Origin of the sequence: Oceanospirillum linum (assembly GCF_001995095.2) — a bacterium.
GTDB classification, from domain to species: domain Bacteria; phylum Pseudomonadota; class Gammaproteobacteria; order Pseudomonadales; family Halomonadaceae; genus Oceanospirillum; species Oceanospirillum linum.
In genome coordinates this window covers 57,672-115,342 of sequence record NZ_MTSD02000007.1, presented here as the reverse complement: position 1 = coordinate 115,342, position 57,671 = coordinate 57,672, and the positions used below count along the sequence as shown (strand labels likewise).

Genomic DNA, 57,671 nt, shown 5'->3' with positions numbered 1-57,671 from the left:
TCCTGCTCTGTTTTACTCAAATCCGCAATCTGAATCTGCAGAGGATCGGTTTGTCCTCCCGCGCCACCGATAGTGATCAAAGGGATCTTATTACGGCGGCAGTACGCGATCATTGCACATTTATGCTTGACCGAATCAATCGCATCCAGCACATAATCAAACTCCTTCAGCATCAGTTCAGCAACATTATTCTCAGTTACAAATGCTGATATTGCATTTATTTTGCAGGCTGGGTTAATCGCTTGAATCCGCTCAGCCATGGCATCAACCTTCTGCCGCCCGATTTCACCATCCATCGCATGAATCTGCCGATTGATGTTAGATGTACAGATATCGTCCAGATCGATCAGAGTAATCTGCCCAATACCACTTCGGGCAAGAGCTTCAGCCCCCCACGACCCGACGCCACCGATACCTACAACCGCTACATGGGCATCTGCAAAGGCCTTTGCTGCCACAGCCCCATACAGACGGGAAATACCACCAAAGCGAAAACCATAATCATCATTCATCAGCGCAACTCTATGTTCTTTTTAATCCGTCGTTAACAGAACCCCAAGCGGGTACTAACCGTATTGTTGCACCCAGTGTTCCCAACCCAGACGTAACATTATCTGCCGCATAGAGGCGTCTAAAGGTGCTGAAATCACGAGAGGATTTCCGGAAACAGGGTGATTAAAACGGATTGATATCGCCGCCAGGAGTAAGCGGTCACTCTGGAGATACTCTTTAAAATACCGGTTATAACGCCCGCGGCCATGCTTTGCATCACCTATTATAGGATGATTAATATGCTTCAAATGCCGTCGAATCTGATGTCGACGCCCGGTCTCCGGCTTAACCTCGACCAGAGAGAACCGGCTTTGAGGATAACGTTCAATACAAACATCCAACTCCGCGGTCGCCAGGCAGCGGTACCGACTGAAAGCGGGTTGCGGATCGCTTTTTTCCTTAGACCCGCTTGCACGCTTGTCAGGCTCTTCTGTCAGGGCGTGGTCAATATCTCCGGACTCTGGCGCAAAGCCACGCACAACGGCAAGGTAGGTTTTATCCATCTGATGAGCCATCATCTGCTCACCCAGTCTTCGGGCAATGTCTGAGCTTAAGGCGAAAATGAGTACACCTGAAGTTGGTTTATCCAACCGGTGTACCGGATATACTTTGCAACCAATCTGATCCCTAAGCATCTGGACGGCAAACCGGGTTTCGTGGCGGTCGATAGGACTCCGGTGAACCAGTAAACCCGATGGTTTATGGATAGCCACAAGGTATTCATCCTGATACAAAATGGGCAGGATCTCATCCTGCCCGTTTTGGCTAAGGGAGCCGGACGCCCCCGATAAAGCATGTTCCTGAGTCATTAGCATTCACAGGCCAAAGAGATTATGCCAGTTTGTCGCTGGCAACATGATATGTCGGATCTTCAATCACATTAACCTCAACCAAATCACCTGCTTTCTGCAGCAATTCACGGCACTCGCCACTGAGGTGGCGCAGGTGAAGTGTTTTACCCGCAGCAATATATTTCTCTGCCAGTGTATCAATGGCCTCCAGCGCCGAGTGATCACTTACACGTGAATTTCGGAAATCCAGCACCACATCCTGAGGATCATTCTTAGGGTCAAACTGCTCACGGAAGTTATTGATTGACGCAAAGAACAGAGGGCCTGTCAGCTCGTAAACTCTGTGATTATCATCCTCTTCAATAACACGTACCTGAATATGTTTAGCATGCTGCCAGGCAAAAATAAGTGCTGAAACAATCACACCCACAATCACTGCAATCGCAAGATCTGTTACCACGGTAACCCCGGATACCAGCACGATAATAAAGGCATCAGACTTAGGAATCTTACCCATCATGCGTAAGCTCGCCCATTCGAAGGTGCCTATCACCACCATAAACATCACACCAACCAGAGCCGCTACCGGAATCATCTCAATCAGTGAGGAGGCAAACAGGATAAACAACAACAGAAAAACTGCAGCGGTAATACCAGACAGGCGTCCACGGCCACCGGAGTTAATATTGATCATGCTCTGACCAATCATCGCACACCCCCCCATACCGCCGAAGAAGCCGGTCAGTACATTTGCAGCGCCCTGACCGACACACTCCTTGTTACCCCGCCCCCGGGTTTCGGTCATTTCATCGATCAGACTTAATGTCAGCAACGATTCAATTAAGCCAACCGCAGCCAGAATCAGAGAGTAAGGAAGGATAATCCAGAGTGTTTCCAGTGACATAGGCACCATAGGGATATGGAACTCAGGAAAACCACCTGCAATAGAAGCCAGTGGATCATTGGTCATATCCGCCAGAACATTCTGCACAGAGCGCGCATCCAGCCCCATAAACATCACGATCAGTGTCACCGTCACAATAGCCGCCAGTGACGAAGGAATCGCCTTTGTTAACTTGGGCAAAAAGTGAATAATGGCCATCGTCAGAAGAATAAGTCCTGCCATAATCATCATAGGCTCACCGGACATCCAGGTCATATCACCACTTTCGTCTTTAACCTTAAACTGCCCAAGCTGGGCCAGAAAGATCACAATGGCCAGACCATTAACAAAGCCGAGCATCACTGGGTGCGGCACCATCCGGATAAACTTACCCAGCCGGAAGACGCCTGCTAACACCTGAAAGATTCCCATCAGTACAACCGCAGCAAACAGGTATTCGACACCGTGCTGAGCGACTAAGGAAACCATCACAACGGCCAGAGCACCCGTTGCCCCGGAGATCATCCCCGGACGACCACCGATACAGGCTGTCACCAGACCAACCATAAAGGCAGCATAAAGACCGACCAAAGGCTCCACACCAGCGACAAAAGCAAATGCAACTGCCTCCGGCACCAGAGCTAGAGCAACCGTTAAACCGGACAAAACATCATTTTTCATTTGAGCAGGCGTCAAATAGCGCGTGGAGTCCATGTATACCTCAGACTGTTGCAGTGTTGATGGGCCAGAAAAAGAAAGGGGGCGGAATTTTACAGCAAGCCACCGGGCAGTGCAAAGCACAGTTTGCATCAAGATAAGAAACCATGACCGTATACAAACGATTACTTTATGCTTCACACCTCTGGGTTGATAATACAAGCAGTGCCCGATTTAAAACAGCACCCGAAGTCTGAATCACTGCCGCTAAAAACAAATAACAAAGGCTTTTGCATGGAATGTACATTGATAGTTAAGGACTTATGATGAGAAATTTAGGCCTGTTCGGCAAAATGGTAATTCCTATTATCACCCTGATCGCTGTTATCGTGCTCATTCTCGTATTATTCATCCCCAAACAGATGAGCGAAACCATCATTGCCGGGGTTACAGAAAGCTCCCGCTCGACAGCAGATCAGTTTAAAACTCTCAGGAAATATTACACTGAAAACGTTGCCAACAAAGCGATGGCATCAAAAGATCTGACCCTTGACAGCAACTACAAAGGCCACAGTGACAGGATCCCTCCACCTGAGAACATGCTTAACGACCTAAGCGATCTGATGAGAAATACAGGCCTGACACTTAAACTCTACAGCCATCATTCTCTTCCCGGCCGGACCAGCCATCAACTCAATCGCTTTGAACAGGAAACCTGGGAGAAGCTGAGGCAAGACCCTGATGCCACTATTGTTGAAAGAATAGAGGAAAATGGCCGCACCCTGATCCGGGTTTCTGTCTCCGATCACCTGGCCGGTGATGTTCATGGCGTACTGGAGATCACAACCGATATTACCGACTCACTTGCGGCAGGCTTTCAATCCAGCCTTAAAACTACTGGCTTCATGGTTTCTTTGTTACTGGTAGTACTCATGGCATTCTGGCTGGTTTATCGCAATGTCATCCAGAGCAGGGTGGACCACATTAATGAAGCCATGGATGAGATTGCCCGTGGCGATGGTGACCTGACAGCCCGCCTGGATGAAAGTGGTAACGATGAGATCACTGAACTCTCCTGTGCTTTTAATCGCTTTACCAGTCGTATTCGGGAGATGGTTCAGCAAGTGGCAGATACCAGTCATAGCCTGGACAGCACCTCAGAAACAATGAATCAGATTGCAAACGAAAATGACCACAGACTGAATCGCCAGACCCAGGAAACAAACCGGGCAGCAACCGCCATTAACGAAATGGTGGCAACGGTGGCTGATGTGGCAAAAAACACGGCTGAAGCTGCCCTGGCGGCACAAACAGCCAGCCAGGTGACTGAAGACGGGTACAAAGTTGTTGACGGAACGCGACATGACATCAGAGGTCTTTCAGACAACATCAACAATGCCATGTCTGCAATCCGTAAACTGGAAGCACAGTCTGAGAATATCACAGGCATGATCAACGTGATTCAGGCGATTGCCGAACAAACGAACCTTCTGGCGCTCAATGCAGCAATTGAAGCAGCCCGAGCCGGTGAACAGGGAAGAGGGTTTGCCGTTGTCGCCGACGAAGTTCGTAATCTGGCAGGCCGTACCCGGGAAGCAACTGAGGAGATTCAACAGATTATCTCTGCCTTGCAGGAAGACACGGGCAATGCTGCAGACCTGATGCAGAAAAGCTGTGAACAAGCAGAGCAAACTGTCCAGCAAGCAGAAGCTGCCAATGATGCCTTGAGCGCAATATCAGACACCGTCGACCAGATCACCACAATGAATGATCAGATCGCCAACTCCAGTGAAAAGCAGAGTGCTGTCGCCCATGAAATTGAAAGCAGCATTATAGCAATTAATACGATGTCAGATGAATCCACTCATACTTCAGAACAGACTACTGAGAATAGTGTCCGACTGACACAACTTGCGCAGCAGCTCAATGCGCTGGTGGCGCGCTTCAGGTATTAAAAACATACGACTGCATCACCGGCGGCCACCCAGAGAAGGGCTTCACTCAGAGCCCTTCCAGTCGTCCGGCAACGCAGCCTGGATTATTTCATCCTCATTAAACAAAGAGACTCATCCGGATCAGATCAAAACGCTGATCACCAAAAGCAAGAGCTTTTGGCTCTCGCCCGGTCTCCTTAAACCCTACTTTACGGTATAAGCGGATAGCAGCTACGGCGGTTTCACTCACCTCAAGTACCAGAGATTCCAGCTGTGGATTTCTCCGTGCAGAGTCCATAAGGTGATTCATCAGTGCCATTGCAATTTTTTGCCCACGATATTCGGGTAAAACACACAAACTGGTTACAATACCGCTATGTTGCCTCACCGGCCCCAAGTTAGGCTCCAGTCCGATCATACCCACCAGATACCCGGCACAGAAGCCACCCCACAATGCCGCGCTCGTCGATCGATTGAAGCGATCCAGCAAAGAGTGAATCTGAGCTGCACTCATCGACTCCTCCTCATCTAACAGAACACTGAAACTGGTAGGATCTGTGCTAATAGACCGAATACGAAGGTAATGAAAAGCCCTGGCATCCCGGGGGGTGAGCTCCCGAATGGTCAAAGGTGAAAACTGTGATACACGAACCTTATCTGCCGAGAATGGTTCAGAGGTTTCCAATCTGCTGATAATGTCAAAAATCCTTCCGCTTTATCACCTGCGCAACAAGTTAATCACACCCGCAACGTTCAAATTCATTTTCTTCAGTTGTGATCAGCCCTGAGCCCGTTAACTAAACCTGACATCTTCCTTTATGTTCAATTCAGACCAGCCCTTTAGTTTTAGGCCATGTTAAGCCATCAGGCTCAGACCAAACATCTCTTAAACGACTAAAATCATCCGTGGTAAAGTGCTCTCCCTTATGCGGCCAGGCACTATAATGATGTAACTCACCCTGCCATTTAAAGTGCAGCTGATAAGCATGAAGATAAGTCTGTTTCTCCGTCGATGCCAGCACCGCATCATCATAAAGAGCGTCTCCGCATATCGGAGCACCAATACTCTTAAGAGCAACCCTGAGTTGATGGGTTTTTCCTGTGCGAGGCTTCAGCAGGAAGGCTCTGTACCCTGGTTTCAACGAGCAGGAAAAAAACTGAGTAACGGCAGGGTTCTGTTTACTGCTTGTCAGCTTCCAGCTCCCTCTTCGGGAGCGGGCCATATCACCAATAATCCAACCCTGTTTCTTGGCTGGCTTTCGCGCAGACACCGCCAGATAGTATTTATTTACCTTCCTTTCGCGAAACAGCTCTGCTAACTCAGCACATGTGGCAGCATCTTTTGCCAGAATCATGAGACCGGAAGTAACCTTATCCAACCGATGGACCAGATAAAGTTTCATGCCCCCTAAGGCCTCGGAAACTTTTTCTGTAATGCCGGCTTCCTGTCCATCACGATGTACATCAACACCAGGTGATTTGTTAATCACCACAAAAGCCTTATTTTGTGCGATCAGTGTAAAATCATGGGGCTCGTTCATGGCATTATCATGCTCTTCAGTGTACTCCTCGTTCAGAGCACTCCTGGTTCAGAGTACTCAGCTGTTTGGTCAAAAAAAGCTCTCTGATTATAAAACGAATTCAGCCCGAAAGATCTGCCTTGCGCAGAAAGTTACGATCATTTTGCCTTGAACTCAGGTGGTATAAATTACGATAATTAACACATGTCTTACCGTATATAAATTCAGCAGCCAGAAGGGACGGAGTATTTATGCCTTTTGTAACACCAAGTAAAAGCACAACCTTTATTGTCAGTGCAGCACTTTCTCTGATTCTACTACCTATATCAGCTCAGGCCAGCTGCTCACTAAAACAGACAGCTTGCGAAGCAAGCTGTAAAGTGCGTTACTTTGATGATAGTTTTGGAAAAATGGGCTGTATGACTAAATGCACTGCAGAGCGAGCCGCCTGTTCCACAAAAGAAGGGGCATCAGAGGCCGTAGAAAAAACCAAAGACCTGATTGACGATTAAGTCATACATAAAAGGCCGTCCTAAGACAGGCTGGCATCAAAACCATAGTAAACAAGCCTTTCGATATGATGCGGAAGGGTTAACGGGCATCAGATAATCCATTAATCTTTTCATTAAAATATTAAATGTGGCCTATCTTTATACCCACCTTCCCTTGATATCCAGAGGAGAATCCTATGGATAAGTTCAGAAAACCCCTATTTATAGCTGCAGGTTTTTTTGCACTTATTCTGGGTGCTATCGGTGTTGTCCTGCCACTTCTGCCCACAACACCTTTTGTGATTCTGGCCGCGCTCTTTTTTTCGAAAGGCTCGCACAAAATTCACCACTGGTTACTGAAGCAAAAGATCTTTGGTTCAATGATACAAAGCTGGGAGGCAGACCGGGTTATCCCAATCAGGGCAAAACTGCTGTCGACCACAATGATGCTAACCATGGTGAGCTACCCTCTGCTTTTTCGCCCTTTTGCTTTATGGCTGAAGGTTCTCGTTGTTTTCATCGTTTTTTATGCGCTCTGGTATGTCTGGCAACACCGCTCAGAACCAGTGGATACCTCGATAGAACAGAGCTGGAAAAAACTGTCTGGAAAGACTACAACGCCGGATACTCACCAACGGCAGGCAAGCATCAAACAAAAAAACAGTTATTCCGCAGACACCCAGTCTCTTTTCGGATAGAAAAAAAACCGACTCCCATAAATGGCAGCCGGCTTGCAGTCCAGTAAACGTACAGCAGAACTACTGCTGATTTTGTACCCTACAGGCTATAATTTAAAACGCTTAACCTGATCATGAAGGCTTTCTGCAAGAGCATTCAGCTCCGATGCACGGGCTCGGGACTAATCAGATTCATCCGAAAGCTGAGCGGCAATATCACGAATTCTCAGGGTGTTCTCAGAAATACTGTGGTTAACCTGAGTTTGCTCCTCTGTGGCTGCAGCAGTTTGAGTCGACATATCACTGATACCGGCAATTGCCTCTGTAATACTCAGTAGTTTCTCATAGGCATTATGAGCCTCTTCGACAGTATCTTCCGCTTGCTGCCGGCTTACTGACATCAGATCTACCGCTTCTCCAGATGCCTTCTGCAAACTGACAATCATCTGCTGAATCTCTTCTGTAGACTGGTGAGTACGCTGAGACAAAACACGTACCTCATCGGCAACCACAGCAAAGCCGCGCCCCTGTTCACCCGCACGGGCAGCCTCAATCGCCGCATTCAGTGCCAATAGATTAGTTTGCTCAGCAACCCCCTGAATAGTCGAAAGTATCGAGCTAATACCCTGAGAGTGCTCACTTAAACGGTCAATAACAACACCGGCATCCTGAACCTGTCCTGACAGTCCCTGAATGGCTTCCCGTGTATTTGAAACGACCAACTGACCGTCACGGCTATTATCTGCACACGCCTGAGCAGCAGCAGCCGTATTTTCAGCATTACCGGCAATCTCCTGGGTAGCCGTTGCCATCTCTTCAACCGCAGCCGCAACCATAGACACTTCTGACATCTGAGTTTGCACATCATCACTGGTGCGCTTAGCAACTTTAGCGCTCTCTTCAGCAGTATGACGCAGATCTTTAGACAGAACAGAAATGTCCTGAATGATCCTATGCATCGAATTAACAAAATGATTAAAGTGCTCCGCCAGTGAGCCAATCTCATCTTTAGTATCGACGGTCAGACGTTTGGTCAGATCACCTTCACCCTGGGCAATTTCTTCAAGTGCGGTACCAATTGCATGCAATGGCTTCATGACACGCCCCACCATCCACATACTGACCACTCCAGCGGCAATAATCAGAATCAGGGATACCAGACTGTTAGCCGCAAGCAAATCAGACAAGGGGGCCATCACATGACCTGTCTCCAGCGCGATGCCAACATAGAATCGGGAGTCACCCACACGCTTGAAGCGCATCATATGATCAACGCCCTTGATAGGCAGGATCTCCATCCGGTTATTTCCTGCTAGTCGGTCGACCAACCCTTTGTTTAACTCCGGCCCAACATCACTTAAAGGTTTCATCCTAAAAATATCATTAGGATGGGCAATAACTGTACCCGTCTCATCCACCAGCATCACAAAGCCATGCGGCCCCATATCGATTGACTCAACGGTATTCAGTACCTCACCCAAACCCAGATCAGCCGCAACAACGCCCAAAAACTGGCCATTGACCTGAGCTGGGGTTGCTACCGATATAATCAACTCACCAGAGTTGGCATCTTTATACGGAGCTGTAAAAATTGTTTTACCGGCATTTGCTGCAGTCTGATACCAAGGTCGCCCGGTTGGGTCAAAGCCTTTTTTATCAAGGCTTTTCTGAATTTCCACATCAGAAAAGAAGGCCCGACCATCTGATCCACCAAAGTAGAAAACATCATAATGGCCTGACTTTGCAGCCTGCTGAAGAAAGGGTAAAACGTTATCTTGTCCGGCAGATAGTGACGCAAAAGCTTCTGCCACACTGGCCTTCTGTTTCATCCAGCCCTGGATAGTAACACTGAGATCACTCACAACACGCTGAGTATCCGTACTCACTGACTTAATAAGCTCAGTCTTAAGGTCTTTGTAGCTGATAAACGTCAGTGTCACCGTAATTAAAAGTACTGGCAGCAACACAACTGCAAGCACTTTGTTTTTCAACGTCATGGAAATCCTCCGAGGGATATTCTTATCATTATCAAGAGTCTGGCAGATACTAAAGGGGTACTGCAGTGAAGAAGTTATAACTCACACCCTGAAAGCTATAAACTTACGCCTAAAGTCTAAACCATAAAATAATAACAATACAGACTGAACACCTAAAATTTATATTAAGCTCAGTACCATGAGACAAAAAAAACCATTCATGCGGGATAAAAATAAAACAAAAATAAAAAAACCAGATTAATCCACTACTCTAAAACAACAATAAAATACTGAGAGTGCCGGAGAAGAGAGCTATGGGCTAAATACCCGGTTATCACAGAGGAAGCCCGACCTCTGCTTTTTTCAGATAAAAAAAAGGCGATCCTAAGATCGCCTTTTTACTACCGGTTTAGACCAAGCTATGGTTTAAGCCCGATGCTTAGCCAGCCAGTTCAAGTAGCAAACGGTTCAGACGCTGTACGTATGTCGCCGCATCTTTCAACTGACGCCCCTCAGCCAGCATCGCCTGATCCAGAATAATACGCGCCAGTTCACCAAAGCGCTCTTCATCCTGCTCCTGATCCAGCTTCAGGATCAGGGGGTGTGTCGGGTTTAGTTCCAGAACCGGCTTCGACTCAGGAATCTCCTGACCAGCTGCCGCCATAATCTGACGCATCTGCTCACCCATCTCGCCATCATTCAACACGACACACGCCGGAGAATCGGTCAGACGGTGGGTCACACGTACATCTTCAACCTGCTCTTTCAGCAGCTCTTTGGTACGCTCAACCATGCCTTCAACTTTCTCTGCAGCTTCTTCCTGAGCTTTTTTGTCTTCTTCAGACTCCGTATCCCCCAGATCCAGCTCACCTTTGGCGACATCCTGGAACGACTTACCATCGAACTCGGTCAGGTGGCTCATCAGCCACTCGTCGATACGATCAGTCATCAGCAGCACTTCGATACCTTTCTTACGGAAGATCTCCAGGTGCGGGCTGTTTTTCGCAGTGTTGTAGTTCTCGGCAGTGACATAGTAAATCTTGTCCTGACCCTCCTTCATGCGCTCAACATAATCTGCCAAAGCAACATTCTGGGTCTCATCACTGCTGTTGGTTGAGGTGAAACGCAACAGCTTGGCGATCTTCTCTTTGTTGGAGAAGTCTTCGCCCGGGCCTTCTTTCAGGACGCTACCGAACTCGTTCCAGAAGGTCTGGTATTTTTCGGTATCGTTCTTGGCCAGCTTAGTCAGCATATCCAGCACACGCTTGGTCAGCGCGCTCTTCATGGACGTAATATTCGGGTCCTGCTGCAGAATCTCACGGGAAACGTTCAGGGACAGATCATTAGAATCCACCACACCCTTGATAAAGCGCAGGTATAGCGGCAGGAACTGTTCCGCATCATCCATAATAAACACGCGCTGCACGTACAGCTTCAGACCACGGGACGCTTCACGATGGTACAGGTCAAACGGTGCTTTGCCTGGCAGGTACAGGAGGCTGGTGTATTCCAGCTTTCCTTCCACCTTGTTATGGGACCACGTCAGCGGATCGGCGAAATCATGGGAAACATGCTTGTAGAACTCTTTGTACTCATCATCGTTAACGTCGGTACGGGAGCGGGTCCATAGCGCCTGAGCTTCGTTAACGGCTTCAAATTCCGGTGCTTTATCTGTCGCTTCTTCACCTTCTTTTGGCTCTTCAAAAGACTGCTTTTCCATCAATACCGGCACCGCGATATGATCGGAGTATTTACGGATCAGGTTGCGCAGACGGAAATCTTCAGAGAACTCTTTCTCATCCGCTTTCAGCTTCAGAGTGATGGCGGTGCCACGCTCTGCTTTTTCAACAGCCTCAATCGTAAACTCACCATCGCCTTTAGATACCCAGCGAACACCCTCTCCAGCAGGACTACCTGCTTTGCGGGTCACCACTTCCACTTCTTCTGCCACGATAAATGATGAGTAAAAACCCACACCAAACTGACCGATAAGTTGGGAGTCTTTCTTCTGATCGCCTGTTAGCTGGCTTAAAAATTCAGAAGTGCCTGACTTAGCAATCGTACCCAGGTGATCAATCACATCCTGGCGATTCATACCGATACCGGAATCACTGATCGTCACCGTGTTGTTTTCCGGATCTGCAGTGATCTTGACCTGCAGTTCAGACTGCCCCTCGTATAAAGCATCATTTTCTAACGCTTTATAACGTAGCTTGTCGCAGGCATCGGACGCATTGGAAATCAGTTCGCGCAGGAAAATCTCTTTGTTTGAATACAAAGAGTGAATCATAAGGTGCAGAAGCTGCTTTACTTCTGTTTGAAAACCAAGGGTTTCTTTCTGTGCTTCAACAGACATTGAATCAGATCTCCATGGGCTGAACGGTTAAGAACAACGGCATTTAGGTTTACTACAGGTCGGAAAGCACATAAACATTGTGCCATGCCCACCTGCGATAGTTATCTGACAATGAATATGGGAACAACCCGATATATTTCAAGGGCAATAAAAAAAATTTAAGTGGTTGTTTTTAGGGTAAATCTTACGTTGCCGGTTCATAACCACCTCCATCCCAGTCTGAAAAAAGGCCAAGCTTGTTTTAAACCCTCAACCGGCCCGGTTACTTATCATGCATCAGAAAATTAACCCGGGCCGTAGCAATCGGGGTTTCACGATCTTTCTGCCATGCATTGACCTGAACATTAGCAATTCGCTGCCCCTGCCGACTCAGAATGCAGGTAGCGTAGGTAGGTTTCATTTTGCCGGAACGCAGGTAATCGATTGTAAAATCGATAACTTTAGGCACCTGATCCACATTCAGGCTCACCATAAGATTAAGCGTAGCTGCCGTTTCCATAAAGCCAGCAATCACACCACCGTGGAGCGCTGGCAACAGAGGGTTACCCGTGTTGCTTTCCAGGGGTTCCATACAAAACAGAATTTCATCACCCAGGGTTTGAGCCGTAAGTCCGATAAATCCGGCATAAGGGATCTGTTCAAGCAGCGTCTCCCAATGCCCGGAGCGTTGTGTTTCGCTGACCAGCTGAGCCATGCTATCCGAATAGGTCATCATTCCTCCCCTTCGTTATTCGGGCTAAACAAAGCCTCATCCATTTCAACTGGGGTTTTACCAGCTCCCAGTCGCATAAAATTAGCCACCGCACGGGATACAGGCCGCCCCTTCTCCTGATATACCACCCCCTCCGTGAAGACAATCCGGGGCGTAACCTGCACGATACTGGCTCTGCAATAGAGTGCTTTACCCGCTACAGCAGGGCGAAGATGGTCGATTCTCAGGTCTAAAGTGGGACACATTTCGAAACGAGGCAAAGCACAAACGGCAACAGAGCCACAGGCCGTGTCTAAAAGCGTAGCAATCACACCGCCGTGAATCAGCTGCTTGCGTGAATTGCCAATGTGGCATTCGGCAAAAGGAAGCGAAAAGAGGACGTGCTCGTGATCAGCAGACTCAACCCGCATGCCAAGTGCCTGACACTGTGGCAATACGGCAATAAACCTCTTCACTCCCATAAGATACCGGTCCGCTGAAAAGCGTATTACGGGTTCAGACTTTTGCAACGTAAGCTCCTTAATTTCTAGTTATTGTTATCACCCGGTTCATCTGAAACGTTAACCTCGGTGTTAAGCAGGATGTATGGCTAATGGCTACGTTTAAAACAAAACCTCCACGCCATAAAATGCAAAAAGGACGGCGAACCGTCCTTTTCATACTCATAAGCGGCCCTTATTGAGCGGGGGCAGATGCTGCCGCTGAGGGAGAGTTATTCTTTATCAGCCCTTTCATTTCCAGTTGCAGCCGGTTCACATCGGTGTTCAGGCGGGTAACGTTACTGGTCAACTGACGACGGGAAGCGTCAATAGCATCCAGGCGCTCACCATAAACACTCAAGGTTTCTTTAACGTTCAGCATAGCTTCATTACCAAGGCCTGCCTGCTCCTGTTTCATATCACTCAGGCGGGACTTAACATCCTTCACTTCAGAATTAAGATCATCCAGCCCTGCATCCAGACGGGATTGCTTATCCTGCAAAGTTTCCAGCGCCGCCCTTGCCTCAGCAAGATCTGAAGAGATCGCCACCAGCCGTCCATTAAATACCTGTTGCTCTGTCTGTAGGGCTTTGTCTTTATTTTCCCGGACAGCCTTCTCATCAGCCAGCGCAGCCAGTTGTCCTTTCTGGGCCGCTTCCAGTTCCTTGAGCGCTTTAGCAAGTGTATCCAAGGTCTTTTTATTCTGGGCGATATCAACCTTATTACGTTTATTACTCAGATCCCAAAGCTTGCGAATCTCATGCTCAGAGTCTTTCAAACGTTTTTTCAGGGTACTGCCGGACTGGGATAGATCCCGCCCTGTGGCCACTAACTCATCTTCCAATAACTGGATACGTTGCGTTGCCTGCTCCAGACTCGCCTGCTGCTGTTTGAGTGCACCTGACAGTTGAGTATTCTGATAAAGAGCAACGCCAATAGCCCCAACCAATAAAGCGACAACAAGCCAAAGCACGTATTTACTGCTGCGACCTGTGCCCCCTGGTTTTCCAGGCCGGGTTGGTGCGGGCTCATCCCGCTGGGCAGTAATTTTCATATTATCAGGTGACATATTCAGGATCCGGGCCAGTTTTATATAAAATTCAGTTCAGCTAACGCAAAATTCACCAATGCACTACCACGTCCCACCGGTGCAATACCATGCTATACATCTGATAAGATTATTACATCGGGTTACGGAAATAAATGCACCACAGGCTAATATAGCCTGAGTTTTAACAACTTTTTCCGTCCAAATAATATCCAACTGTTCCACTCAGAAATAGAAACCCCGCAAATGAAGTGCTATTATTTACGCACTTTAAAACAGATGCTTGCCGGTGGCGCTAAGATCCGGCAATCAAAATCTGAAAAAAAATGGTCGAAGTATCGTATACGATAACTTCATACTTTTTGACGTGAGTTGATGGAGAAAACAACCATGGCGTTTGAATTACCTGCACTGCCGTATGACAAATCAGCACTTGAGCCACACATCTCAGCTGAAACCCTGGAGTTCCACCACGGCAAACACCACAACACATACGTGGACAAACTGAATGGTCTGGTTCCGGGTACTGAGTTTGAAGGTAAAACACTGGAAGAAGTCATCAAAGCTGCACCTGCCGGCCCTGTCTTCAACAATGCAGCGCAGATCTGGAACCACACTTTTTACTGGAACAGTCTGTCTCCAAACGGTGGCGGCCAACCAGCTGGCGCTCTGGCAGATGCAATCAATGCCAAATGGGGTTCTTTCGAAGCTTTCCAGACTGAGTTTAACGACAAAGCTGTAAACAACTTCGGCTCCAGCTGGACCTGGTTGGTTAAGAACGCTGACGGTTCTCTGGAAATCGTTAACACCAGCAACGCGGGTACGCCAATGACTGCCGGTCAAACAGCTCTGCTGACAGTTGATCTGTGGGAACACGCTTACTACATTGACTACCGTAATGTTCGTCCTAAGTACCTGGAAGGTTTCTGGGCTCTGGCGAACTGGGACTTTGCAGCGGCTAACTTCGCAGCATAAGTTTAGGTTAAAATTCTTCGGAATTGCCTAACCGGCTGCTATTTCAGTGGCCGGTTTTTTTTCGCCTGAAAAATATAAAATAGTTACAAATCATCATACGAAACACGTAGGAGTCTGATCTATGAAGGCAACCCCTATGTCAGACTGGCGATATTTAGCTCGAATTGCGTTTATGACGTTGTTGCTGCTCTTTTTGTCCCTGGATGCGATGGCACAGCGCCCGATATTAACGGTTCAAAGTGAAGATGCCTCAGTAAGCTTTACATTAGCCGAATTCAAAGCCCTTCCAACCACTCAGGTTCGTACCAAAACGATCTGGACCGATAAAGAGCATACCTTCTCATCCGTGACATTCAAAGATCTGATGAAACATTTGCAAATTGACCCTAAAGGTAAACACGTTACGATGATCGCCCTCAACGATTACGCTATTCAGGTAGCCGTTGAGACCCTTATTGAACATAGTGCTTTTATCGCCTATGCCATAGACGGAAAAAGAATGCGTATCCGAGACAAGGGGCCCCTCTGGGTTCTTTACCCATTCTCTGATCAACCTGCCATTAATATTCCTCCCTATCAGGCCCACGCCATCTGGCAATTAAAAACACTTGTTGTAAATTAGATTAGATAATCTGCTGTTCCGCCGTTGGAGTGCTGCTGTCGTGATAAAAAATAGACGCTCAGGCCTGATCAAACCTGTGGTACTGGCTTTAAGCCTTATCGTGCTGGTGTTCTTTATTGCAGCATCTCTGTTTCGGCTGGAAAGAGAGATCGAAGAGTTCTCCATGCTGACCAAAGACGAACGTTACTGGAACAGTACCCGGATTGAAGTTGAGCTTCTGAGGCTGATCAACGAGCTGAATACATTCATTGTTACGCCATCGGCAGACCAGTCCGATGATGTCAGCTTTCGTATGGAGATTCTCTGGAGTCGCATCAATATCATCTCCTCCGGCACCACTCGCCAACTCATCGAACAGCTTGACGGAGATATACTCGCAGAAGTTGAACACCTGCAGACCATTATGATCAATCTGGAAGATGACCTTGAAACCCTGACCCCAGAGCAGGCCAAACGCTACGTTGAGCGTATGCAGAGTTTTATCCCACGCTTTATGCACTCATCACGAACGATCGCTTCAGCCATATCTGAAACCGAGAGCCGTTTTGCTGTTAAAGTTCAGGAAAATTATCGCTGGGTTGTCTTTCTCCTGATCAGCATTCTGGCTGTAGCCGGTATATTCACACTGATCAACTACCTGGAGCTGCGCCGGAATCAACGACTTGCGCTGAAAGCTGAAGCTGCAAACCAAAGTAAAAGCTACTTCCTGTCCAATATGAGTCATGAAATAAGAACCCCGCTCAATGGAATACTTGGCTCGATTGCGCTTCTGAAGATGGAAAAGGAGATTCAGAAGCTGCCAGGCACCGCTTCTCTTCTGGAAGATATCAATGCCTCCGGAGAGGCTCTGTTAAATCTGATCAATAATGTTCTGGATCTTTCCAGGCTGCAGCAGAAAAAGATGCCCATTGAAGCCAAAGCCTTCGACCTGATTCTTTGTGCTAAAAATGCGCGCTCAGTCATCAATGCCAGTCTGACAGAAAAAAAACTGGACTTCGTACTGGATATAGCACCAAACCAGCCACAAGAGATCATCAGCGACCCACTTCGCCTGCAGCAGGTTATGATCAACCTGCTGGGTAATGCCGTAAAATTTACTGAAACGGGCTGTATTACGTTACGTATTCGCCTGATATTACCCGACACCCCACTGGAGCAGGCTTCGTCAGCTTCTATGGAAAGAATTGAAAGCACTCTGCATATCGAGATTGAAGATACGGGTATCGGTATCTCTGAGGATGTGCAGAAGCAACTGTTTACGCCATTTACTCAGGCGGACAGCTCCATCACCCGACACTACGGTGGCAGTGGGCTTGGCCTCTCTCTATGTCGGGAGATTATCGCCGCTATGAATGGACAGGTTGGCGTACAGAGCACGCCCGGACAAGGGTCTGTTTTCTGGTTCAATATTCCGGTTCAGATAAAACAAGAACAGCTGATAGCTTCTTCAGCACGGGGGCAGATACCCTCCGAGATAAGCTCTGTAGCCCTCGAGTCTGAGTCCGTATTAGTCGTAGAAGACAACCCAGTGAATGCAAAGCTGATCACCACCATTCTCAGTCGAATGGGATATGAAACCGAGCTTGCCGAGAATGGCCGGATTGCCCTAGAAATGTGTCATGGGAAAAAGTACAGCCTTATCATGATGGACTGTCAGATGCCGGTGATGGACGGGCTGACCTGTAGCCAGGAGATCAGGCGGGGTAGTGGCCCCAACAGAAACACAGCCATTGTCGCATTAACCGCCAATGTCATGACGGTTGACCGGCAAAGTTGCCTTGATGCCGGTATGCAGGACTTTCTGGCAAAACCACTGGATATGAGCCTGCTCCAGCAATCTCTCAAGCGCTGGAACGGAACACCCGTAACGGACAAACAGTGAAAACCTGAATCCATTAGCCTGGCTATTGCGTATTCCTGGTTATCATCTAAGGAGTTTTTCTATGAAAACGTCATCATCCATGGCTCGGCACCTTTCCTCTGTAACCGGAAAAGTTATCGCTCTTTTTTTTATCTCCGCTACCTTACTGATCAGCCCTGTCAGCCAGGCTAAAGAAGCCCGAGCCATTTTTGCCGGAGGGTGCTTTTGGTGCATGGAGCCGCCTTTCGATAGCACTGAAGGGGTTATCAGCACGACATCCGGTTATACCGATGGCCATAAACAGAATCCAACTTACCGGGAAGTTTCTGCCGGTATGACAGGTCACACTGAAGCTGTAGAGATCATTTATGATCCTGAGGTTGTCAGCTATCAAACATTGCTTGATATCTTTTGGGTGAACATTGACCCTTTCGCAGTCAATCGCCAATTTTGCGATGCCGGTAGACAGTACCGCTCAGGCATCTACCCGCTGGATGATGAACAGAGCCGCCTGGCTGAAATAAGTAAGGCAGAGCACCAGCAAAATTTTAATCAGAAAATTCAGACTGAGATTAAGCCTGCAAGTACTTTTTATCCGGCAGAAGACTATCACCAGGATTACTATATGAAAAATCCTATTCGGTATACTTTTTACCGAAGCAGCTGTGGTCGTGATAATCGTTTAAAAGAAGTTTGGGGCGATAAATTCAAAAAACACTAATTTTGACTTTACTAATATAATAGAAAATTACTAAGATAGATCGCAGGCTTATAAGAAAACAATAAATAACGCCTTTCACCTCAAAGGAGGCCTGCGATGGCTCATATCGTTATTCTAGGTGCCGGAACCGGCGGCATGGCAGCGGCGTACGAGTTGCGCCACAAACTGGATAAATCTCATGAGATTACCGTAATCAACGAAAGGGACTACTTTCAGTTTGTCCCATCCAACCCCTGGATAGCCGTTGGCTGGCGTGACTCAGAAGAGGTTAGTTTCAAAATTGCCCCTCACCTTCAGAAACACAACATAAGCTTTATCCCTCAGGCGGTGGACACCATCAGCCCTGAAGGCAATAGCCTGACCCTGATTAATGGCGAAACCGTTAACTATGATCACCTGCTGATTATGACCGGTCCAAAACTCGCCTTTGATGAAGTTGAAGGCTCAGGCCCCCATGGCGGATATACACAATCTGTTTGCTCCCTGCCCCACGCCCTGGACTCCTACAAGGATTTTGAGCAACTTTGCGAAGATCCCGGCCCGGTGATTGTCGGCGCCATGGCTGGTGCCAGTTGTTTCGGCCCTGCCTATGAGTACGCTTTCATACTGAATAAAGAGCTGCAAAACCGTAAAATTCGCGACCAGATACCCATGACCTTTGTCACCAGCGAACCCTATATCGGTCATCTGGGTTTAGGTGGCGTTGGTGACTCTAAGTCGATGCTCGAATCTGAGTTACGTGCTCACCATATCAAATGGATCTGTAACGCCAAAGTATCTAAAGTTAAAGAAGGCACCATGTATGTCGATGAGCACAACGACAGCGGCGAAGTCATCAAACAACATGAGTTACCATTTAAGCACTCAATGATGCTGCCCGCGTTTAAAGGTGTAGATTGTGTCGCAAATGTCCCGGATCTTTGTAACCCACGGGGCTTTGTTAAAATTGATGACCATCAGCGCAGCACAGCCTATAGCAACATCTGGTCCGCAGGTGTCTGCATCGCCATTGCTCCGACTGAAGTGACACCTGTACCGACTGGCGTACCAAAAACCGGCTATATGATTGAGTCTATGGTCACTGCCATTGTTGAGAACCTGGATGCCGTACTGAAAGGTAAAGAACCTGAAGCACAGGCTACCTGGAACGCTATATGCCTTGCGGATATGGGCGATACGGGTGCAGCTTTTGTTGCCATTCCACAGATCCCACCGCGCAACGTCAGTTGGTTTAAAAAAGGAAAATGGGTACACCTGGCGAAGGTAGCTTTTGAGAAATACTTTATCCGCAAAATGAAAACCGGCAACCCTGAGCCCTTCTATGAGAAACAGCTTCTCAAAATGATCGGTGTCGAGCGCTTGAAATAGTGCTAACGAATAGCATAGAACTCTGCTAGTCCGTTTACTCAGGCAACCTCTAACCGAGGCAATCTGACATAACTGATAGGACACGGGAGCCAAGCAGCTCCCGTTTTTTTATCATTACTTAAAATTCAGTGACGCTATTGACCCGAGTTTGGCCGCTTCAGCCAAAACCACCAGATCACCAACCCGATCAGCACCGCACCAGTCAGATTTACCAATACACTCATTATCTGTATCTCCGCTGTTTATCCACCTATTATCCGCCGACAGAGGGTTATGCATCTACCGACAACTTTTTCAGCCGCAAACGATTAGCGTTACTTACCACTGTCACCGATGACATCGCCATGGCAGCCCCGGCAAAGGCCGGATTCAGTAAAAAACCATACAGGGGGAATAACACCCCAGCGGCCAACGGAATACCGATACCGTTATAGATAAAAGCCCCCAGCAGGTTCTGCTTGATATTGTTCACGGTCAGTGAAGAGATCTCCATGGCATCAGCGATCCCCTGTAGAGAACCCCGCATTAGCGTCAAATCTGCGCTCTCAATGGCGATATCGGTTCCCGTTCCAATCGCCATACCCACATCCGCCTGAGCCAATGCAGGTGCATCATTGATACCGTCACCCACCATAGCCACTTTAAGCCCCTGCTGCTGCAGCTTACGGATCTCATTAGCCTTATGATCCGGCATGACCTCAGCGATCACCTGATCAATACCCACTTCGCTCGCCACTGCCTGAGCCGTTATAGGATTGTCTCCGGTCAGCATCATCACGGTCACACCCTGTTTTTTCAGGCGGGCAATAGCAGCTTTCGAGTCTTCTTTCACAGGATCAGCAACCGCTAACACCCCGACCACAGACTCACCCACCGCCAACAGCACCGGAGTTTTACCTTGCTCTGCAAGAGCCTGCATCCTGGCTTTGGCAGCCCCCGGATCCAGCTTAAAGTGCTCCATCAGGGCACTGTTACCTAACAGTAAGCGCTGGCTAACCATATGATCCGGCGAAGCATCAGAAGAACCCTGTTCAGTAAACTGTCCCTGAATACCTTGCCCGGCTACCGGCTTAATATCGCTGGCTTCCTGGATGGAAACACCTTCAAGCTTCGCCTGGTTTACAATCGCCTGGGCCAGTGGATGCTCGGAGGCGACTTCCAGGCTGGCAGCGAGTCTGAGCAGATCCTGTTCCGTGAAGCCCTGTGCTTTACCTGCAGCCAGCAGCACCAGATCCGTCACTTCGGGATGCCCCTGAGTGACCGTCCCCGTTTTATCCAGCACCACCACATCCACTTCTGTCGCCTGCTGCAGGGCATCGCCCCGGCGAATCAGAATACCGTGCTCCGCCGCTTTACCCACACCCACCATAATGGACATCGGCGTCGCCAGGCCCAAAGCACAGGGGCAAGCGATCACTAACACCGTCATGGTGGTCACCAGCATATAAGCGGAAACCGGTTCCGGGCCAAAGTTAAACCAGGCCAGTGCCGTCAGCACCGCGATAATCAGTACCGTGGGCACAAACACCGCGGCGATCTTATCCGCCAATCGGCCCAGTGCCGGTTTGGCATTCTGCGCCTGCCGCACCTGATCGATAATCTTCGCCAGCGCAGTATCGCTGCCAACCCGCAAGGTGCGGATGCGAATGGTGCCGCTCTGGTTTAATGTACCGGCAGTGACTTCATCGCGTTTCTTTTTACTCACGGGCATCGGCTCGCCGGTCAGCATGGATTCATCGACCCGGGTTTCCCCTTCCATCACCTTGCCATCCACCGGAATTTTTTCCCCCGGACGCACCCGGATCATATCCCGTTTCTGGATCGACTCGATGCGCATATCCACCTCTTCACCATCTTCCTTTCGGATCAGACGGGCCGTTTCCGGTTGTAGAGTCAATAGCTTACGAATCGCCTGGGAGGCCTGACCCCGGGCCCGGCTTTCTAACGCCTGCCCCAGATTGACCAGACCGATAATAAAGACGGCGGCTTCAAAATAGACATGACGGGCCTGCTCCGGCACCAGATCCGGCCAGAGGGAGATCAGCATCGAGAACAGCCAGGCGGTTCCCGTACCCAAAGCGATCAGGGTATCCATATTGGCATAGTGATTTTTAAACGCGGCCCATGCCCCCCGATAGAAGTGGCCACCGGAATAAACCATCACTGCCAGTGTCATAAGCCCGGTGATCTGCCAGAATATTTGCCCGGATGCATGATTCAGCATCGGCATACCGTCCCAGAACATCATCGCCATCAGTGGAATACCCAGCGCCAGCGCGGCGGCGGTTTTCTTCAGTTGCTGATGGTAGTGGGTGCGCTCTTCTGCCTGACGTTCATCTTCGCCGTAGTCATCATCCAGCAAGGTGGCACCAAAGCCGGCCCCTTCAACCGCCGCAATCACTTTCGCCGGTTCCACCGATGCAAGGACACTGGCAGAACGATCCGGCAGATTAACCTCAGCTTTCTCAATACCTTCCAGCTGATCCAGCGCACTCTGTACCTGCTGCACACAGCTGGCACAGTGCATTCCGCGCAGGGCAAAACGGTATGTTTGCCCTTGATCGGTTTTATTGGTGACAGGCATAACCCCTTTCCTCACAAACGACTCACTTCGCTCAAATCGCACCCGATCAGGGAAGAGAGTAAAATTCCTGGCTATCAGAAACAGCAGATCCGGCCTAAGCCGGATCACAAATACAGGTCACAACAGATAGTTTAAAACCATTGGTCCTTAAGACTTTTAGTCTCAATCCTTTTTCTCTTCCGCATCAAAACCCGCTTCTTCCACCGCATCGATCAGATCTTCTACCTTCATCGTGCCGGTAACGTGGGCTTCATAAAGCGTCACATCAGCCTGCTCAACGCCATCCACCATCATCAGGGCGGTGATTACCGAGTTCACACAACCGTTACAGGATAAACCTTCCAGAGTAATAACCACTTCTTTGCTCACAATAATCCCCTCTATAAAAATCTGAACCCAGAGCTACCCGTGGCTCACCGAGCGCACCGGACAAAATAAAGCACACCATACAAAATAGTCGGGAAAAGCGAAACACCGTTCGCATAACAGAGCAAACATAAAGCTTAAACCCTAAAGAAAACTTTAGGGTCAAGCTTTTACCAACCTAAACGACTCTGTTTAATGCTTAGGTCGGCTCCAGGCCTGATAGATCTCATCCGGCCAACGGGACTGAAACCAAGCCATCACCGCATTGATCTCCTCATCCGACAGCTTCTCACCCCAGGCGGGCATGTCAGAAGGCACATCTGGCCCACGGCCATATTTGATCACACCCCGTAACTGATCAAGGGAGTGATGCCACGCATGGCCGGTGCCATTAAGTGGCGGCGGTAGGTAACGACCATCATCAGCCGGTTTACGCCAGTCGGGGTTGCCTTGACCAAAACCACCATGACACTGGGCACAATTCGCCTGATACAGCGGTTTACCTTGGCTTACCATTGACTCGGTATACCAGCGATCAGCATTGTTATTATCAACGCCACCCATACTCTCGCCGCTTTCTTTACCATGTTCACTACAGGCAGATAGGGTTACGGTGAATAAAACCGCCATCAAAACACGCTTTAACAATATTGGCACGGGTTAATCCTTACACTGACATTAATGCATTTGCATTGAAAAACCACAGCCCTAACAAACATACAGGCTGCGTGAAATTGCTCTCAAAGTGTTGTGTTCAACGTTATGACGTAACGCAAGGATTTTTAATTCAGCCAGCAGCAATACAGTCGATGTAACCGTCGATTAGGAGAGAAAAGCGTGGGAATTATCCGACCACTGACGCGAAGAAGGTCAAAGCTCAGCAGTAAGACAAACAACAGTAATAGAGCAATTAACTGAACATCCGCTAATGTGATCGGCTGTAGGCCATCATCACAGCAACTCATTGCCGGTGCAGAATGCTTTTGATGTGCTTGACGCATCAAAGATACCTGCGGGGAAAGATGATCTGTATTAGCCAAATTTTGTGTATCAACCAAATATTGAGGTTTAGCCAAATCAGCCTGCGACGACAGACCCGCCATACATTGCAACAACAACATAAGCGAAGCCACCAGCACTGGGCCGGCTTTGGTCACGATTTGCGTAACAGGGTTATACATCATGAATGCCGGTCGATTCCTAACAGCTTACTTAAGAGTATCAAAAATAAATCCTAGGCTTTCAGTAGGGTAAGGGTTGAAAACAGGACTTGGAAAACCAATCTTAGAAAAAAGTTCCATCATAGCACCGGAGCCCGGATTTTTATGGAAGCAAGCACAAGTACTAATCGCCACACAGAACTGCCCGCGATAGAGATCTCGTTACAGGAACAGGCAAGAAAGCTCGGCACCACCAGCACCTTCAGTCCACTAGCCCGTATGGGGGTACTTCTGATTAAAGGCGATATGGCAGCCAAAATGCTGCACGGTCAAGCCAGTCAGAAGATTGAGGATCTGCCGGAAGGTGAACTGCGCCTTTCTCTGCTGACCTCACCTAAAGGCCGCCCCTACGCGACGTTTTATGTGGTGCGCCACCCGGAAGGCCTGCTGCTGTTATTGCCACGCTCAACACTGGAAACGACCCAAACCAACCTGAGCAAGTTTGCGCCCCTGTACCGCTGCACCTTTGAGGACAGATCCGATGAGATCGCGGTTATCGGCTTTAACCATGCAGATGCCACCGCAGAGCATGTTAATATTTTCGCCCTTCCCGGAGTGACCGGGCGCAGTATCGGCCTGTGCAGCTTTGAGACTCTGAAGACGCTTTTTGACAACACGCTGACACCGGTATCCGAAGCCGCCTGGAATCTGACTCAGATCGAAAATGGGCAGATTCTGCTTGAGCAGAGCCACACCGATCAGTTTATTCCTCAGATGCTCAATTATCAGGCCACCGGTGCCATCAGCTTTAAGAAAGGCTGCTACACCGGCCAGGAGATTATCGCCCGTGCTCAATATCGCGGCGGTGTTAAGAAGCGTCTGCAGCGATTAGTCGGTGATGGCGAAGCTAAAGTTGGCGATAAAGTGATCTGTCTGATGGAAGGGGATAAAACCGAAGCTGGCGAAGTGCTATTAAGCGCTATCAACGCTGAAGGCAAAACCGAGCTGTTAGCGGTATTGAAAGATAACACACTGGAAGAGCCACTGTTGACCGCAGATGATCAGCCACTAACCCTGATCGAACTGCCTTACGGGCTGGAAAAGCAGGAGATCTGATCTTCTTTCCTCTTGTTTTTCCTTTCGTGGGTAAGAGATCCCCAAACAAAGGGCGCGAATCTTTCGATTCGCGCCCTTTGTTTTTCTATCGGCTCACAGCAAGCATAATCATTCCTGAATGACCATTCCAAAAAAGATCAGTCTTCCGGTTGCTCCGGCAGTTGCCAGTTGATCGGCTGTTTGCCACGGGAGATCAGAAAATCATTGGCCTGACTAAACTGATGATTACCAAAGAATCCGCGGTGAGCGGAAAGCGGTGATGGGTGTACCGACTTCAGCACCAGATGTTTGTTCTGATCCACAAAAGCCGCTTTCTTTTGGGCATAGCTGCCCCACAGCAGAAACACCACACCATCAAGCTGTTCGTTAATAATGTGAATCACCTTATCGGTGAACTGCTCCCAGCCTTTTTTCTGATGGGAACCGGCATTGGCCTGCTCTACCGTCAGAACCGCATTAATCATCAACACGCCCTGTTTCGCCCAACTGGTCAGATAACCGTGATTCACCGGCTGTATACCCAAGTCATTTTGCAGCTCCTTATAGATATTCACCAGAGATGGTGGCGTTTTAACTCCAGGGCGCACCGAGAAGCACAAACCATGGGCCTGATCCGGGCCGTGGTAGGGGTCTTGTCCCAGAATAACCACCTTAACCTGATCCAGCGGCGTGTACTTAAACGCATTAAACCAATCCGAGGAGTGTGGGTAGATCACCTTGCCCTGTGCTTTTTCCTGCGCCAAAAAAGCTTTCAGATTCTGCATATAAGGCTGTTCGAACTCACCGCCCAGCACTGCCAACCAATCATCCGGCAGATCAATCGCCATAACTTGTCTATCCCGCTGATTAAAAATTTCAGGGATTTTATCAGATTAGCCCTATGTTGAGGCATTAGCTTCCCATAGCAGTGATACACTGGTGGTAAAGAGCATCGCAACCCTTTCATAAAGCGGCTTGTTTAATTCGTCGAAAAAGGAGTCTTTTTATGCACGCCCAACAAGCTCGGGATCTTGCATCCTACAACCGCTGGATGAATGAAAGCATCTACGCAGCCTGTGCAAAAATATCCGACCAAGAGAGAAAAGAGGACAGAGGGGCATTCTTTAAATCCATTCATGGCACCCTGAACCATCTCTTACTGGGCGATAAAATCTGGTTGGGTCGCTTTCTTAATGAACCCTTCCAGGTTTCAGGACTGAATCAGGAACTGCATTCCGATTTTGAAGCGCTTCAGGCTGACCGCAAAATAACGGATCAGAAAATAACCGACTGGAGCCATCAGTTAACCGACGAGGCTCTTCAGGACGAACTCAGATACACCAGTATTGTGAACCCTATTACGCGTAAATATGAGCTGTGGCTTGCTGTGACTCATTTTTTTAACCATCAGACACACCATAGAGGGCAGCTGACCACTCTGCTTAATCAGCTGGGCATCGATGTGGGTGTTACCGACCTGATCTGGCTCCCAGAAGTTATTGAGCGTAACGCGCCCTGATTCTTACCTGATACGCACTTGATTCCCCTAAGCGATCATCAACACAAACAAAACCCCCACTATCCCAGAGAATCAGATAGCGGGGGTTTTGTGCATTTTCAGGTTGCGATTGCAGAGGCTATCTCGGTTTTATACCGGTTCTGCTTCCCTCTGCACCTGAACCGGCACCTGTGATGAGGCCTCGCCGGAAGCCGTCTGCAGACGAAGTATCCGTGCTGCAGCGACCATATTCTCCAGCGCGGGAATCACCTCTGCCCACTGACGGGTTTTCAGGCCGCAATCCGGGTTTACCCAAAGGCGTTCTGCGGGAATACGCTCTGCCGCTTTACTCATCAGACTTACCATCTGCTCTACGGATGGAATATTCGGTGAGTGAATATCATAGACGCCAGGGCCGATCTCATTCGGGTATTCAAAAGCTTCAAACACATCCAGCAACTCCATATCGGAGCGCGATGTTTCGATGGTGATCACATCAGCATCCATACGGGCGATGGATTCGATAATGTCGTTAAACTCCGAGTAACACATATGGGTGTGGATCTGGGTTTCATCGGACACACCGTTGGCGCTGATACGGAAACAGTTCACCGCCCAATCCAGATAATGCTGCCATTCGCTGCGACGCAGGGGCAGGCCTTCACGCAGGGCCGCTTCATCGATCTGGATCACGTGCACCCCAGCAGCTTCCAGATCCTGAACCTCCTGACGGATCGCCAGCGCCAGCTGCATACAGCTCTCTTTGCGGGGCTGATCATCCCGTACAAAGGACCAGTTCAGAATGGTTACCGGGCCGGTGAGCATGCCTTTCATCGGTTTATCGGTCAGGGACTGAGCAAACTGCGTCCAGGCAACGGTCATCGGTTCCGGGCGGCTGATATCACCAAACAGGATCGGCGGCTTCACACAGCGGGAACCGTAAGACTGTACCCAGCCAAAGCGACTGAAGGCATAACCTTCCAGCTGTTCGCCGAAGTATTCCACCATATCGTTTCGCTCGGCTTCACCGTGCACCAGCAGATCCAGTCCCAGTTTTTCCTGCTCCAGCACTGCACGTTCGATCTCGGCTTTCATCTGCGTCTGATAATCCGCCTCACTCAGCTCATGTTTTTTGTACGCCAGACGGGCTTTGCGGATCTCAGCGGTCTGCGGGAAAGAGCCTATGGTTGTGGTTGGATACAGCGGTAGCTTTAAGCGTTCAGCCTGTTTGGCCGCTCGCTGAGCATAAGCGCTTTGGCGCTGACCAAAACCTGAGGTAACCCCTCCCACACCAGCTTTCACCGAGCGGTTATGCACCCGCTCAGATAGTCGACGGCTGGTAATAGCCGCCTGATTATCCGCCAGCTGTTCCGCTACGGCTTCACGTCCTTCATTAACGGCACGGCCCAACAGCTGCACTTCCACCAGTTTCTGCCGGGCAAAAGCCAACCAACGAATCAGTTCACTATCCAGGGTCGCGGGCTTATCTTCATCCCCGGAGACTTCGCTTTCCAGATCCACAGGTACATGCAGCAATGAGCAGGAGGGCGCCAACCACAGGCGATCGCCCAGCTTAGCGGCCACCGGTTCCAGCCAGTCCAGAACACGTTTAAGATCCGTCTTCCAGATGTTACGGCCATCCACTGCGCCAATAGACAGCACTTTATGACCCGGCAGCCAGTCCACAACTTTAGTCACTTCCTCCCGACCGCGAACGCCATCAATATGTAAGCCTGCCACAGGCAGGTTGCAGGCCAGCTGCAGATTATCCTGGAGTGTTCCAAAGTAGGTAGCAACCAGCACCTGGGGCCGATTGGCTTTCAGGGTGTGATAGGCGTGCTCAAAGGCCTGCTTCCAACGGGTATCCAGATCAGTCACCAATATCGGTTCATCGATCTGAACCCAAGCCACACCGGCATCCGCCAACTGTTCCAACAGTGCACTGTACACCGGCAGCAACTGATCCAACAGTGCCAGCGGATCAGAACCATCTTTCGCTTTACTCAACCAAAGGTAGGTCACCGGGCCAATAATCACCGGCTTGGCTTTGGCCAACCCCAGCTGAATCTGCGCTTCAGCCAGTTGAGTCAGAATACGTTCCGGGTTAAGACTGAATCGGGTATCAGCGGTCACCTCAGGTACAATATAGTGGTAGTTGGTATCAAACCATTTGGTCATCTCTCCGGCATGCACACTGTTACAGTCACTGTCCTGGGCCGAACGCCCCCTAGCAACGCGAAAGTAACGATCCAGCTCACTACCTTCAAGCCCCTGAACCCGCGCAGGCAAGTTCCCCAGGGTGAAACTCATATCCAGCACCTGGTCGTAAAGTGAAAAATCTCCCACAGGCACCAGGTCAAGATCAGCTTGCTGCTGCCAGTTAGCAGCACGAATCAATTTTGCGGTGCTCAGCAGCTGATCCGCTGAAGACGCCCCTTTCCAGAAACCTTCCTGGGCAAATTTCAGTTCCCGCTTTGCGCCGATACGGGGGAAGCCCAGGTTGTGTACTAAAGCCATTTTAATTCCTTACAAATCTCAGTTTGCGTCTTTTTCGCGCCTTATCTCAACGCTATTCAATCCATGGCTGTAGCCTAAATCATGCAATCTATGAAAAATAATGGTACTTTCTCATAAAATCATTAGCTTTTTTCATAGGTAATAGCGACAAAGAGGAATGTAGAGAGAATAATTGAACGTACTCATCTGAATATTCTGCGTGCTATTGATAAGCAAGGCTCTCTGACCGCTGCCTCAGAAAGCCTGTACCTGACTCAGTCAGCCCTTAGTCACACCATCAAAAAGCTGGAAGGCCAGATTGGCAGCCCTCTATGGCTAAAAGATGGCCGTAAGGTGCGCCTAACACAGGCCGGAGAGTATCTGCTAAAAGAGGCTAAACGCATTCTGCCTCAGCTGGAACGCATCGATGAAAATCTGAGTCGCTTTGCCCGCAACGAACAGGGCAGTTTGCATATTGGTATGGAGTGCCATCCCTGCTATCAGTGGCTACTGAAGGTAGTGTCGCCCTTTATGGATATTTATCCATCAGTAGATCTGGATGTTAAACAACGCTTTCAGTTTGGTGGCATGGCGGCGCTGTTTAACCACGATATCGACATTTTAGTGACACCTGACCCGATCTGGCGCGAAGGGATTGTGTTTGAGCCGGTGTTCCCCTACGAGCAAGTATTAGTCGTGCATCAGCACAATCCGCTGGCGAACCATCCCTGGATCGCCCCGGATCAGCTTGCCAGCGAAACCCTGTTCACCTATCCGGTGGAGATCGAACGGCTGGATATCTTTCAACAGTTTCTGCTACCGGCCCATTGTCGACCGCAAAAACATAAAACACTGGAAGCCACTGAAATCATTCTGCAAATGGTGGCTGCCAATCGTGGTGTGGCAACACTACCGGCATGGTTAGGACGGGAATACGCCGAGAACCTGCCCATTGCGCTGGTAAAGCTGGGAAAAGAGGGCATTCAGAAACAGATCTTTCTGGGAGTACGCCAGCAGGATGAAGATAACCCTCATATCCGACGCTTTATCTGTCTGGCGAAGGAAACCGGGCTCTGATTGCAGGAAATAGAATAAATCTCTTTTTCGGATCAATTTATTCACTTGGGTGAACATGGCTGTTTGATTAATATAACACGGTATTCTCAGGGCGGGGTGAAACTCCCCACCGGTGGTAAATCTGTTTCCTACAGAAAGCCCACGAGCGCCTGCAGCTGACTTGTCAGCAGCAGGGTCAAGCAGATCTGGTGTAACTCCAGAGCCGACGGTTATAGTCCGGATAAAAGAGAATTACAGGTGGCCTTTTTATGGCTACCTGTTTTGCTATACCTGCCAAAAGGTAGCCGTATCCTATGAAGATACGAACGCCTCACGTTAAGCAGATATGCCTCTTGCCGCCCTGATTCTGGTTATTATTCACTCAAAAGAGCATTACCATGAATCAGCAAAACCCATCAAAAAATCATAATCTTTCCTTTTTCGGCACACCTGTTCAGCGCGTAGAACGAGCTATTGCAGCGTTACAAAAAGGACAAGGTATTCTGGTATTGGATGATGAACATCGTGAAAATGAAGGTGATCTGATCTTCGCTGCGGAAACCATGACCCATGAACAGATGGCACTGATGATCCGAGAGTGTTCCGGCATTATCTGTCTCTGCTTACCGGAAGAACGTATTAAACAGTTAGAACTACCGATGATGGTTCAGGATAATACCAGTACCAATCACACCAACTTTACGGTCAGTATTGAAGCGGCTACCGGCGTCAGCACAGGTGTATCTGCCGCAGACAGAGTCACCACAATTCAGGCAGCCATTGCGGATAACGCCCAACCTTCCGACCTGAAAAAACCTGGACATGTCTTCCCGCTAAAAGCCAACACTAAGGGCGTTCTCGGACGGCGGGGGCATACGGAAGCCAGTGTCGATATGGCGCAGCTGGCCGGGCTGAAACCCTTTGGCGTACTTTGCGAACTCACCAATGAGGATGGCACCATGGCACGGTTACCGGAAGTTATCCGGTTTGGCCACAAGCATCAGATGCCGGTATTAACAATTGAAGATATTGTGGCTTACCGGCAAAAAGCCAAACAGGTCGCCTAAGCGCTCATTATAAAACGGGCATGACGCCCGTTTTCCACGTGACTAAAGCATTAGCTGTAAAACACAGGCCGCCTTAATAAAGTCAGCCCATATACGCCGCTAATCCCCTTCAAACTCGCAGATTGAATAAACATCAATACCCTGCTCTCTCAGCTTTGCAGAACCGCCCAGATCCGGCAGATCAATAATGGCTGCAGCTTCAACCACCTCAGCACCCAGACGCTTGATCAGGTTCGCAGCGGCAATCATAGTACCTCCTGTGGCGATCAGATCATCGATCAGCAACACCTTGTCACCGGGTTTAAAAGAGTCGGTATGCAACTCAACGGTGGCGGAGCCATATTCCAGTTCATAGCTTTCCTGAACCGTTTCAAAAGGCAATTTACCCTTTTTACGCACAGGAATAAAACCGGTATTCAGCTCATAAGCAATGGGAGAACCCAGAATAAAACCACGGGCATCAACACCCGCTACGGCATCAATCTCATGGTCATAATAGCGATGAACAAAAGTATCAATTAGCTTGCGAAAAGCCTTTTTGTTCTGAAAAAGAGGTGTGATGTCCCGGAACATAACGCCTTCTTCCGGCCAATCCGGTACCGTACGGATTACGGATCTCAAATAGTCAATATTGTTCATGCTGTTATCGGTACGATCTGTCATGGTAAAACCTTAAATGGTGAAACGGATGCTGCCTGCAGCATTATTAACGCTGTTGTATTATTTACAGCACGAAAAAAACCATAGGCCAAAAGCCAGGCAAACAAATGCCGACCCATGGGTCGGCATTGTGTTTACTGCAAAAGCAGTAGCGTATGAAGATTAATTAAAGGAAAACAAACTTCAGTACGAACAGAGCGGCCAGGATCAGAACGCTCAGGGATACATCTTCACGACGGCCGGACAGCAGTTTAATACCGGCATAAGTGATAAAGCCGAAGGCGATACCGTTAGCAATCGAGAACGTCAATGGCATCGCAATTGCCGCTACAAACACAGGTGCAGCTTCGGTCAGATCTTTCCAGTCCACCTCTGCCAGCCCGGCGGTCATCAATACCGCTACGTAAAACAGCGCGCCTGCTGTTGCATAGGCCGGAACAGAGCCCGCTAACGGTGCAAAAAACAGTGACAGTAAAAACAGCCCTGCAACAACAACCGCTGTTAAACCCGTGCGGCCACCGGCAGAAATACCGGCAGTACTTTCGATATAGCTGGTCGTAGTTGACGTACCCAGAGCAGCACCAGCCATCGTCGCAGTACTGTCAGACATCAGAGCACGGCCCAAACGTGGCAGGCGCTTATCTTTGTCCAGCAGACCGCCCTGCTGAGCAACCGCTACCAGAGTGCCTGAGGTATCAAACAGATCCACAAACAGGAATGCAAAGATAATGCTCAGCATGCCCACTTCAAGGGCACCGGCAAGATCCATCGCCATAAAAGTAGGTGCAAGGCTTGGCGGCATAGAGACGACGCCATTCAGCTCATTAAGCCCCATTACAATCGATAGTACTGTGACCACCAGAATACCGATCATAACGGAACCCAGAACCCGGCGGTAAGACAGCGACACAATAATAAAGAAGCCGACGATGGCCAGAATAACACTTGGGTCAGACAGATCACCCATAGTCACCAGTGTTGCAGGACTATCCACAACAATACCGGCACTCTTTAATGCAATCAGAGCCAGGAAAAGGCCAATACCCGCTGCGATACCCAGTCTCAGGGACAGAGGGATACTGTTAATGATCCACTCCCGTATCTTAAACAAGCTGAGAACGGTGAAGATCAAACCGGAAAAGAATACAGCTCCAAGAGCAGATTCCCAGCTGTAGCCCATCTCCATCACCACGGTAAAGGTGAAAAAGGCGTTTAGCCCCATACCGGGAGCCAATGCAATCGGATAGTTAGCCCACAGCCCCATAATCAGAGTACCGATAGCTGCTGCAAGGCAGGTTGCGACGAATACAGCGCCGTAATCCATACCTGCCAGCTTCAGAATCGATGGGTTAACAAAGATGATGTAAGCCATTGTCAGGTAGGTGGTGATACCTGCAACAACTTCCGTTTTTACGTTGGTATTGTGTTCACTAAGCTTAAACAATTTTTCCAGCATGGGTTTTGCCCTGAACCAGTCCAAAAACAATAAAACCCGGAAAACATAGTTTCCAGGTTTCAACAGATAGCGATACAGTCAAAGCTGCATTTGCGGCAATCTTAGCCAAAAGTAGGGTAAAAATCGAGTAAATGGAGCAGAAACTCCAGCTATTTTCTTAAAAAAATTAGTCTCTGTTTTTTAAGCACCGTAACGTAGCAGAAAACTACGACGACATATTACCCCGCACAATAAGAGTGCCGCTAAAATTTTTGCTGAGCCATAACCCGTTCTACCGTATCCACAATTGCCTGAGTCTGGGGGTCGATCTCGATATTGATACGACTGCCAATACTTCGCTGCCCAATTGTGGTTCTCTCCAACGTTTCCGGTATCAGGTTGACACAAAAACAACCATTCTCAATTTCACCGACTGTCAGACTAATGCCATCAATACCCAGGTAGCCTTTCTCAAAAACATACTTTTCATACCCTTTCGGCAACGAAAACCAGATACGGTAGTTATTATCGGACTCCATAATATTCACAACATCTGTCGTACACATGATATGTCCTGACATTGCATGTCCACCGATCTCATCACCAAAGCGGGCAGCACGCTCTATATTGACTGAATCACCGACCTGGAGTTCACCAAGGTTTGTCAGACGTAACGTTTCCTGCATCAGATCAAAGCTAACCCTGTTACCTTTGATCTCTGTTACCGTTAGACAGCAACCATTGTGCGCAACGCTGGCCCCTATTGATAACCCCTCGGTCAGGCGACCGGGCATTGTCACAATATGAGTACGGAAATCATCTTTCTCAATCAGTTTAATCAGTGTTGCTACGCCTTGGACAATACCGGTGAACATAACGCTTCCTAGTGGCTATTAGTAAATGGAAGATATAAGTATCTATATTTTGGCATCCCCAGTGACTGCCATAAGACTACTGCTCAGGAGATCTGCAGATGGTACTTCAGCTGAAGAATACGATCACAACCAAAGAAGGTCTCATCATTCACAAACAGGGTCGGAGCACCAAAAGCGCCCTTATCCGCTGCTCGCTGAGTATTATCCATCAGCGCAGCCTTTCCCTCTTCGCTTTTTGCGTAATCCAGCGCATCCTGCCCTAATAAAGAGAGTATAGTGTCATCATTGATAATATCCTGCCCCTCGCCCCAAAACAGCTCGTACAGTGCCAGGCTCTTCTCAGCACGAAGCTTATTGGGCAAACTCATCAAAGCACGCATCACATAAACAGTGTTACAGGGAAAGCTGGCAGGCATGTTGTAAGGCACCTGAAGATAGCGCGCCATGCGAGGCAGATCCTGATCGAACAGATAGGTTTTCTTCTCCGCCATCACCTGTGGCGGTTGGTTACCCGTCAGCTTGAACAGGCCCGGCAGAAACAGTGGCTGCCAGATCACCTCACAACCGGCTTCCCGCTCCAGCTCTTCCAGCTGAACAGCCGCCAGATAGCTATACGGACTGACAATATCGTAAAAAAATTCAACCTGTTTAGTCATTGATAAAAGCCTTTGCGTTGTGGTCGCTTATATTTTATTTGTCATTTTTATTCATTAGCATTCATTGAACATCCGATGCTGATGCTAACCGAATCATAACGCCAGTTTCCGACAGAGAATACTGTTCAGAATCAATAAGGGTGACCGTATGTTCGCCGGTGTTGCATGAAGTCCGTTACAGGCATGTCCACCGATGATACGACATTGTCATCCAGCCAGATTTTCTGACGCGATAAAATAATCTGAACATTCTGCGGACTATATCCTTTTTCATCACGCCAAACACAGAAAGAGGTCTCATTCAGCTCAAGCTGAGCTAAAAATATCACGTTTCTACAAACGATTATTCTGTAATTAAATAACCCTATAGAACAAATGCAATGCGTAAACCTTTTTTTACATTAAAACCCACTAAGCCAGATTGACCCGCCAGACCTTCGTCTTTAGTATTACGCCCATAGGGTCGCGCAGCATTTTCCAGTGTTTGAAGGCGCGTAATAAATTTGCAAACGGGTTTGTCCAGTGTTGGATCATCTTCTCAGGAAAATGATCGCTTTACTCTGAACACTTTCTGGTTGGAGACTAGGGTAGTCTTCGAAGGAAAGATCTCTTTTGAGAGACCCTCTGTTAGCTCTTGCATATATACTTCCGCCCCCACCAAATTTGGTGGGGGCTTTTTTTTGTCTGCAAAATACTAATGTGGGCAATATGCGCAAGCCGAATGGAGGTCTGCCGTTAAGACAACAGATCCACCACAAGCCCTTTCAGATGTGTCAGTTTAGCGGCGATTTTTAAGGTATCTTTCTGCTCGTTCAGCACCAGTAGCAGCAAGGCCTCGGCTTCCTCATCAATTTTACGGATCACATGATGCTTATCCGTCAGACTCCAACCCGGGCCAACACCTTCTACCTCGTATGCACCTTTCGTTGCCTTGCCTATCAGATTACTCAGTAACACCCGGTAGATTTCAAGATTACCTATGGTTGGATTACGCTCCAGATTCTCCGATGCATCCTCCAGAGCTTCCCGGATTCGGGTCAGCTCATCATTTAATGTGGGCGCACTGATCTCCTCAACCTGCTGCACCAAATGATCGGTAAAAGTACGGGTTTTGCCGATACTACTGGCTTCTTTGGTACGTGCACGGCGAGTGCCATCCCCGGTACGCAGGGATTTAAGTTTGTCGTTAATATTGATCATAGTGTTTATCCGCGACCACTGTTTTATTCTGTCAGGCGCATGTCCAATTTATGGCTTTTGCTGTAACAGCCAGCGCGCCCCATTAAGAGCCGCATCATGATACTCACCTTCCAGTGAGATACGCTCCAGATCCTGTTTCATACGCTCCTGCTTAGGCAGTTCTTTTCGCGCCTGATGAGTTGCAAAGTGAGCACCCCGCTGGGTTATCTCAGCAAACACCTTCAGCGCCTCTGTTTCCTGCCAGTCAGACTCAATGATGTCGATCAGAGTACGTATCCGCAGACAGGCCTCCATAACATCAACCTGCCCTTCCAGCAAAGCATGGGAGATCACATGGATACTTTCCATGGTCTTTTCCCGAGCCAGACGCTCCACATCCTGCAATGCTGCCAAACGCTCTTTCTCACGCTGACGAACTTGCTTACGTAAGTTAAATGCATACCCTGCAAGAGCAATAATAATAGCTACTGCGATCACGGCCAGCAGTATGGCCATCTGATTTGTCATCTCTGCTCAGATCCGGTCATTACATCAGTTTATTTCAACGTTATCAGCCAGCCTGCTTTGAGCTGGCTTTCTTCGCCATTCTTTTGCGCTTACTTTTGCCCTGCTTGCCATGGGGTTTGCCACAAAGCTCTTTCAGGCGATGCTGTATTTTCCCATACAGCGTATTTTTAGCAAAATGCCCTTTTTCATTAGCGGTACCCGACGCAACCCCGGTCATCAGCTTAATCGCCTGCTCAACATGTTCGACCGCATAAATGGCAAACTGATCATTGGCACAAGCGTCAATCACCTCATCACTGAGCATCAGGTTATCAACATTCTGTACGGGAATAATAACGCCCTGGTCTCCTGTCAGCCCCCGCTCTTTACAGGTTGCAAAGAAACCTTCAACTTTTTCATTCACGCCACCAATCGGTTGTACTTCACCGAATTGATTGATCGACCCTGTGATTGCCAGTGACTGCCTCACCGGAACGCCGGACATCGCCGACAACAGACAGACCAGCCCCCCCAGAGAAGCACTATCGCCATCAACTCCATTGTAGGATTGCTCAAAGCCGAGGCTGGCGGACAAGGGTAACGGCTCATCAACCCCAAACTGAGCATTCAGGAAAGCACTCAGGATCATCACGCCTTTCGAGTGTAGTGCACCACCCAGATGAACACTGCGCTCAATATCCAGTACATCACCATTACCATAACGCACCGTTCCTGTGATACGACTTGGCTGGCCAAACTCACTTTCACCAACTCGCAGCACCGTCAGACCATTAACCTGGCCGACTTTTTCACCTTGAGTATCAATCAGAATCGTGCCGTCATGAATGTTATTAAACATGCGTTCGCGAATATGCCCTGAGCGATATTCCCGGCCTTCGAGCGCCTGATCTACAGCCTGGGCATCAATCTGATCTTTCTGATCAGCACGCGCACAGTAGTCAGCCTCCCTTAACAGATGCTTCAGGTCCGCAGCATTCAGGGACAAGCGATTCTGATGCTCTGCCTGTCGGGCCCCTACTTCGATCACTTTCATTAAAGCATCACGGTTTAGAGACAGCAGCTCGTCATCTTTAACCATGGAGCTAACCAGGCGGGCATAAAGCGTTTCATTCTCTTCATTGCGCGGCATATCGCTTTCGAATTCGGCTAATACTTTGAACAGCTCACCAAAATCAGGATCATACCGTTGTAACAGATAATACTGTTCCGCATCTCCCAGCAGAGCGATGGTCACATTCAGCGCCATCGGCTCCGGCTCAAGGCTGACGTTACCTGACAAGGTCAGCTGCTTTTCAAGCGTATCAATACGAAGACAACCCGTACGTAGCGCCAGCTTAAGTCCATCCCAGGCATAGGGTTGCTGCAGCAGTTTACCCGCATCCAAAATCAGAAAGCCGCCATTAGCTCTATGTAGTGCTCCCGGGCGGATCAGAGAAAAGTCAGTTGCCACTGTTCCCATATAGGTGACATTCTCAAGGAGCCCCACAAGATTGTTATGGGTTGGCATATCCTCAATCACCAGAGGAGCACCTGAGTCCGCATCATTAGTAGTCATTACATTAATCTGATAACGGGCCGGAATTTTATGATCCGGTGAGGCACGGGTCACCGCATCGGTGTTCTCATCTTCTTCCAGAAAAATCTCAACGTTCTCTACCAAATCTTTCTGCAGAGCATTCAGGTAATCCAAAACCCGCTCATAGTCAGCATACTTATCATGCAGCTCCGACAACCAATGCTGGATCGCTGTCAGGGTAATATTCTCATTCAGTTGCTGCTGCTTCTCACGGATATCTTTTTCCATATGCGCCAGATCACGCAAAGCAGCCCGGAGATCCTTCTCCATTAACTCAATGCCATCTTTAAATTCAAGACGACGCTCTTCCGGCAGTTCATTAAAGTCTTTAACAGCGTATGCCTCACCCTCATCATCCACTGGCATAAAGGAGTAACCGCCGGGATTTTGCAGGACCAGTTTAAGCTTGTGCTTACCTGCTTCCGCTGCCACCTCCTTGAGCATGGTGTCCTGCTGTTCAGAAAAGTCTTCTCGGATAGATTCGGCCTGCTCAACAAAGCTTTCCTGTTCAAAAGCCGCTGGAATCGCATGGCGCAGCTCTTTGATCAGAGCCTCCATATCCTTTTTCAGAGTTATCGCCATACCTGCAGGCAGACGAATCGCCCAGGGTTTACGGGGCGACTCAAAATTATTCACATAACACCAGTCATCCGGGGCACTCCGGGTGCTGGCATGCTTCTCTAAAAAGCGCTTCAGCATGGTGCGCTTGCCCAGCCCATTATCCCCCATAGCAAATAAGTTGTACCCCTTATCGGGCACGGCAATCGCAAAACGAACCGCCTGTTCGGCCCGCTGCTGGCCGATAAAACGGTCCAGGGGCTGAATGCGGGCGGTGTTAGCGGGCAGACGTTTTTTAACGCAACGTTTTTTCAGGCGGGATAGCGCCAAAGGCTTAGGTGCCTGCATTGAGTTCTCCCTAAAAAGCAAGCTGTATCAATACATTATGCAATACAAGCCGCCTCAGCGCACCCTGCAAAAATAAGCAGGAAAATGTCTTTTTTTCAAAGGTACATACGACTAAGGCTCAGTAGCAAAAAAGTCTGACAAATTTAAACTCTGCTTCCCCACATCAAATAAACTCGGCATAACAAAGCATGGATTTTCTGCGCACCTGTCAGGGCATACTCAGTGCTGATAACGCGTTGCCATACCGGGTTTTATAAAACACCCGCAACAACGATAAGAAAAAAGCACATCTTTCATTGCAACGTATGGAGCTGCCATCCGGTCAGTATTTAAGAACGACAGTGGGTCATTTATGAATCAAGTTTTACGCTCAATTGGTATTAAGCCTCGTATGATCCTGGTTGTGGTCACAGCTGTACTTAGTATTGTTGCTTTAGTCAGTTTCTCCCTAAGCCAGACCTATAAAATGCAGGTTCAGGAAAAGCAGATCAAAACCCAGCATCTTGTAGAAAGTGCTGTCGGCGTGGTCACGAAGGAATACAGGGCATTCAAAGCGGGACAGCAAACAGAAACCGAAGCAAAGCAGCGCGCAATTACGACCCTGGAGGCCCTTCGTTACGGAGATAACGACTACTTCTGGATCAACGATATGGACGCAGTTGTGGTGATGCACCCGATTAAGCCCAAACTGAACGGCCAGAATCTTTCTAAACTGGAAGACCCTAACGGTAAGCGTCTGTTCCAGAGTTTTGTCGATACCGTCAGAGATAAAGGCAAAGGAAACGAAGACTACTTATGGCCTAAACCTGGCTTTGATGATCCGGTGGAGAAAGTGTCCTACGTAGCAGGTTTTAAACCCTGGGGCTGGATCATAGGTACAGGTGTCTATATTGATGACGTTGAGTCGGCATTTTGGGATACCGCCAGTTCACAGGTGACAATCGCCGTCATCGGCCTTGCCATTACCGTACTGGTACTCTTCCTGATCGCCAATAGTATTATCACGCCGATGGACGAGACAAATCGCGCCATGCGCAACATCAGCCAGGGAGATGGCGATTTAACCCTGCGACTGAATGCCAACGGGAATGATGAAATGAGCCAGCTGGCACGCTCCTTTAACCTGTTTGTTGATCAGATTCAGTCCGTGATCAGGGAAGTAGATAGTTCAACGGACCGCGTTGCTTCTGCTGCCAGCCAGCTTAGCCATGCCACCAGCCTGAGCACTGAAGCCATCCATCGCCAGACAACCGAGACAGATCAGGTGGCAACCGCAGTTAACGAAATGGCGGCTACGATCCATCAGGTGGCTCAAAGCGCAATTAGCGCAGCCGAAACCACTTCCAGTGCAGAAAAAAAGACCCATACAGGCAAAGATGATATCGATGCAACAACCCGAACAATCACCTCTCTTTCGGATGAAATCGGTCATGCAACCGATGTGATTAAACAGCTTGATGCACAGGCAAACAATATCGCCTCAGTTCTGGATGTTATTGGCAGTATCGCTGAACAGACCAATCTGCTGGCCCTGAATGCTGCAATTGAAGCCGCCCGCGCCGGCGAACAGGGCCGGGGCTTTGCCGTTGTTGCCGATGAAGTCCGTACCCTTGCCAGCCGCACCCAGGACAGCACCCATGAGATTGAAACGATGATCGAGCAACTCCAGGCCGGAGCAAAGCAAGCGGTGACCGTCATGGAGACCAGTGTGGCCAGTACACAGACCACCATGGAGCGTGCTGATGAAACACAGGCTGTTCTGGAAGAGGTGGTAGAAGGCATGCTGCAGGTCAATGATATGATCAGTCAGATCGCCAGTGCGGCTGAGCAGCAATCAGCGGTGGCTGAACAGATCAACGCCAGTGTCGTTAGTATCGCGGGGCTGTCATCTGACAGTTCAAGCTCTGCAGATCAGACACGTCAGGCCAGTGATGAGTTAAGTCACCTTGCCGGCGAGCTCAAGCAGCTGGTAGACAGGTTCAAAGTTTAAGGCTTAAAACGGTATTTCAGCACGTTAAGGATGTATAAGGCTTCCAGGGGTATTTTGAGTTTCGGGTACAAGTCGGTTACGCTTCTGACTAATCAGCGCCACTCAGCTAAAGCTATAATCAGGAAGAAAGTCAATGGAAGCTGCCCTGCCCAAGCACATATCTCTGGTTGTTATGCCGCGCGTGCTTTTTCCGCAAACTTTTATGGCGCTGAATGTCCTGGAACCCCGCTATGAACGTATGGTGAAAACCTGCCTCTCCGCCCATGAAGGACTTGGGATTCTCTTTCAGATGGAAAGCCTTACTGTCAGAGCCTCTGAAGATCAGCTGGATCAATTGAAGGAACGCATAGGAACCTATGGACTCATCTCTGACTGGTACCCTCAGCCAGACAACACCCTAGCCCTTAATATTGATGGACTCCGGCGCTTTCGGGTCATGGCAGCCGCTCAGGAAAGTGACGGACTGATCCGGGCAGAAGTCCAATGGTTACCGGAAGAAAACAGCACTCCGGTCAGCCCTGAGCATCAGCACCTGGCTGACCTGCTCAAAGAGATCACTCACCATCCCCTGGCTAAAGAATGTGATTTTCACTTTAACCTGCAGGATGCCAAAAGCGTTAGCCTGAACCTGGCCCACCTGCTGCCCTTGCCGGACCCTGATAAACAGCAGCTCTTAGAGTGCGATACCTCTACCGAACGACTAAGAAAAATCACAGCTATGCTCTCAGCAAAAAACCGTTAAATTTAGCTACAAAAAGAGTATTGCAGAGCATGCTGTTTTCACTAAACTAGCGCTGATTGGCAGCCTTCCATTGCCCGTTGACTCTGCTTCAGAGACTGCAAAATCTCGGCAGAACATATAAAAATACCCACTACAGATGACCGCGCCTCTCTATGAGCCGCCGTGATAAAACACTAAGCCGGGATAAACACTAAAAGGACAACCACCTCATGTTCACTTCACTGTCCAGACTGATTGATATGACATTGAGTGCCATCGGAGCTAAAAGTCTTAATGCTCAGTTTCTGCTCTCCTACGCGCTGATTTTTATGCTTGCCATCGCCTCCGGCATTTTTCTCTACCTGAGCATGGCAATCGACCCTCAAACAATTAATATCGCTGGCCGCCAAAGGATGCTGAGCCAGAAAATGGCAAAAGAGGCTCTGCTCGTAGCCAGTCAGGTGGAAAACAAATCCACTCTGCAGAAAACCATGCAACTTTTCGAAAGATCCCATAAAGATATTATCAACGGCAACAAAGCTCAGGGAATGAACCCAACTACAGATCCATCCATTCTTTCGCAGATGCAGATTGTCGAAAACCTGTGGTCTGGTTACAGCAAAATCCTTCTGCAGTACACTGACAGCCCAAGTGATACTCTGCAAAAAAAGATCCAAAAGGATTCATCTAACATCCTTAAAGAAATGAATAAAGCGGTCGTCATGATGACTCAGGCATCCAGTGAGCAGACCCGCACCCAATTGATGACCGCTTTTGTTTGTGTACTTCTTATCGTATTTCTGGTGGTGATGGGGCGAATCTTTGGTCTGCGCCTGCTAATGGATAACATCACCCGCCTGCAGAAGCGCCTCACTCATGTTGGCAGTGGTGATTTTACCCACCGCTTCATGGTGTATCACACCAATAATGAAGTTGGCCAGATGTTTACGGCCTATAACACTATGATCGATCAGGTATCTGAACTGGTCTGCAATGCCCGTAATGCTGTCACCCGTACAGCAGAACATAGTGAAAGCGTTACCAAAGCCACTGCGGATGCAGAAGCTGGCGTGGTTCGCCAGTACAATGATATCGACCAGGTAGCCACCGCTATGAATGAGATGAGCGCAACGGTTCATGAGGTGGCACAAAATGCAGCCCAGGCAGCAGAAGCCGCCAGAACGGCGGATAATGAAGCTCGAAGTGGTATCTCCGTCGTGCAGACAGCCGTAGATCAGATTCATAATATGGCGCTACAACTGGATGGCACTTCAGCGATCCTGGATAGGTTGGAAGCTGAGTCCGGTGAAATTGGCAAAGTACTGGAAGTTATTACCGGCATCGCTGAACAAACCAACCTACTGGCGCTAAATGCTGCTATTGAGGCTGCACGAGCCGGTGAACAGGGTCGTGGATTCGCGGTTGTGGCCGACGAGGTACGGACATTGGCACAGCGGACACAGGAATCCACCGAGGAGATTCGGGTGATAATTGAACGCCTGCAAAACGAATCCCGCAACGCTGTAACCTCTATGCAGCAAAGTTCAACACTGGCTAAGGGCAGTGTCGGGCAGGCGGAGCAGGCTTCAGAAGCACTAAATCATATCGCCGGGGCTGTGGATACCATCAGTAATATGAACACCCTGATCGCGACAGCTGCAGAAGAGCAAAGCCAGGTCGCCGATGATATCGATCAACGTATCGTCAGTATCTCCGATGTTGCCGAACAAACCCGCTCAGACTCTCAGCTGGTGGTCAACGCAACCCAGGAAATTCAAAGTGAGGTTCGCGATCTGGATCAGCTGATCAGTCGCTTTAAAACCCGATAGCCAACCCAGTCACCAGAACCCCGCCAACACAGAAAAATTACAAACGGAAAGGCCCTGATACATCATCAGGGCCTTTCTGTATCCCCATGATATTGGCAGAGAAGACAGAGGGGTTGATCCGTCAGCTTACCAGCCCCTCTTCAACGGCGTAACGTGCTAACCCTGCGGCGGTATGGATATCCAGCTTCTGCTTAATATTCTGTCGATGGGTTTCCACCGTGCGTACGCTGATATCCAGTTGTCGGGCGATCTCTTTATTGCTATTCCCTTCAGCCAAATAGCGTAAAACAGTTTCTTCCCGGGGCGTCAGAGCCTGTTTTTGCTCCGTAGTATCCGGTTGCCCCTGAAACAATACTCGGGATACGCCGGCACTGAAGTAACTTCCCCCCTGGTGCACGGTCTGGATCGCCCGCACCAGCTCATCAGAGCCCACATCCTTTAAAACATAGCCGGACGCTCCGGTCTGAACCAGCTGCTGAATATACTCACGACTGTCATGCATACTCAGAATAAGTACAGGAACCGATGGATAGCGGTTGCGCAGATGCTGGGTAGCCTCTAAACCATTCATCACCGGCATACTGACATCCATCAGCACAACATCCGGTCGCCGGTGCTCTACAAAATCCAGAGCCTGCTGACCATTCTGAGCCTCACCGATCACCTCAATCAGGTCATCCGCTTCAAAGCGGGCCCGAATCCCATCCCGCACCAAAGGATGATCATCCACCAGGAGTAGTTTAATCGATGCCGATTTCGGATGATCGGACAGGCTTGCTTGCTCAGTCATGGAGTTGTCCCATTCTTATCTCGGTCAAAACAGAGCATTCCGGTCAGGTCTGCAGATATTTCAACCTGTTATTGTCGTCGGCTGCGGATCATCGCTGCTCTTACTCTTTTCCTGCATCAGCAAGGGTTGCCAGCTGTGCATCGGGAATTGCGCCCGGACGAGGGTTCCCTGTCGAGGTGCGGATTCAATAATAAAATCTCCGGAGAGAAACTCCACCCGCTCCTGCATATTTCGCAGGCCAATACCACCGCCACCCACCAGTTCACGCACATTAAAACCGACCCCATCATCTACCACCGTTAAGTGGAATGTGTCCCGGTGCCAACCGGTGGACACTTTCAGATGCTTCGCCCGTGAGTGGCGTTCAACATTGGTCAGGGCCTCCTGAACAATACGATACAGTGTCGTTTCAATCTCCTCTGGCAGGCGCATCCGGCAGGGGGGGGGTATTCTGCTCGACCTCAATACCGGTTCGCAAGCGAAACTCATCAAGAACCATGGTCATCGCAGGGATCAAACCCAGATCATCCAGGGCGCTGGGACGCAGGTCATGAGAAATACGACGAATCTCCTGAATAGCTTCATTCATAACCGCCGATGCTTTAGCCAGGTGGGATTGAGCCTTAGGGTTTTTATCACCCACACTGTCCGCTCCCAGCTCCAGTCGAAACTTGGCCGACACCAATAATTGATTGATCCCGTCATGCAATTCACGGGAAAAACGGCGACGCTCAGACTCCTGGAACTGCACAGTTTTATGCACCAGTTCCTTCAGTCGCGAATCCGCCAGTCGATGCTCATGAACATTAAACAGAATCACAAACACAACGATCAACCCAACCGTAACCGTGGTGATAGCTAAAACAGTAAAGAAGGTATTTCGAATATTCAGTTTCACCTCATGGCGAATTTTAGCCACTTCTTCGGCGATATCATCAATATACAGGCCAGTACCCAGCATCCAGTGCCAGCGGGGCAGCTCGATAACATAGCCGATTTTCTCTGATTCTTTGCCATTGGAAGGTTTATTCCACATATAGTGGTGATAACCACCGCCATTGCGGGACAGCTCCAACAGGCGCTGAATCACATAATCGCCCTGGGTATCCTGCATATTGATCAGGTCACGCCCCACCAGTTCCGGCTGAATCGGGTGCACCAGATTAACGCCATTATTGTCATAGACAAAAAAGTAACCATCGGAACCAAAGGTGATTGCATCCAGCACGGCTTTCACCTGACGCTGAGCCTCTTCATCGCTGAGGTCTGTCTGCCGGAGAATGGGTGAGATGCCACTCATTGCCAGACTGACATAATGCTCAAGTTCGGTGCGCTTGGATTCAAGCAAGTTGTGCTCAAAGATAGCGATCTCAGTCTCACTCAGGCTTTTTACCTGCTGCGCACTGATCAGGGTAATACTGGTGGTCACCAGCACCAGAGGTACCAACGCCAACAGCAAAATTTTGGTTTTCAGACTCATAACGACAGAACAACCCCAGCCAGTTTTCAGTGGGCATCCTGCCGACATGACGGTGATAAACAGAGACTATTGTCAGGATTAAGCCAGCGGCAGGCAAGACAACACATGCAATAAATATCGTTTCTGTGGCAAAGAGAAGCAAAATAAGGCTAGTTGCTGAGAAAAAATCTGCCTTCTCTTCTGAGGCAGAAGAGAAGGCAGTGCATCACTGCGGATGCGAAGGGAACAGAACCCTTACAGGCTCTTCCATGCAAAAGATAACGCCATATAAGAAACAGCCTGCGGCCGTAACTTAAAAAACCAACTTACTGAAAACCCAGGTACTCAGGGAATACCAGCAGCGCCAGCAACACGAGCACCTGCAGGGCGATAAACGGCATAACCCCCTTGTAAATGTCCATTGTAGTCACACCATCCGGTGCCACCCCCTTCAGGTAAAAGAGACTGAAGCCAAAGGGCGGTGTCAGGAAGGAGGTCTGCAGGTTCATCGCAATCAGGATCGCAAACCAGGTCATATTAATACCCAGAATCTCAGCAATCGGCACCAGAATCGGCACAATAATGAACGCAATTTCCACAAAGTCGATAAAGAAGCCCAAAACCAGAATCACCAGCATGGAGAGTACCAGGAAGCCCCATTTTTCTCCGGGCAGACCGAGCAGCAACTCTTCCACGACCTCTTCACCACCGGTATAGGAGAACGCCATGGAGAACGCCGTCGCACCCAGCAGAATCGCAAAAACCATCGCTGTTACTTTTACGGTTTCGATACTGCTGTCGAAGATCATCTTCCAACTGAATTGCTTATAGAAAAATGCCAGCACAACAGCACCGGCACCACCCAGTGCCGCAGACTCAGTTGGCGTTGCTATACCGCCAAAGATAGAGCCCAAAACCACCAGAATCAGTGCCAGCGGCGGCACGATGGCACGAATCGCTTTAAGGTAGAGAGCCTTACGGTCAACACCCTCTTCCATCGGCATTGCTGGTGCTGCTTCTGGCTTCAGCCAGGTATAAATCAGAATATAAACGATATAAGCGGCGATCAGCAGAAGACCTGGGCCGATTGCGGCCTGAAAAAGATCCCCGACCGGAATCCCCATCACATCACCCAGTAAAATCAGAATGATCGACGGTGGAATAATCTGGCCCAAAGTGCCGGAAGCACAGATGGTTCCGCAGGCAAGGCGCTTATCGTACTGATATTTAAGCATCACCGGCAGAGAAATAAGCCCCATGGCCACAACAGAAGCGCCCACTACGCCTGTGGAAGCCGCCAGTAGCGCACCCACCAGAATAGTGGAGATCGCAATACCGCCACGCACCCGGCCAAACAACGTCCCCATGGATTCCAGCAACTGTTCTGCCAGACGGGTTTTCTGTAGAACCAGTCCCATAAAGATAAACAACGGAATCGCCATCATTACCGTGTTCTGCATGATGCTCATCACACGGTACGGCATAAAGGCAAACATCTCCATGCCCTCGGAAAAGACACCGAAAAGCAGTGCCACCCCACCAAAAGTGAAGGCAACAGGAAAGCCCAGAAGCAGCAGTACAAGAGCCGCTGCAAACATCAAAACACCTGTCATAGCGGTCTCCTAAAGATCTGTTTTATGATAAATCGGTTTATGGTGGCCCAGCAGAGTATTCACCGAGTTCAGTAGTAGCCCAAGGCCACTCATCGCCATAAACGCAAAAGAAACCGGAATCGCAGCTTTAATAATCCAGCGCTGCGATAAGCCGCCCGGATCACCACTACTCTCACCAAGTTCGTAAGCTTCCTTAACAAAATCAATACCAAACCAACCCACCAACAGGCAGAAAGGAAACAGGAAAACCATAGTTCCCATAAAATCGATCCAGGCACGAGCATTAGGTGACAAACGCTCGTAGATCAGATCGACCCGCACATGACCGCCCGCTCTCAGGGTATAAGGCACACCAAACAGAAACATGGCTGCAAACAGATGCCATTCCAGCTCCTGAAGGGCAATGGATACATCGTTCCAGAGATAACGGGCCAGCACGTCATAAAAGACATTCGCCAGCAGTAACAGAAACAACAGGGCAGAAAAGGTGCCCAAGCGATCGGAGACCCAGTTCAGGCCGTTCTCCAGCCGCACAAGCAGAGGCACAGATGTCGAGGACATAGCGATTCCTATCGGGGCAAGGTGATAATGAAAAGGAGTAAAAAATAAAACCGTCACACAGTACAAAAAACCATAACCCCGGCCGGGAGGTATATTTCGGCCGGAGTTACAGTATCAGCCGGTGTTATTCGCCGGCAATGGAGTCCAGGTATTGCTTATCTGCAATATTGGTCCAGGCACGAACCTGTTTCAGATACTTAGCCTGAGATTCGATAATCTCTTTTGCCATTGGGTTGGCTTCAGCTTTCTCTTTCAACAGTTTAGTGTTCGCAGCACGCATCGCCTCGATCACCTCATCAGGGAAGCGTTTTACCTGAATATTCGGGTATTCCTGCTTCATAGTCGCCCAGTTCTCACCGGAAGCGTGGGTTGACTGAGTGTACATGTCATAAGATGCGGTACGCATCGCAACACGCAGAATCTCCTGAAGGTCTTTCGGCAGTTTCTTCCAGCTGCGCTCATTAATCAGGAACTGCAGCTCGGTTGCAGGCTCATGCCAGCCGGTGTAGTAGTAAGGTGCGATTTTATGGAAGCCCATACGCAGATCCAGAGAAGGCCCCACCCACTCCAGTGCATCAATGGTGTTACGCTCAAGGGAGGTATACAGCTCACCGGTTGCAATGTTCGTTGGTTTAGCGCCCAGCTCTGCCAGAATTTCACCAGCGAAACCAGGAATACGCATTTTCAGACCCTGCAGGTCTTCCAGAGAGTTGATCTCCTTACGGAACCAACCACCCATCTGAATACCCGTGTTACCACCAGGGAAAGAGAGCATACGGTGACGCTTATACACCTTCTGCATCAGTTCCATACCACCGCCGTGATAGAACCAGGCGTACTGTTCAGGAGCTGTCATGCCGAAAGGCATTGTAGTAAAGAAAAGGGTGTTCGGATCTTTACCCTTCCAGTAGTAGGATGCAGTATGACCCATATCGTACTGGCCACCTTTCACCATATCAAAGATCGCCAGAGGCGCTTTGTGCTTATTGGCGGAATCGATTGTGATCTTCAGACGACCACCCGACATCTCCTCAGCCATCTTCGCCATATTACGCGGTGAGTCACCAAAGATTGGGAAGTTAGTCGGCCAGCCTTCCGCCATTTTTAGACGGTATACTTTATCATCTGCCATCGCAGGAGCTGCAAGAATACTCAGGCAGGTTGCTGCTGCCAGAGCCTTCTTACCAAAGGGAAGTTTTTTCAGAGCGCTAAACATTGTTTTTATCATCCTCAGCGTTTTTCGGAATGCCTGACTAACGTTCTGATATCAGTTATAACCAATACAGAACCTGCAGGCTTCGTGAACCGAACGGATAGTTACAAAAACAAATATCAGCCACTATTCGGGTGAGTACGTAGCCCACCTGTAGAAACTACGCACCCGACTACGTAAAAATACGCAGACCCATTGGTTATCAGCATCAGCTTTGTTTACACTAAACAGTCACAAAATCGAGCTAAAGCCATTGATTTTAAAAGGCTTTTTCCAATTTAAGAAACCTGTTCAGCTCTTTGGAAAACACACGTTATGCGTATACTCCCCCGCCTCTACTCCTTTCGTCGATGTCCCTACGCTATGCGTGCCCGACTCGGGCTATTATTTGCCGGATGCCCGGTTGAACTGCGGGAGATCATTCTGAAAAGCAAACCCGCACCGATGCTGGCGATCAGCCCGAAGGGAACGGTTCCGGTACTGGAACTGCCGGATGGCCACGTTATTGAAGAGAGCCGGGAGATTCTGGAATGGGCACTGGCACAACATGATCCGGCTGGTTTGCTGGATGTGGACCTTTCCTTAGCGGCCGGTCTTCTGGATCAGAACGATGGTGACTTTAAACACTGGCTGGATCGTTATAAATACGCCGACCGTCATCCTGGAATGAGCCAGCGGGAATACCGCCTGAACGGCGAAGTTTTCCTGCAGAAACTTGAAGATTTACTGACCGACCGGCCCTACCTGCTGAGTGACAAGGTCAGCATCGCCGATATCGGCATCATGCCCTTTGTGCGCCAATTTGCCCATGTGGATCGCCAGACGTTTTATTCGCTACCCTATCCGAAGTTGCAACAATGGCTGCAGGACTGGTTAGAACACCCGGTGTTTCTGCAGGCCATGACCAAGTTTGAACCCTGGCAGGAAGGGGATGAAGTGGTGATGTTTCCGGAAGGTTGAAGGGGTTCAACCTTCTGTAGGGTTACGTGGATTAGAGAGTTCGGATAAAATATAAGCTAGTTCACTACCCAGAAATTCTAATGCCCAGAAAAATTGTATCACTAGATGAGTACCGCAGTAGGATTCAAAATCAGGAAACTAGGGTCGCATGGCAAGACTTTCCACCAGTTTTCATTTTTCGCCCGCTTGGCGCAGCAAAAAATCATCCAAAATATGAACTCGCTAAAATGCAGGGCAGCGATATCGCAGCCTATAAACTAGTTAAAGATATTACACCCGAGCAAAAAATTTCAGAACTGAGTCAAATTCTGGACGGACGCTCCGCACACATACTACCGATTCATGCCATTGAAGAGTTTGGAACCAACAAAATACCGGCAGCTCTCGCGTTCTATTTAGCTAACAAATTAAATTGTGAATTGTGCTCAGATATCGTTCAGGCTAACAGACCTCAACGAACGGGCAAAGGAGCCTTTTACAGGTTATCTCAATACCCATTTTTCGATGGAAAAGTGGTTAAGGGTCAAAATTATGTTATTTTGGCTATAGCCTTGACCGGCCACCCGGGAGCTGCTTCACTTAATATTAAAGATACTATGCTCAACGCTATACGTGATAAGCACGGAGACGAATTAAATGAATGGTGGAAAAGCGAAATTGGCTTTGGTTTGGACAAACTCACGCAAGGTGAAGCCGGCCATCTCAAGAAGGCCCCAAGCTTTGCCGAAATCACAAGTCGAGTCTTTGCGGAACGACCTGAAGAGTAGTTTTAAAGCATTTGCAAAATACCATGACTCCAAGGTGGAAGCATAAGTAGCGGATTTAAAAAAATCTGCAAACCTCCATCTTAAGCTCAACTGTGCCCATACCTCTGGCCGCAATGCTCTTCAGAGCATTGCCTGTAAAGTGTGGGCCTTCTTGTATCTGCACGTTTAGAACAATCCCTCTTAACTCCGAATCTGCTCGATATACCTCAGCCATTGACGGGCATTCTTACCAACATACTCATCGGCAGTGGAATCAACCTTTTGTTCCGCCAGATGGAACTTACCTTCAGCCGCTTCCACCTGCTGCTGCTGTAACAGGACAATGCCTTGCAGTAACAGTACTTCAGCCGGATCTGCCGGGTATTCTGCCAACAGAGTGTTCAGAGTCTGACCTGCTGCCTGCCATTTTTTCTGCTGCATCTGTAACCGTGCGATCTGCTTATAAAGAGTAGCAGAGCGTTCACCCGCATCCGGTTGCTGCTCATTTAAAGCAACAATCCGCTGCAGCGTATGTTCAGCCTTTTCCCACTCTTTTGCCCGTAACCAGAGACTGGAAAGCTGCTCAGTAGCGACCAGCATCTGATCGGCACCTTTGTCAGCAAAGACGTCTTTTTCCAGCCCGTCAGCCAATACCTGCGCCGCTTTTAAAGGTTGTCCACTGGCATTCAACCACTGGCTTAATAGCTGGTAATCATCCGCACGATCGAATAATCCCTGCTCCCAGGCGATACGCAAACTCGCCACAGCGTCCTGATGAAGACTGTCGCGGTCAGCGCCTTGATCAACGGGTTGGCGATACTGCAGCATTGCCAGTTGTCGCCAGTGGCGCATCTGGCGGGGTTCCTGAATCAGAATACGTTTCTGGACATTAGCCGCATCAGACCATTGCTCCAGTCGGGCGTGTAAACCAACCAACAAAGAGAGCCAGGGAATCGGTGCTGACTCATGACGCGCCACCGCTTCTTTGGCGTTGGGCAGTGCTTTGTTCCAGCTTTCCTGTTGACTGTAGGCCTGGGCTAACGTCAGAAAGTGGCGGGGCTGCCGCTGTTCTTCGGGTGTTTTTTCCAGCCAATCCTCAAACAGAATAATCCCCTGATCCAGCTCATCCTGCTGAATCATCAGCTGGGCCAGTAATCCTTGCAGATTCAACTGATCCGCTTCAGGCAGCTGTTTCAGTTGCCAGGCGTTGCGGATAGCGGTAAGAGCTTTCTCGTAGTTAGCATCCTGCAGCTCGGCCTGGGCAAGGGCACGCCAGAGCATCGCCTGCATCAGCTCACCGGGTTCTTCCGAAAGTTGCTGCCCGATCAGGGTTTTCACCTCAAGCCAACGCGCCTCAGTCTGCAGAGCCTGAATCTCCTGCAGCTGTTTAAACTCAGCAGGAGACAGATTAGCGGCCTTAGCACTGGTAAAGGTGAGGCTACTGGTGAGCATTAGCAGAAACATCAGACCAGACCGGTATTGCTGCAACCAGTGCTTTTTACTCTGTGCGCCTCTGCCCGCACCGCAGCGGCAAACGGCCAGTCCATTGAGAAAGTTCATCATACTGCCCTCGTTATCCTTTAAATTAAGCATCAATACCCGCTATCGGCCTATACAAGTCGGCTATTTGGCCAGTTTAAAGACCAATGTTTGCCGGGCACGGAACGGAACCCCCTGCCCTCCCTGTTTCTTCGGCTGAAAGCGCCAGCGGGATAAGGCACGAACACTGGAGTGTTCAAACAAACCTTTTGGGGTAGCACTGATGATTTTGATGGAATCTTCCACCACGTCCCCATTAGCATCAACAACAAACTCCAGAACCACCTGACCTTCTAATCCCCGGCGCAACGCCTTACGGGGATAGCGTGGATTAACCCGGCTCAGGGGCATAGGGTTTTCTGCGATCTGGATCGCCGATTCACCGGGCTGGAACTGACTGATATCCACATCCAACTGGAAGGAACTTTCTGCAGCGATATCCGGCAGATCCAGATCCGGAGTCGGAACCTCTGTAACCGGCATATTCTGCAGAGGCTGACTCACCGAAGGCATAGCCGGTTTTTCTGGCGCAGGCTCCGGTGGCTCTGGTCGGGCTCTTTTACGAACCTCCAGATCAGATTCATCCTGCAGCATAAAGAGGCTGAGTTCGGCGCTGTTGTCTTCCGGTAATGTCTGCATCTGATCCATCTGCACCATCTCTGCCAGGAGCACAAAAAATACCAGTGTCAGCAGTACGCCAACAGGCACAACCAGCAGGGGCTTCAGACGGGTACGCAGTGAGGCTGAACGGGCGCTCACGTTGGAGGAAGTATTACTCGCCGTCACGGGTCGCCACCGTATATTTCACACCGGCCAATCGCAACTGATCAATCAACTTCACCAGATCCCCAGTGGTGCTTTTGCTATCCGCCTGAACAACAACACTTAGCCCCGGCTGTTCACTGCGCAGACGCTCCAGAGTCGGTCGAACCATACGCAGATCTGTTGCTTTCCGGTCCAGCCAAACCTCACCCTCCGGAGACAGAGCGATCATGACCGCGCTCTGTGTCTGGCCTTCACTGGTTTTAGCGGAAGGCCGGTTCACATCAATGCCCGCCTCACGGACAAAAGAGGTAGAGACAATAAAAAAGATCAACATAATAAACACCACATCCAGCATAGGTGTCATATCGATGGCAGCTTCATCCTGCTGCTGGCTGAGAAAACGGCTCATAAAGCGGTTCCTGTGACAAATTCAGTGGCAATGATCAATAAAGGGGTGGCTCTGTTTAACATCATGACAGCCTGGGGAGTTGTTGCAGATCCTGCAGCAGATGGCTGTGCAACTGCTGCTGTTGCCGGTCACTCCAGCTTTTCAGGTAGCTGTACAGTAAAAGCCCTGTTACCGAAACGGCCATACCCGCCAGCGTTGGCAAGGTGGCACTGGCGATACCGGCAGCCATCAGCCGGGGGTTTCCCGTACCACTGACCGCCAGAACATCAAACACCTGAATCATGCCCGATACGGTGCCCAACAGGCCCAATAGCGGACAAAGGGCGATCAGGCTGCGAATCATACCAAGCCGCTCATTCAGGGCCAGACGCAGATCACAGAGCAGACTTTTCAGCAAAGGGTCTTTCTGAATACGGGCAACACTGATCTGATGAGGGTTTACCTCTTTCAGGTGTTCCTGAAGTACGCTTTTCTGCTCTTGGTATAATTGCCGGTACAGCTGTGAATAACCGCTAAAGCAGAACCAATACCGTTCAGCCAGCAGACAAAAAAGCACCAGACACAGCAGGACAATAATCTGCATCACCCAGCCACCAGCCGTAAGAAACTGATCCAGGGTCAGCTGATATGCGTCAATATCAAAAAACTGCTGCAGATAAAACCAAACCTCATCCATGGCTTAGCTCACCGCTGTCGCTTCAGACGTTTTTTTCTCGGCAGCGTCAGGCTTTGCCGTCGGCAACCAAACCGTCAACTGGTTCAGCTGAGCGAGACTTTTCTCCTGCAGAATCATCAGCAAGGCACGGCTCTGACTGCTTAACACCCCATGGCTGAACAGCATCGGAATCGCCACGATCAGGCCAAATACCGTTGTGATCAATGCCTGAGAGATTCCGCCAGCCATCAGCTTCGGATCACTGGTGCCGAACAGCGTGATACTCTGGAAAGTACCTATCATGCCGGTCACTGTACCCAAAAGACCCAGCAATGGAGCCGCTGCCGCCAGTAGCTTCAGCATCGACTGACCGGACTCCAGTGCGGGTAACTCTTTTAACAGCGCTTCATCCAAAGTGCTGTTAAGGGCACTTGTTGCAGCTTCATCATTAACTGACTGGCTATTTGCTTTCAGCTGTTGACGTTTTTCCTGACAAGCCAGCAAAACACGCCCCAGAGGGTTATCCTTTTGCGGCAACTCCGACTTGAGCTGCCGGGCAATTTTATGGCGGATCAGGTTCAGGCGCACCAGCTTATAGAGTGCGGTCAAAAGCCCCATCACACCCAGGGCAAGAATAATATAACCAACAGAACCACCTTGACGGATCTGATCCATAAGCCCCGGTTTCTGACCGATCAGAGCCAACAACTGACCCGAGCTGACATCCACTAACAGGTGGCCACTTTGTTGAGAGTCTGCAGCGTCTGAAACCGCATCAAAAAAGCGTTGAGCCTGGTCCTGATATTTATCTTCCGGCTGCCCCGCCAGCACGCTTAACTGCTGACGCTCCGGTTGCCAGCTGAGGAACTCACCGTTCCCGGTAACAGCATTAAAAGTACCGACTCTGAGTACAGGCTGATTCTCAATACGACCGTCTGTATCCGCCACATCAGCATTAAAGCGACTAATCGTTCCTGAGTGCGTCATTTCATGCTGAAACTGAAACCAGAGAGTTTGCAGCTGTGCCATGGTAGGGATCGCCTTTTCACTGGCAAAATGAAGTGATTGCTCACGACCAGCAAACTCGGCACCCACTAAAGAGCTGCGCAGATGCTCTTTAAGCTCTACGGACTGCTCCTTGACGACACCAAAAACTTCACCCAACTGACCCGTACGCTGCTTCAACAGCGTTTCCAGCTCGGCTAATTTATCTTCATTGTTATCAAACAGGTTTTTCAGTCTCAGCTGCTCATCATCCGCACGCTGCAGGCGCTCTTTCGCCTGCCTTAGCAATGACTCCTGACGGGTTTTATCCTGCAAAAACAGCTTTAGACGTGCTTGCTGCGCGGCTCTATCTTCAGCAACAAAGTTTTGAACATCATTTAACAGCTGACGATTTAGTTGCTGAGACTGACCTGATACCTGGGCAGAAGCAGAAGTCGCCTCTCCGGCAGCGAAAACCGAAGACGAAAGGCTTAAAACGGATGACAAAAGTACGGTAGAAAGGGGTTTTATAAAACGCATATTAAGCATCACCTTCAGTGGAAGCGGACACGGCAGATGGCAGAGGTAACGGCAGGTTAAGTAGCTCAGGAACAATTTGTTGACGCGCCATAGCAATCGCATTTTTCAGAACACGATTTTCATCGCCATCCAGTGCCTGCCACCGCTGTGCATCAGGCAGCCAGAGACCACCCGCTTTACCATTGGCCGACTGGTAGTAAAGCGCCACGCGACCTAAACGCAGAAAAGTAACCCGACGCTGACCCGCTTCAGTGGTGACCTCGCCTTCATACGCCTCCAGACTGCGGCCATAATCCGCCTCTACCTGATAGGCCTGTAAAATCAGACGGTATTTTTCCGCCAGACTAACATCAGCCCGATCCAGCAGCACCTGAAGCCGGGCAACCCGCTGCTGACGCTCATCCAGCAAGAAAGGCTGATCCTGAGCCACAAACTGGTCCAGAGTTGCCACCATGCGCACCAGCATCGGTAGCAGAGAGCGATCGGTATCCTCCAGAGACTGAATCTGGCGATCCATACTGGTCAGCTCATCTTGCTGACTATCAATAAGACGACTCAGCTGGCGGTTATAAGCCTCTGTGGTTTCAGCCTGACGCAGAACTTGCTGATATTCCTGATACAGGGCGCGACTCTCTACAGACAGGTCATCCACTTTTAGCTGGGTTTCAGCTCCCGAGCGATGAACCTGCTGCACAGCGTTGATACTTTGATCAACGGCCGTCTCACTGGCATGAGCTTTTGGCAAACCGAACAGTAGTGATATAAAAACTGTCGTTGCTATAAAAACAGGGGCAACGACAGACTTGAGCAGATAGCGGTAAAGAGACATAGACAGATCCGTGTTTGTGCTGAAGTGACAACTCAATAGCGCTATGATATTGAGAAACACACGCCCTTGCAAATACGAATTACTATCATTTGTTGATATTTTTCGTAAAGACAGCTGACAATTCAGACAACAATCAGAAACTTCACTCAGGTGTGTAGACCGTTACGCAAAAAAAGAGGCGCTGCGCGCTTACCGGAAGTAAGCCCGTACAAGAGCCGTTAACCGATAAACAGCATAACCCCACAGAAAACAGGCACAGCCCCCAAGAATCAGCACAGGTGCAAAAGGCTGGTCAAGCCAAAGCGCCGTAAACCAGGCCATCAAAAATAACAGCACCCCCAGAGAAATACTCCAGCAGAGAAAAGAGGATAGCCCCCGACTCCAGTATGCCGACAACCAGGCAGGAAATAGCAGTAAAAACAATGAGGCAGGAAGCCCCAGCAGATAACTGCTTAAGACCACCACACACAACAGCCATAGCGCCTCCGGCAAACGCTGAAGCACCGTTAGTGGTGGCCCATAACAATCCGGTGCCAGCTGACTTTGTTGCCAGACCTTGCGTAACAGCGGAGCCAGTACCAGAGTCAAGCCACCCAGTATCAGCAGCCAGAGCGCATCACTCCGAGCGACATAATAGATATCACCGGCCAACCAACGGTCCGCTGAAGTGTGCAGATGCGCTGTGTTCGCTAACAGAGCATTAATCAGCGCCCCACCCAGCAGAAAAATTAACAAAATCCGCTCGGGCTTCAGACGGACAGCGTACTGAATCCACCAATAGATCCCCCCGGCCAACAAAAAGGCTACCGGGAGTATTGGCAAAGCCAGGGCTGCCGCCAGAATCCCCCCTGCCGCCGCACCTTGTGCAATGGCCAGTCCCTGTACCGACGCTGAGCGCATAAAAAGAGACGCACCGGCAAGCCCCAGTAAAATCGAGGCTCCCAAACCGGATAAAAAAGGCCAGAGCCAAAAACTATCCAACATTGTTGATGGACTCCATTAGCCGCTGCATGGGACAAGCCGTTAACGGTAAACCCTCGACAAGCTCATCATCATGGGTCGTGATCAGCAAGGCACAGGCTTCCGGCAGCTGCGACAACTCCGCCACCAGATCCCGCTTTCCGGCCTCATCCAGGTGATTGGTGGGCTCATCCAGCAGCAGCAGATCCGGTTCACTTGCCAGGGCTGCCGCAAGACGTACCCTTTGCCATTGCCCACCGCTCAACGTATCCAGGCGTTTACCCAGTAAACCTGCTGACAAGCGGCACTCTGACGCTTTAGCTCCAACAAAAATATTCATCCAGTCCC

Annotated in this window: 54 protein-coding genes and 1 riboswitch (2 of these 55 cut by a window edge); of the genes, 17 read left to right on the top strand and 37 right to left on the bottom strand. The window is 49.4% G+C overall.

Annotation, left to right across the window (positions count from 1 at the left end; translation table 11 throughout):
- The 3 genes in view from tcdA to BTA35_RS14135 are tightly spaced (at most 54 nt apart) and all read right to left on the bottom strand, a layout consistent with a single transcriptional unit that may run on beyond the window.
- Positions 1–512 carry the 5' portion of a tRNA cyclic N6-threonylcarbamoyladenosine(37) synthase TcdA gene (gene tcdA, locus BTA35_RS14145; protein ID WP_078320469.1) on the bottom strand. 289 nt of this gene lie to the left of the window's left edge, so 512 of the gene's 801 nt are visible here — the first part of the coding sequence; it begins with the start codon at positions 510–512; the stop codon falls past the left edge of the window.
- Between the two features lie 54 nt (positions 513–566).
- Positions 567–1,361: a tRNA pseudouridine(65) synthase TruC gene (locus tag BTA35_RS14140; protein ID WP_078320468.1), complete on the bottom strand. Its 795-nt coding sequence runs from the start codon at positions 1,359–1,361 to the stop codon at positions 567–569.
- A gap of 22 nt (positions 1,362–1,383) precedes the next feature.
- Positions 1,384–2,940, bottom strand: a complete 1,557-nt coding sequence (locus BTA35_RS14135; protein WP_078320467.1) for a SulP family inorganic anion transporter — start codon at positions 2,938–2,940, stop codon at positions 1,384–1,386.
- 269 nt (positions 2,941–3,209) lie between these two features.
- On the opposite strand from BTA35_RS14135, the gene BTA35_RS14130 reads away from it, so the two are divergent.
- A complete protein-coding gene (locus BTA35_RS14130; protein ID WP_160055313.1) occupies positions 3,210–4,838 on the top strand; it encodes a methyl-accepting chemotaxis protein in 1,629 nt (542 codons plus the stop codon).
- Positions 4,839–4,935: 97 nt separating this feature from the next.
- On the opposite strand, the gene BTA35_RS14125 is transcribed toward BTA35_RS14130, so the two are convergent.
- Positions 4,936–5,445, bottom strand: coding sequence for a GNAT family N-acetyltransferase (locus tag BTA35_RS14125; RefSeq protein WP_160055310.1), 510 nt, complete (start codon positions 5,443–5,445; stop codon positions 4,936–4,938).
- Positions 5,446–5,644: 199 nt separating this feature from the next.
- Entirely contained in the window at positions 5,645–6,358 is a 714-nt protein-coding gene (locus BTA35_RS14120; RefSeq protein ID WP_078320464.1) for a TIGR01621 family pseudouridine synthase, read from the bottom strand.
- Between the two features lie 230 nt (positions 6,359–6,588).
- Between BTA35_RS14120 and BTA35_RS14115 the strand changes: the two genes are divergently transcribed.
- Together BTA35_RS14115 and BTA35_RS14110 are read left to right on the top strand one after the other, a co-directional pair.
- Positions 6,589–6,849 carry a hypothetical protein gene (locus BTA35_RS14115; RefSeq protein ID WP_078320463.1) on the top strand — a complete coding sequence of 87 codons (261 nt, stop codon included), beginning with the start codon at positions 6,589–6,591 and terminating at the stop codon, positions 6,847–6,849.
- A gap of 176 nt (positions 6,850–7,025) precedes the next feature.
- The gene (locus BTA35_RS14110) at positions 7,026–7,526 is read left to right on the top strand and encodes a YbaN family protein (RefSeq protein WP_078320462.1); all 501 of its coding nucleotides are present in this window, start codon (positions 7,026–7,028) and stop codon (positions 7,524–7,526) included.
- Between the two features lie 161 nt (positions 7,527–7,687).
- On the opposite strand, the gene BTA35_RS14105 is transcribed toward BTA35_RS14110, so the two are convergent.
- From BTA35_RS14105 to BTA35_RS14085, 5 genes are all read right to left on the bottom strand, one after another.
- A complete protein-coding gene (locus tag BTA35_RS14105) occupies positions 7,688–9,502 on the bottom strand; it encodes a methyl-accepting chemotaxis protein (protein ID WP_078320461.1) in 1,815 nt (604 codons plus the stop codon).
- Positions 9,503–9,920: 418 nt separating this feature from the next.
- Positions 9,921–11,837 (bottom strand): molecular chaperone HtpG, encoded by a 1,917-nt coding sequence (htpG, locus tag BTA35_RS14100; RefSeq protein ID WP_078320460.1) that lies wholly within the window; start codon positions 11,835–11,837, stop codon positions 9,921–9,923.
- A gap of 262 nt (positions 11,838–12,099) precedes the next feature.
- Entirely contained in the window at positions 12,100–12,552 is a 453-nt protein-coding gene (locus tag BTA35_RS14095) for a PaaI family thioesterase (protein WP_202931272.1), read from the bottom strand.
- Positions 12,549–13,058 carry a PaaI family thioesterase gene (locus BTA35_RS14090; protein WP_078320459.1) on the bottom strand — a complete coding sequence of 170 codons (510 nt, stop codon included), beginning with the start codon at positions 13,056–13,058 and terminating at the stop codon, positions 12,549–12,551. Before BTA35_RS14090 ends, BTA35_RS14095 begins: the two co-directional genes overlap by 4 nt.
- Before the next feature lie 166 nt (positions 13,059–13,224).
- Positions 13,225–14,097: a coiled-coil domain-containing protein gene (locus BTA35_RS14085; RefSeq protein WP_078320458.1), complete on the bottom strand. Its 873-nt coding sequence runs from the start codon at positions 14,095–14,097 to the stop codon at positions 13,225–13,227.
- Positions 14,098–14,466: 369 nt separating this feature from the next.
- Between BTA35_RS14085 and BTA35_RS14080 the strand changes: the two genes are divergently transcribed.
- The 5 genes from BTA35_RS14080 (at position 14,467) to BTA35_RS14060 (ending at position 19,623) form a co-directional block, all read left to right on the top strand.
- Positions 14,467–15,051, top strand: coding sequence for a superoxide dismutase (locus BTA35_RS14080; RefSeq protein WP_078320457.1), 585 nt, complete (start codon positions 14,467–14,469; stop codon positions 15,049–15,051).
- Positions 15,052–15,172: 121 nt separating this feature from the next.
- A complete protein-coding gene (locus tag BTA35_RS14075; RefSeq protein ID WP_139363672.1) occupies positions 15,173–15,673 on the top strand; it encodes a putative pterin-binding protein in 501 nt (166 codons plus the stop codon).
- A gap of 40 nt (positions 15,674–15,713) precedes the next feature.
- The gene (locus BTA35_RS14070) at positions 15,714–17,555 is read left to right on the top strand and encodes an ATP-binding protein (protein WP_139363671.1); all 1,842 of its coding nucleotides are present in this window, start codon (positions 15,714–15,716) and stop codon (positions 17,553–17,555) included.
- Positions 17,556–17,616: 61 nt separating this feature from the next.
- On the top strand, positions 17,617–18,255 hold the full coding sequence (msrA, locus tag BTA35_RS14065; RefSeq protein ID WP_103989759.1) for a peptide-methionine (S)-S-oxide reductase MsrA: 639 nt from the start codon (positions 17,617–17,619) through the stop codon (positions 18,253–18,255).
- Between the two features lie 96 nt (positions 18,256–18,351).
- Positions 18,352–19,623, top strand: a complete 1,272-nt coding sequence (locus tag BTA35_RS14060; RefSeq protein WP_078320454.1) for an NAD(P)/FAD-dependent oxidoreductase — start codon at positions 18,352–18,354, stop codon at positions 19,621–19,623.
- A 271-nt stretch (positions 19,624–19,894) separates the two neighbouring features.
- On the opposite strand, the gene BTA35_RS14055 is transcribed toward BTA35_RS14060, so the two are convergent.
- The 4 genes from BTA35_RS14055 to BTA35_RS14040 all read right to left on the bottom strand — a co-directional run bounded on the left by BTA35_RS14055 (position 19,895) and on the right by BTA35_RS14040 (position 23,757).
- A complete protein-coding gene (locus tag BTA35_RS14055; protein WP_078320453.1) occupies positions 19,895–22,207 on the bottom strand; it encodes a heavy metal translocating P-type ATPase in 2,313 nt (770 codons plus the stop codon).
- A 162-nt stretch (positions 22,208–22,369) separates the two neighbouring features.
- Positions 22,370–22,576, bottom strand: coding sequence for a cation transporter (locus BTA35_RS14050; RefSeq protein ID WP_139363670.1), 207 nt, complete (start codon positions 22,574–22,576; stop codon positions 22,370–22,372).
- A gap of 189 nt (positions 22,577–22,765) precedes the next feature.
- Complete coding sequence (locus tag BTA35_RS14045) at positions 22,766–23,230, bottom strand: c-type cytochrome (protein ID WP_238377605.1); 465 nt, start codon at positions 23,228–23,230, stop codon at positions 22,766–22,768.
- Between the two features lie 125 nt (positions 23,231–23,355).
- Positions 23,356–23,757, bottom strand: a complete 402-nt coding sequence (locus BTA35_RS14040) for a hypothetical protein (RefSeq protein ID WP_139363669.1) — start codon at positions 23,755–23,757, stop codon at positions 23,356–23,358.
- A 141-nt stretch (positions 23,758–23,898) separates the two neighbouring features.
- Here BTA35_RS14040 and ygfZ point away from each other — a divergent pair, with 141 nt between their 5' ends.
- The gene (gene ygfZ / locus BTA35_RS14035; protein ID WP_078320449.1) at positions 23,899–24,849 is read left to right on the top strand and encodes a CAF17-like 4Fe-4S cluster assembly/insertion protein YgfZ; all 951 of its coding nucleotides are present in this window, start codon (positions 23,899–23,901) and stop codon (positions 24,847–24,849) included.
- 137 nt (positions 24,850–24,986) lie between these two features.
- Here ygfZ and ung read toward each other — a convergent pair whose 3' ends face one another.
- Positions 24,987–25,676, bottom strand: a complete 690-nt coding sequence (gene ung / locus BTA35_RS14030) for a uracil-DNA glycosylase (protein ID WP_078320448.1) — start codon at positions 25,674–25,676, stop codon at positions 24,987–24,989.
- 158 nt (positions 25,677–25,834) lie between these two features.
- Between ung and BTA35_RS14025 the strand changes: the two genes are divergently transcribed.
- Entirely contained in the window at positions 25,835–26,347 is a 513-nt protein-coding gene (locus BTA35_RS14025; protein ID WP_078320447.1) for a DinB family protein, read from the top strand.
- Positions 26,348–26,476: 129 nt separating this feature from the next.
- Here the strand turns inward: BTA35_RS14025 and metE are convergent, their stop codons facing one another.
- Complete coding sequence (metE, locus tag BTA35_RS14020; protein ID WP_078320446.1) at positions 26,477–28,843, bottom strand: 5-methyltetrahydropteroyltriglutamate--homocysteine S-methyltransferase; 2,367 nt, start codon at positions 28,841–28,843, stop codon at positions 26,477–26,479.
- A gap of 141 nt (positions 28,844–28,984) precedes the next feature.
- On the opposite strand from metE, the gene BTA35_RS14015 reads away from it, so the two are divergent.
- Together BTA35_RS14015 and ribB are read left to right on the top strand one after the other, a co-directional pair.
- Positions 28,985–29,899 carry a LysR family transcriptional regulator gene (locus BTA35_RS14015; RefSeq protein ID WP_338013016.1) on the top strand — a complete coding sequence of 305 codons (915 nt, stop codon included), beginning with the start codon at positions 28,985–28,987 and terminating at the stop codon, positions 29,897–29,899.
- Between the two features lie 78 nt (positions 29,900–29,977).
- Positions 29,978–30,135, top strand: a riboswitch (FMN riboswitch).
- Between the two features lie 141 nt (positions 30,136–30,276).
- On the top strand, positions 30,277–30,945 hold the full coding sequence (gene ribB / locus BTA35_RS14010; protein ID WP_078320444.1) for a 3,4-dihydroxy-2-butanone-4-phosphate synthase: 669 nt from the start codon (positions 30,277–30,279) through the stop codon (positions 30,943–30,945).
- 99 nt (positions 30,946–31,044) lie between these two features.
- Here ribB and BTA35_RS14005 read toward each other — a convergent pair whose 3' ends face one another.
- The 7 genes from BTA35_RS14005 to BTA35_RS13970 form a co-directional block, all read right to left on the bottom strand.
- Positions 31,045–31,608 carry an adenine phosphoribosyltransferase gene (locus BTA35_RS14005; RefSeq protein WP_238377604.1) on the bottom strand — a complete coding sequence of 188 codons (564 nt, stop codon included), beginning with the start codon at positions 31,606–31,608 and terminating at the stop codon, positions 31,045–31,047.
- A 163-nt stretch (positions 31,609–31,771) separates the two neighbouring features.
- On the bottom strand, positions 31,772–33,061 hold the full coding sequence (locus BTA35_RS14000; protein WP_078320443.1) for an NCS2 family permease: 1,290 nt from the start codon (positions 33,059–33,061) through the stop codon (positions 31,772–31,774).
- Between the two features lie 242 nt (positions 33,062–33,303).
- A complete protein-coding gene (locus tag BTA35_RS13995; protein WP_078320442.1) occupies positions 33,304–33,915 on the bottom strand; it encodes a riboflavin synthase subunit alpha in 612 nt (203 codons plus the stop codon).
- Positions 33,916–33,998: 83 nt separating this feature from the next.
- Entirely contained in the window at positions 33,999–34,571 is a 573-nt protein-coding gene (locus BTA35_RS13990) for a 2-hydroxychromene-2-carboxylate isomerase (RefSeq protein WP_078320441.1), read from the bottom strand.
- Between the two features lie 735 nt (positions 34,572–35,306).
- Complete coding sequence (locus BTA35_RS13980) at positions 35,307–35,771, bottom strand: DUF327 family protein (RefSeq protein ID WP_078320439.1); 465 nt, start codon at positions 35,769–35,771, stop codon at positions 35,307–35,309.
- Between the two features lie 48 nt (positions 35,772–35,819).
- Complete coding sequence (locus BTA35_RS13975) at positions 35,820–36,278, bottom strand: DUF2489 domain-containing protein (RefSeq protein WP_078320438.1); 459 nt, start codon at positions 36,276–36,278, stop codon at positions 35,820–35,822.
- A gap of 43 nt (positions 36,279–36,321) precedes the next feature.
- Complete coding sequence (locus BTA35_RS13970; RefSeq protein WP_078320437.1) at positions 36,322–38,760, bottom strand: Lon protease family protein; 2,439 nt, start codon at positions 38,758–38,760, stop codon at positions 36,322–36,324.
- 352 nt (positions 38,761–39,112) lie between these two features.
- Between BTA35_RS13970 and BTA35_RS13965 the strand changes: the two genes are divergently transcribed.
- From BTA35_RS13965 to BTA35_RS13955, 3 genes are all read left to right on the top strand, one after another.
- Entirely contained in the window at positions 39,113–40,750 is a 1,638-nt protein-coding gene (locus tag BTA35_RS13965; RefSeq protein WP_078320436.1) for a methyl-accepting chemotaxis protein, read from the top strand.
- Between the two features lie 133 nt (positions 40,751–40,883).
- Positions 40,884–41,492, top strand: coding sequence for an LON peptidase substrate-binding domain-containing protein (locus BTA35_RS13960; protein WP_078320435.1), 609 nt, complete (start codon positions 40,884–40,886; stop codon positions 41,490–41,492).
- Between the two features lie 209 nt (positions 41,493–41,701).
- The gene (locus tag BTA35_RS13955) at positions 41,702–43,300 is read left to right on the top strand and encodes a methyl-accepting chemotaxis protein (protein WP_078320434.1); all 1,599 of its coding nucleotides are present in this window, start codon (positions 41,702–41,704) and stop codon (positions 43,298–43,300) included.
- Positions 43,301–43,421: 121 nt separating this feature from the next.
- On the opposite strand, the gene BTA35_RS13950 is transcribed toward BTA35_RS13955, so the two are convergent.
- From BTA35_RS13950 to BTA35_RS13930, 6 genes are all read right to left on the bottom strand, one after another.
- Complete coding sequence (locus tag BTA35_RS13950) at positions 43,422–44,090, bottom strand: response regulator transcription factor (RefSeq protein ID WP_078320433.1); 669 nt, start codon at positions 44,088–44,090, stop codon at positions 43,422–43,424.
- A gap of 60 nt (positions 44,091–44,150) precedes the next feature.
- On the bottom strand, positions 44,151–44,522 hold the full coding sequence (locus tag BTA35_RS18515; RefSeq protein WP_238377603.1) for a sensor histidine kinase: 372 nt from the start codon (positions 44,520–44,522) through the stop codon (positions 44,151–44,153).
- Entirely contained in the window at positions 44,500–45,570 is a 1,071-nt protein-coding gene (locus BTA35_RS13945) for a cache domain-containing protein (protein ID WP_238377602.1), read from the bottom strand. Before BTA35_RS13945 ends, BTA35_RS18515 begins: the two co-directional genes overlap by 23 nt.
- 305 nt (positions 45,571–45,875) lie before the next feature.
- Positions 45,876–47,162 carry a TRAP transporter large permease gene (locus BTA35_RS13940; protein WP_078320432.1) on the bottom strand — a complete coding sequence of 429 codons (1,287 nt, stop codon included), beginning with the start codon at positions 47,160–47,162 and terminating at the stop codon, positions 45,876–45,878.
- Positions 47,163–47,171: 9 nt separating this feature from the next.
- Complete coding sequence (locus tag BTA35_RS13935) at positions 47,172–47,723, bottom strand: TRAP transporter small permease subunit (RefSeq protein ID WP_078320431.1); 552 nt, start codon at positions 47,721–47,723, stop codon at positions 47,172–47,174.
- Positions 47,724–47,847: 124 nt separating this feature from the next.
- Complete coding sequence (locus BTA35_RS13930) at positions 47,848–48,939, bottom strand: TRAP transporter substrate-binding protein (protein ID WP_078320430.1); 1,092 nt, start codon at positions 48,937–48,939, stop codon at positions 47,848–47,850.
- Positions 48,940–49,251: 312 nt separating this feature from the next.
- Between BTA35_RS13930 and BTA35_RS13925 the strand changes: the two genes are divergently transcribed.
- Both BTA35_RS13925 and BTA35_RS13920 read left to right on the top strand, forming a co-directional pair.
- Entirely contained in the window at positions 49,252–49,896 is a 645-nt protein-coding gene (locus tag BTA35_RS13925) for a glutathione S-transferase (protein ID WP_078320429.1), read from the top strand.
- Positions 49,897–49,976: 80 nt separating this feature from the next.
- On the top strand, positions 49,977–50,663 hold the full coding sequence (locus BTA35_RS13920) for a hypothetical protein (protein ID WP_078320428.1): 687 nt from the start codon (positions 49,977–49,979) through the stop codon (positions 50,661–50,663).
- Positions 50,664–50,843: 180 nt separating this feature from the next.
- Here BTA35_RS13920 and BTA35_RS13915 read toward each other — a convergent pair whose 3' ends face one another.
- From BTA35_RS13915 to BTA35_RS13880, 8 genes are all read right to left on the bottom strand, one after another.
- Positions 50,844–52,205 carry a tetratricopeptide repeat protein gene (locus tag BTA35_RS13915; protein ID WP_160055307.1) on the bottom strand — a complete coding sequence of 454 codons (1,362 nt, stop codon included), beginning with the start codon at positions 52,203–52,205 and terminating at the stop codon, positions 50,844–50,846.
- Between the two features lie 60 nt (positions 52,206–52,265).
- Positions 52,266–52,967, bottom strand: a complete 702-nt coding sequence (locus BTA35_RS13910; protein ID WP_078320426.1) for an energy transducer TonB — start codon at positions 52,965–52,967, stop codon at positions 52,266–52,268.
- Entirely contained in the window at positions 52,954–53,355 is a 402-nt protein-coding gene (locus BTA35_RS13905) for an ExbD/TolR family protein (RefSeq protein WP_078320425.1), read from the bottom strand. Before BTA35_RS13905 ends, BTA35_RS13910 begins: the two co-directional genes overlap by 14 nt.
- A gap of 61 nt (positions 53,356–53,416) precedes the next feature.
- On the bottom strand, positions 53,417–54,031 hold the full coding sequence (locus tag BTA35_RS13900) for a MotA/TolQ/ExbB proton channel family protein (RefSeq protein ID WP_078320424.1): 615 nt from the start codon (positions 54,029–54,031) through the stop codon (positions 53,417–53,419).
- Between the two features lie 3 nt (positions 54,032–54,034).
- The gene (locus tag BTA35_RS13895; protein WP_078320423.1) at positions 54,035–55,534 is read right to left on the bottom strand and encodes a MotA/TolQ/ExbB proton channel family protein; all 1,500 of its coding nucleotides are present in this window, start codon (positions 55,532–55,534) and stop codon (positions 54,035–54,037) included.
- A gap of 1 nt (position 55,535) precedes the next feature.
- Entirely contained in the window at positions 55,536–56,363 is an 828-nt protein-coding gene (locus BTA35_RS13890; protein ID WP_078320422.1) for a DUF3450 domain-containing protein, read from the bottom strand.
- Between the two features lie 189 nt (positions 56,364–56,552).
- Positions 56,553–57,347 (bottom strand): metal ABC transporter permease, encoded by a 795-nt coding sequence (locus BTA35_RS13885; RefSeq protein ID WP_078320421.1) that lies wholly within the window; start codon positions 57,345–57,347, stop codon positions 56,553–56,555.
- A protein-coding gene (locus BTA35_RS13880) for an ATP-binding cassette domain-containing protein (RefSeq protein ID WP_078320420.1) crosses the window boundary here: on the bottom strand, positions 57,337–57,671 show its 3' portion. 289 nt of this gene lie beyond the right edge of the window; the window shows 335 of its 624 coding nt (coding positions 290–624); its start codon lies beyond the right edge, outside the window — the gene reads right to left on this strand; its stop codon occupies positions 57,337–57,339. The genes BTA35_RS13885 and BTA35_RS13880 overlap by 11 nt, the downstream gene beginning before the upstream one ends.

Excerpts from the sequence above, each read along its gene's own strand:
- BTA35_RS14120 (WP_078320464.1), bottom strand. The coding sequence starts at position 6,358 with ATGAACGAGCCCCATGATTTTACACTGATCGCACAAAATAAGGCTTTT.
- BTA35_RS18515 (WP_238377603.1), bottom strand. The coding sequence starts at position 44,522 with ATGCGCCTGCCAGAGGAGATTGAAACGACACTGTATCGTATTGTTCAG.
- BTA35_RS13950 (WP_078320433.1), bottom strand. The coding sequence starts at position 44,090 with ATGACTGAGCAAGCAAGCCTGTCCGATCATCCGAAATCGGCATCGATT.
- BTA35_RS13945 (WP_238377602.1), bottom strand. The coding sequence starts at position 45,570 with ATGAGTCTGAAAACCAAAATTTTGCTGTTGGCGTTGGTACCTCTGGTG.
- msrA (WP_103989759.1), top strand. The coding sequence starts at position 17,617 with ATGAAAACGTCATCATCCATGGCTCGGCACCTTTCCTCTGTAACCGGA.
- BTA35_RS13955 (WP_078320434.1), top strand. The coding sequence starts at position 41,702 with ATGTTCACTTCACTGTCCAGACTGATTGATATGACATTGAGTGCCATC.
- BTA35_RS14060 (WP_078320454.1), top strand. The coding sequence starts at position 18,352 with ATGGCTCATATCGTTATTCTAGGTGCCGGAACCGGCGGCATGGCAGCG.
- BTA35_RS13925 (WP_078320429.1), top strand. The coding sequence starts at position 49,252 with ATGCGTATACTCCCCCGCCTCTACTCCTTTCGTCGATGTCCCTACGCT.
- BTA35_RS13905 (WP_078320425.1), bottom strand. The coding sequence starts at position 53,355 with ATGAGCCGTTTTCTCAGCCAGCAGCAGGATGAAGCTGCCATCGATATG.
- BTA35_RS14110 (WP_078320462.1), top strand. The coding sequence starts at position 7,026 with ATGGATAAGTTCAGAAAACCCCTATTTATAGCTGCAGGTTTTTTTGCA.
- BTA35_RS13930 (WP_078320430.1), bottom strand. The coding sequence starts at position 48,939 with ATGTTTAGCGCTCTGAAAAAACTTCCCTTTGGTAAGAAGGCTCTGGCA.
- BTA35_RS13995 (WP_078320442.1), bottom strand. The coding sequence starts at position 33,915 with ATGTTCACCGGTATTGTCCAAGGCGTAGCAACACTGATTAAACTGATT.
- BTA35_RS13975 (WP_078320438.1), bottom strand. The coding sequence starts at position 36,278 with ATGACAAATCAGATGGCCATACTGCTGGCCGTGATCGCAGTAGCTATT.
- BTA35_RS13970 (WP_078320437.1), bottom strand. The coding sequence starts at position 38,760 with ATGCAGGCACCTAAGCCTTTGGCGCTATCCCGCCTGAAAAAACGTTGC.
- BTA35_RS13895 (WP_078320423.1), bottom strand. The coding sequence starts at position 55,534 with ATGCGTTTTATAAAACCCCTTTCTACCGTACTTTTGTCATCCGTTTTA.
- BTA35_RS13960 (WP_078320435.1), top strand. The coding sequence starts at position 40,884 with ATGGAAGCTGCCCTGCCCAAGCACATATCTCTGGTTGTTATGCCGCGC.
- BTA35_RS13885 (WP_078320421.1), bottom strand. The coding sequence starts at position 57,347 with ATGTTGGATAGTTTTTGGCTCTGGCCTTTTTTATCCGGTTTGGGAGCC.
- BTA35_RS14130 (WP_160055313.1), top strand. The coding sequence starts at position 3,210 with ATGAGAAATTTAGGCCTGTTCGGCAAAATGGTAATTCCTATTATCACC.
- ygfZ (WP_078320449.1), top strand. The coding sequence starts at position 23,899 with ATGGAAGCAAGCACAAGTACTAATCGCCACACAGAACTGCCCGCGATA.
- BTA35_RS14105 (WP_078320461.1), bottom strand. The coding sequence starts at position 9,502 with ATGACGTTGAAAAACAAAGTGCTTGCAGTTGTGTTGCTGCCAGTACTT.
- BTA35_RS14055 (WP_078320453.1), bottom strand. The coding sequence starts at position 22,207 with ATGCCTGTCACCAATAAAACCGATCAAGGGCAAACATACCGTTTTGCC.
- BTA35_RS13965 (WP_078320436.1), top strand. The coding sequence starts at position 39,113 with ATGAATCAAGTTTTACGCTCAATTGGTATTAAGCCTCGTATGATCCTG.
- BTA35_RS13900 (WP_078320424.1), bottom strand. The coding sequence starts at position 54,031 with ATGGATGAGGTTTGGTTTTATCTGCAGCAGTTTTTTGATATTGACGCA.
- BTA35_RS13890 (WP_078320422.1), bottom strand. The coding sequence starts at position 56,363 with ATGTCTCTTTACCGCTATCTGCTCAAGTCTGTCGTTGCCCCTGTTTTT.
- BTA35_RS14025 (WP_078320447.1), top strand. The coding sequence starts at position 25,835 with ATGCACGCCCAACAAGCTCGGGATCTTGCATCCTACAACCGCTGGATG.
- htpG (WP_078320460.1), bottom strand. The coding sequence starts at position 11,837 with ATGTCTGTTGAAGCACAGAAAGAAACCCTTGGTTTTCAAACAGAAGTA.
- BTA35_RS13990 (WP_078320441.1), bottom strand. The coding sequence starts at position 34,571 with ATGACTAAACAGGTTGAATTTTTTTACGATATTGTCAGTCCGTATAGC.
- ung (WP_078320448.1), bottom strand. The coding sequence starts at position 25,676 with ATGGCGATTGATCTGCCGGATGATTGGTTGGCAGTGCTGGGCGGTGAG.
- BTA35_RS14040 (WP_139363669.1), bottom strand. The coding sequence starts at position 23,757 with ATGATGTATAACCCTGTTACGCAAATCGTGACCAAAGCCGGCCCAGTG.
- BTA35_RS14000 (WP_078320443.1), bottom strand. The coding sequence starts at position 33,061 with ATGCTGGAAAAATTGTTTAAGCTTAGTGAACACAATACCAACGTAAAA.
- BTA35_RS13920 (WP_078320428.1), top strand. The coding sequence starts at position 49,977 with ATGCCCAGAAAAATTGTATCACTAGATGAGTACCGCAGTAGGATTCAA.
- BTA35_RS13935 (WP_078320431.1), bottom strand. The coding sequence starts at position 47,723 with ATGTCCTCGACATCTGTGCCTCTGCTTGTGCGGCTGGAGAACGGCCTG.
- metE (WP_078320446.1), bottom strand. The coding sequence starts at position 28,843 with ATGGCTTTAGTACACAACCTGGGCTTCCCCCGTATCGGCGCAAAGCGG.
- BTA35_RS13915 (WP_160055307.1), bottom strand. The coding sequence starts at position 52,205 with ATGATGAACTTTCTCAATGGACTGGCCGTTTGCCGCTGCGGTGCGGGC.
- BTA35_RS14140 (WP_078320468.1), bottom strand. The coding sequence starts at position 1,361 with ATGACTCAGGAACATGCTTTATCGGGGGCGTCCGGCTCCCTTAGCCAA.
- ribB (WP_078320444.1), top strand. The coding sequence starts at position 30,277 with ATGAATCAGCAAAACCCATCAAAAAATCATAATCTTTCCTTTTTCGGC.
- BTA35_RS14135 (WP_078320467.1), bottom strand. The coding sequence starts at position 2,940 with ATGGACTCCACGCGCTATTTGACGCCTGCTCAAATGAAAAATGATGTT.
- BTA35_RS13940 (WP_078320432.1), bottom strand. The coding sequence starts at position 47,162 with ATGACAGGTGTTTTGATGTTTGCAGCGGCTCTTGTACTGCTGCTTCTG.
- BTA35_RS14095 (WP_202931272.1), bottom strand. The coding sequence starts at position 12,552 with ATGATGACCTATTCGGATAGCATGGCTCAGCTGGTCAGCGAAACACAA.
- BTA35_RS13980 (WP_078320439.1), bottom strand. The coding sequence starts at position 35,771 with ATGATCAATATTAACGACAAACTTAAATCCCTGCGTACCGGGGATGGC.
- BTA35_RS14085 (WP_078320458.1), bottom strand. The coding sequence starts at position 14,097 with ATGTCACCTGATAATATGAAAATTACTGCCCAGCGGGATGAGCCCGCA.
- BTA35_RS14075 (WP_139363672.1), top strand. The coding sequence starts at position 15,173 with ATGAAGGCAACCCCTATGTCAGACTGGCGATATTTAGCTCGAATTGCG.
- BTA35_RS14115 (WP_078320463.1), top strand. The coding sequence starts at position 6,589 with ATGCCTTTTGTAACACCAAGTAAAAGCACAACCTTTATTGTCAGTGCA.
- BTA35_RS14080 (WP_078320457.1), top strand. The coding sequence starts at position 14,467 with ATGGCGTTTGAATTACCTGCACTGCCGTATGACAAATCAGCACTTGAG.
- BTA35_RS14005 (WP_238377604.1), bottom strand. The coding sequence starts at position 31,608 with ATGACAGATCGTACCGATAACAGCATGAACAATATTGACTATTTGAGA.